Origin of the sequence: Ideonella sp. (assembly GCF_041914305.1) — a bacterium.
Classification (GTDB): domain Bacteria; phylum Pseudomonadota; class Gammaproteobacteria; order Burkholderiales; family Burkholderiaceae_C; genus Ideonella.
Window position 1 is genome coordinate 1 of sequence record NZ_JAYSDQ010000025.1, and the last position, 55654, is coordinate 55654.

Genomic DNA, 55654 nt, shown 5'->3' on the forward strand with positions numbered 1-55654 from the left:
CCACGCGGTCGGAGATGTCCATCACCACGCCCATGTCGTGCTCGATCAGCACGATCGTGGTGCCGAACTCGTCGTTCACGTCGAGGATGAAGCGGCACATGTCCTGCTTCTCTTCGACGTTCATGCCGGCCATCGGCTCGTCCAGCAGCAGCACGCTCGGCTCCATCGCCAGCGCACGCCCGAGGTCGACGCGCTTTTGCAGCCCGTAGGGCAGGCGGCCCACGGGTGTCTTGCGGTGGGCCTGGATCTCGAGGAAGTCGATGATGCGCTCGACGAACGCGCGGTGCTCGGTCTCTTCGCGCTCGGCCGCCCCCCAGCGGATCGCCTGCTGGAAGAGGTTGGTCTTCATCTTCAGGTTGCGCCCGGTCATCAGGTTGTCGACCACGCTCATGCCCTTGAACAGCGCCAGGTTCTGGAAGGTGCGTGCGACACCCATCTCGGCCACCTGGCGCGAGTTCATGTGGCTGAAGGTCTGGCCACGGAAGCTGATCTTGCCGTCCTGCGGCACGTAGACGCCGTTGATGCAGTTCAGCATCGAGCTCTTGCCGGCCCCGTTGGGGCCGATGATCGCGCGCACCTCGTGCTCACGAACATTGAAGCTGATGTCGGTCAGCGCCTTCACGCCGCCGAAGCGCAGGCTGATGTTCTGCACGTCGAGGATGACCTCGCCGATCTTGCGGTGGGCGCTCATGTCAGGCGGCCCTCCGGGTTGGGGCAAAGGTTTTGACGTCTTGAATCTTCAGCGTCGCACTGACGCTGCCCGAACGCCCGTCCTCGAACTTCACGGCGGTCTCGATGAATTGCTCGGGCCGGCCTTCGTACATCGCGTCCACCAGCACCTGGTACTTGTCGTTGATGAAGCCGCGCTTGACCTTGCGGGTGCGGGTCATCTCGCCGTCGTCGGCGTCGAGTTCCTTGTGCAACACCAGGAAGCGGTGGATCTGGCTGCCGGCCAGCAGTTCGTCGCGCGCCAGGTCGGCGTTGACCTGTTCGACGCAGTCGCGGATCAGTGCATAGACCTCGGGCTTCTGTGCCAGGTCGGTGTAGCCGGCATACGGCAGGTTGCGCCGCTCGGCCCAGTTGCCGACCGCTTCGAAATCGATGTTGATGAAGGCGCAGACCTTCTCGCGCTTGTCGCCGAAGGCCACCGCCTCCTTGATGTGCGGGAAGAACTTCAGCTTGTTCTCGACGTACTTGGGCGCGAACATCGCGCCGTCGTTGGCGCCGCCCATCAGGCGGCCCACGTCTTTCGCGCGGTCGATGATCTTCAGGTGGCCGCCGGCGTCCAGGAAGCCGGCGTCGCCGGTGTGGTACCAGCCGTCGCTGGTCAGCACCTCGGCGGTGGCGGCCGGGTTCTTGTAGTACTCCTTCAGCAGCCCCGGCGACTTGACCAGCAACTCGCCCGAGTCGGACAGCTTGATCTGCACGCCCTCGACCGGCACGCCCACCGTGTCCGACTTGGCCTCGTGGTCGGGCTGCAGGCAGACGAACACGGCGGTCTCGGTCGAGCCGTAGAGCTGCTTCAGGTTGACGCCGATCGAGCGGTAGAAGCTGAACAGGTCGGGCCCGATCGCCTCGCCAGCGGTGTAGGCCACGCGCACCCGCGACAGGCCCAGCGTGTTGCGCAGCGGCCCGTAGATCAGCACGTTGCCCAGGGCGTAGCGCAGCCGGTCGACCAGGCCCACCGGCTTGCCGTCCATCAGCGCTGGGCCCACGCGCTTGGCCAGCGCCATGAAATGGTGGAACAGCGCGCGCTTGACCGCGCTCGCGTCTTCCATGCGGATCATCACCGTGGTCAGCATGCCTTCGAAGATGCGCGGCGGTGCGAAGTAGTAGCTCGGCCCGATCTCCTTCATGTCGATCGCCACCGTCGAGGCTGACTCGGGGCAGTTGACGATGTAGCCGCAGGCCAGCCACTGCGCGAAGCTGAAGATGTTCTGGCCGATCCAGGCCGGCGGCAGGTAGGCCAGCACCTCTTCGTTCTCGGTCAGCTTGTCGAAGGTCTTGCCGGCCGCCGCGCGGTCCAGCAGCGAGAAGTGGGTGTGCACCACGCCTTTCGGGTGGCCGGTGGTGCCCGAGGTGAAGAACATCGCCGCCACGTCGCCGGCCTGGCCCAGGCCCACCTCATGCGTGAACAGCGACGGGTGCGCCTGGTCGTGCTGCTTGCCGGCGTCGAGCAGCGCGTCGAGCGACGCGAGGCCGGGTTCGGCGTAGTGGCGCAGGCCGCGCGGGTCGTCATACCAGATGTGCGCCAGCTGCGGGCACTGCTCACGCACCTCGAGCAGCTTGTCGACCTGCTCCTGGTCTTCGACGATCGCGAACGCGACCTCGGCGTTGTTGATCGGGAAGGTGAACTCGGTGGCCGCCGCGTCCTGGTACAGCGGCACCGGGATGGCCCCCAGCGCCTGCGCGGCGAGCATCGCGGCGGTCAGCCGCGGCCGGTTGTCGCCGATCACGACGATGTGCTGGCCGCGCCGCAGGCCGGCCGCCGCCAGGCCGCAGGCCAGGTGGCGCACCCGCTCGGCGAGCTGCGCCCAGCTGGTGGTCTGCCAGATGCCGTATTCCTTTTCCCGCAACGCTGGCGCGTCAGGCCGCTTGGCGGCGTGGTCCAGCATCAATCGCACAAAAGTCGTTTGCACGGCGCGTCAGTCTCCGGTCGGCCCGCCACTCGGGCCCACAGGCCGGCAGCGTTGATGGGACGCATCCTAGGCCGAAGTTTGACGTCGTGTTGTCGGTTGGACGACAATCTTTGGGTCGATCGGCTCCGGACTTTCCCGGAGACGTCTGACGGTGGCGCCTCGGCCCGCGGGGCGGCCGGGTCATGTGCCGGTGGCGCGCTCAGGCCAGCGCGGCTTCGGGCGTGGGCTGGCCGTTGGCCGCTTCCGGCGGCGCCACGCCGGCGACCGTCTTCAGGTGCACGCGGCCCTGGGCCACGAGGCTGGGCAGCTGCTGCAGCGCGTCTTCGCTGAAGGCCTCGTCGGCCAGTGCGCTGATCGCGCGGTTGCGGCCGTCGGCCTTGGCCTGGTAAAGCGCCGCATCGGCCAGCGCCAGCCGATCGGCCCACGGCGTGCCGCCGCCGGCGCGCCAGGTCACGCCACCGGCCGACGCGCGGATCGCCAGGCGCTTGCCGGGCGACAGATCGATCGGTGCCTGGCCGATCGCGGCCAGGGCCCGCTCGGCCACCACCTGCAGGCCGTTGGCGTCGGTGCCGGGCAGGATCAGCAAGAACTCTTCGCCGCCCCAGCGCACCACCGCGTCGCCATCGCGCAGCATTGCCTGCAGCCGCTGGGTCATCTCGACCAGCACCGCGTCGCCCGCGGCGTGGCCGTGCGTGTCGTTGACCCGCTTGAAGTGGTCCACGTCCAGCAGCAGCAGCGACACCGCGCGGCGCCGCGAATCGGGCTGGCCGGCGTTGTCGTTCTCCAGCCGCTGTAGCAGCGCTTCGCCGAAGCGCCGGTTGTAGGCGCCCGTCATCGGGTCATGGTGCGACTCGTCGCTGAGCCGGGCCACGTCCTGCCGCAACCCGCGGTTGATCGTGCGCGAGCGGGTCAGCCGCTTCCAGCTGATGAAGGCCAGCAGCGCCACCATCACCGCAGCGGCGGCCCAGGCACGCTCGCGCCAGCTGCGCACCTGCAGCTCGGCCTCGCGGCGGGCGTTGTCGAGCTTGAGGTTCTCGATCTGGCGCGCGCGCTGTTGCGCGGCGAAAGTCTCTTGCAGCTGGGTCACGGCCTGCTCGCGCTGCGACGAGGTCAGCTCGTTGTTCAGCTCGACCCAGCGGCGCAGCGCCTGCAGCGCGGCCTGTGGGCGCCCTGCCGCCTCGAAGGCGTCGACCTGTTGCTCGATCAGGTCGGCCAGCTCGCGCTTGTCGCCGGTCTTCTCGGCGATGTCGATCGAGGTCTTGACCAGCGCCAGCCCTTCGTCGGCACGCCCGAGGTGGGCCCAGGCCACGCCGCGGTTGACCAGGGTGAAGGCGTAGCCGTTCGGGTCGGTCTCGCGGTCGGCGGCCCGCTCGGCGCGCGAGGCGTAGTCGACCGCCTTGTTGTAGTCGTGCGTGTCGTTGCTGAGCGCGGCCAGGTTGATCAGCGTGTTGAGCCTGACCTTCTGCAGGCCGCGGGTCGATTCAGTCAGCCGCAGCAGCTCTTCGAGCACCGCCTTGCGTTCGGTGTTCTCTTTCATCGTCGCCAGCGAATAGCTGTGGTTGACCAGCAGCCGCACCAGCGCAAAGTGAAAACCGATCTCACGCGCCAGCGCGATGCCCTGGCGGGTGTATTCGAGGGCGCGGGGCAGGTCGCGCCGGCTCGCGTTGGTGCTGGACAGGATCGCCAGCGAGGTGACGAGGTCGGCCGGCCGGTCGTGCAGCGTGGCCGACTCGGAGGCTTTCAGCGCCTCGGCGATCGCGGCCTCGTAGTCGCCCAGGATCGACTGCGCGGCCGAGCGGGCGATGTACCACTCGTATTGCAGTTGCGGGTCGCTCGGCTCGGGCAGCGCGTTCAACGCGGCCAGCCGCTGGCGCAGGTCGTTGCCGCCGGCGGCCTCGGCCTGCCGCGTCTGGCGCAGCAGCAAGGCCGTGGCGCAAGGGGCGCAGTGCTCTTGTTCGGCCATGGCCCGCAGCCGCGTCAACGCGGCCTGGGCGGTGGCGTTGTCGCCGGCGCTCAAGGCCAGGCTGGCCAACGCTGATTCGTAGCGCCAGCGCAGGTCCTGGCCGGCGGGGTCGTTCGCGGCGGCGTCGGGGGCGGCCTGCTGGAGGCGCTCCAGCGCGAGCAGCGGCGACGGGTAGCCGTGGGCGCGAAAGTCGTCCAGCACCTCGCGCGTCGAATCGGCCGCCCACGCCGGGGCCGCCGCGCCGCCGGCGGCGAGCAGCAAGGCCAGCACCACCGCGTCGCGGCAGCGGCGGGGCCACCACAAGGGCAACCGGCAGAAGGGGGCGAACAAGGCCATCGTGAAGCGAGGAACCACAGCGAGGTATCGGCCGCCCGGGCCGGTTCTTGATAGGCAGCACCCCGCATCGGCAGGCGAAAAAGCGGCCCAAGCGGGTGGTTTGACGCTGCTCGGCACGTTGGATGACAATCTTCGGGCCCTTTACGCCACGGTGCCCACCGCGATGGCCCATGAAGCCCGACCTTTGCGCGAACGCGCGCGGGCACCCAGCGACGCCGAGCTGGCGAGCATCCCGTGGCTGGCGCTGCTGGAGCCCGACGACCAGCGCATGGCCCGCGCCAGCATCATGCTGGCCCACGCCGGGCCGGGCGAGCAGATCTGCCGCATCGGGCGCCCGGCCACCTACTGGTTCGGCGTGCTCGAAGGCCTGCTGAAGATGAGCAACGAGCCCGGCGCCGGCGCGCCGATCACCTTCACCGGCGTGCCGCCCGGCGCCTGGTTCGGCGAGGGCACGCTGCTCAAGCGCGAGCCCTACCGCTACAACATCGAGACGCTGCGCAAGAGCACGGTCGCCGGCCTGCCGGTCGATGCGTTTCACGACCTGCTCGAGCGCAGCATCCCGTTCAACCGCTTCGTGCTGAACCAGCTCAACGAACGGCTGGGCCAGTTCATCGCCGCGCGCGAAACCGACCGCCTGAACGACCCCGACACGCGCGTGGCGCGCAACCTCGCGGCGCTGTTCCACCCGGTGCTGTACCCGGGCGTGGGCCAGCTGCTGCGCATCACGCAGCAGGAGCTGGGCTACCTGGTGGGGTTGTCACGCCAGCGGGTCAACGAGGCCTTGAGCGCCTTGCAGGCCCGTCGGCTGATCGCGGTCGAGTACGGCGGTGTTCGCGTGCTCGATCTGCAGGGCTTGCGATGCTTCGAGCCGGCAGCCGACGGCTGACGCGCCACACGGTCCCAGCGAGGGCTCAGCGGTGGATCACGCAGGCCAGGCGGCGGCCAGCGCGCGCGTCACGTCGGCGGCCGAGCCCTCGTGGCAGCCGCTGCGGTTCTGGCCTGACCACAGCGGCGAGAAATCGGCATGGCCCCGCGCCTCGGCCCAGGCGCGCAGCGGTGCGATCGCCGCGGTGGCGAGCGGGAACGCCGGCGCCAGCGGGTTGATCGGGCCCCAGTCGCGCACCACGCGGTTGACGATGCCGCGTGCCGGGCGGCCGGTGAAGACGTTGGTCAGCACGGTCGGGGCATCGGTCTTCAACGCCGCGCGGTGCAGCGGGCTGATCAGGGCCTCGTCGCACAGCAGGTAGGCGGTGCCGACCTGCACGCCGGCCACGCCCAGCTCGCGCGCGGCCCGCACGCCGGCCGCATCGGCAATGCCACCGGCGGCGATCACCGGCAATTGCACCGCCCTGGCCACCAGCGGCCACAGCGCGAAGCTGCCGAGCTGGGTGCTCAGGTCATCGCTGAGGAAGAGGCCGCGGTGGCCGCCGGCCTCGACCCCTTGTGCGATCACGGCGTCGGCCCCGTGGGCTTCGAGCCAGCGCGCCTCGGCCACCGTGGTGGCCGAGGCCAGCACCTTCGAGCCCCAGCCTTTGACGCGCGCCAGCAGGTCGGGCGCGGGCAGGCCGAAGTGAAAGCTGACGACCGCCGGCCGGAACGGCTCGACGACATCGGCCACCTCATGGCTGAACGGCGCCCGGCCCGGGCCGGCGGGGATGGCGGCGGGGTCGATGCCGGCCTCGCGGTAGGCCGGGGCCAGCGCCTCGCGCCAGCGCGCCTCGCGCTCGGTGTCCGGCCGCGGCGGCGTGTGGCAGAAGAAGTTGACGTTGAACGGCGCCGAGGTGGCGGTGGCCAGCGCGGTCAGTTCGTCGCCCAGGGCCTGCAGGCTCAGCATCGCCGCCGGCAGCGCGCCTAACCCGCCCGCGTTGCTGACCGCGGCGGCCATCGCGTGGTTTTGCGCGCCGGCCATTGGCGCTTGCAGCACGGGGTGGGTAGTGCCGAGCCAGCGGGCGAGGTCCATGGGGTTCTCCGAGTCAGTCGTGACGGGTGATCATGCGTTGCAGCAGCGGGGTCAGCACGAGCAGCAGCACGCCGGCACCCATCGACGAACTTAGCAGGAACACGTACAGCGGGACACCGCTGCCGGCGAGCAACCCTTCGAGCGCCCCGGCCAGGTAGTTGGCCACGCCGATCGCCATCAGCCACACGCCCATCAGCAGCCCGACGAGCCGCCGCGGCGCAGCGTGCGAAACCAGCGACAGCCCCACCGGCGACAGCATCAGCTCGCCGATCGTGTTGAGCAGGTAGACCATCGCCAGCCACTGCGGGCCGACCGGGCCCAGCGCCTCGGCGCGACGTTGCGCGATCGTCATCACGACGAAGCCCAGCCCGAGCACGATCATGCCCAGGCCCTGCTTGGCCGGGTCCGGCAGCGCGAAGCGCGAGCGGTCCAGCGTCTGCCAGGCCCAGGCGAACAGCGGCGCCATCAGCAAGATGCCCAGCGGGTTGATGGCCTGGAACCACGAGGCGGGGATCTCCCAGCCGAAGGCCTGGCGGTCGGTCTGCTGGTCGGCGAACAGCGTCAGCGAGCCGCCGGCCTGCTCGAAACCCATCCAGAAGAAGATCACGAAGAAGGCGACGATGCCGATCGCGACGACGCGGCCGACCTCGGCCCGGGTCAAGGGCTGGACCTGGCCGCCGGGCTGGCGCAGCGCCAGCCAGCCGCAGCCACCCAGCAACGCCAGGCCGACCAGCAGCTTGGCGGCGCCCGGCAGCGGCTGCCACAGCGCGCCCAGCCACGGCGCCACGGCCAGCACCGCGAGCACCAGCAGCACGCTGGCCACGCACAGCGCCACCACCAGCGGGGCGTCTTTCCAGCCGACCGCGCCGCGGCCTTCGCGCAGCCCGGCGCCGCCGAGCCAGCGCTGGCCCAGGCACAGCACCACCATGCCGATCGCCATGCCCACGCCGGCGCTGGCAAAGCCCCAGTGCCAGCCGACCAGCTGGCCCAGCGTGCCGGCCCCGAAGGGCGCCAGGAACGCGCCGAGGTTCACGCCCATGTAGAAGTAGGTGTAGCCGGCGGCACGGCGCGGGTCGTGCTCGCTCTCGTACAGCATGCCGACCATCGCGGTGGTGTTCGGCTTGAAGAAGCCGTTGCCCACCACCAGCAGCCCGAGCGCCAGGTGCAGCAGCGACGGGAAGGCCATCGCGAAGTGGCCGAGCATCATGATCGCCGCCCCGACCACCGCGGCCAGCCGCGCACCGAGCCAGCGGTCGGCGAGCATCCCGCCGATCAGCGGCGTGATGTAGACCAGGCCGGTGTACAGGCCGTACAGCTGCAGCGCATCGCCGCGCGGGTAGCCCAGCGCATTGACCAGGTACAGCACGAGCAACGCGCGCATGCCGTAGTAGCTGAAGCGCTCCCACATCTCGGTCAGGAAGATGACCGCCAGCGCGGCCACCGGTTGGCGCGCGTCGGCGGCGGGGGCGGCCGACGCGCCCAGCGGCAAGGTGGTGGTGTTCATCAGGGGCTGAGGTTGCGCACGCCCGATGCCACGTGGCCCGACGGCACGTGCGAGGCCGCGTTGGCCACGTGGCCGGTCTGGTCGTCGAAGAAGAAGTCGGGCTCGAACTCGCGCAGGAACGGGCCCTTGGGCAGGCCGCCGAGGAAGATCGCCTCGTCGACCTCGATCTGCCAGTCCATCAGCGTGCGGATCGCGCGCTCGTGCGACGGCGCGCTGCGCGCGGTGACCAGCGCGGTGCGAATCTGCACGCCGCCGGCCGCGGTGCTGCGCTGCAGCCGCTGCAGCGCTTCGAGCAGCGGCTTGAACGGGCCCGGCGGCAGCGGCGTGCCGGCACGGCTGACCTCGTGGCGCTGGAACGCGTCGAGCCCTTCGCGCTGAAAGACCTGCTCGGCTTCGTCGGAGAACAGCACCGCATCGCCGTCGAAGGCGATGCGCAGCTCGTTCGGGTGCGCTTCGGAGGCGCGCGCCGAATGGGGGTAGACCTGCGCCGCCGGCACGCCGGCGTCCAGCGCCTGCCGCACGTCGGCCAGGTTGGCCGACAGGAACAGCTGCGCCCCCAGCGGCCGCAGGTAGCGCCAGGGGCTTTGGCCGCGCGTGAACGCGCCACGCTCGATCGGCAGCCCGTAGTGCTGGGCCGAGCGGAACACGCGCATGCCCGAGACCGGGTCGTTGCGCGACAGGATCACCACGTCGACCGCCGGGGCGCTGGTGTTGGCATTGAAGGCCAGCAGCTTGCGCGCCAGCGAGAACGCCACGCCCGGCCGGGCGGGCTGTTCCAGCCGCTGCAATTGCAACTGCATGTAGGCGTGGTCGTCGCTCGCTTCGAAGACCTGGTTTTCTTCTTCGAAGTCGAACAACGCGCGCGAGGACAGGGCCACCACCAGGCGGCCGTCGAGCGAAGCGGGCATGCGCCGGATCATACGGGCCGGGCATGAACCGGCGGCTTGTTGTACCGGGGAAAGCCCCGAGCGCCACGGGTGTTGCTTCGTCGTCGCAACGGCGGCGTTATGGGCGACGCCTGACCTAGCATGCGCGACGCCTGCGCTGGTGCGGGCACACGGAGATGCAATGCAGTCAGACGTGAAGTTAGGGCCCGTGTGGGACCACCCGGTGAACCGGCCGCGCCGCCGCCTGATGGGCGCCGTTGGTGGTGCCGCCGGGCTGGCCGCCACCGGCCTGGGCTGGGCCGCGCCGGGGCCGAGTGGCGAGGCGATCCGCTTCGGCCAATCGGTCGCGCTGACGGGCCCGCTGGCCGAGCTGGGCCAGGCCTTGCATGCGGGGGCCAAGGTCGGCGCCGGCGTGGTCAACGCGCGCGGCGGCGTGCATGGGCGGCCGCTGACGCTGGTCACGCTGGACGACGGCTACGACAGTGCGCGGGCGGTGGCCAACGTGCGCAGCCTGCTGGGCGAGCAAGAGTGCTTCGGCCTGTTCGGCTGCATGGGCACGCCGATGATCGAGGCGATGCTGCCGCTGCTGCGCGGCTCGGACGTGCCGTGCTTCGCGCCCCTGACCGGCGCGCTGTCGACCCGCCCACGCGACATGCGCAACGTGCTGCCGATCCGCGCCAGCTACCCCGAAGAGGTCGAGCGGCTGGTGCAGCACCTGGCCACGCTGGGCCTGCAGCGCATCGGCCTGGTGACGCAGGACAACGCCTTCGGCAAGGAGGTGGCGCAGGCCGCCGAGGCGGCCACCAGCCAGCACAAGCTCGGGCTGGCGGGCAGGGTCACCGTGCGCAGCGATGCGAGCGACGCGGCCGACGCCGCGAAGCTGCTGGCCGATGCGTCGCCCGAGGCGGTGGTGCTCGGGCTGGCCGGCAAGCCGACGGTGGGCTTCATCAAGGCCTTCCGGCTGATGCGGCGCGGCACGCCCTTGTATGCGCTGTCGGTGCTGGGCTCGGCGGCCACGCTGGCGGCGCTGGGCGACGACGCGGCCGGCATCGCGGTGGCGCAGGTCGTGCCGCTGCCGGGCAGCCCGTTGATCAAGGTGTCGCGCGAGTTCATGCAGGCCTGGGCGGCGGCGGGCACGCCGCTGGCGCCCTCGCACATCGCACTCGAGGGCTACATCAACACGCTGGTGCTGGCCGAGGTCTTGCGGCGCTGCCCGGCACCGCTGACGCGCGGCGGCTTTCTGCAGGCGGCCTGGGGGCTGCGCTCGTTCGATGTCGGCGGCTTCGCGCTCGGTTTCGACGCGCCGGGCCGCGGCGCATCGCGTTTCGTCGACCTGACCCTGATCGCGCGCGACGGCCGGTTCATCCACTGACCGCGGCCACCGGCGTGGCCGCTCGGCGCGGTCAGTGCACGAAGCCGATGCTGCCGCGCTTGCCGGCGGCGGCCGGCAGGTCGCGCGGCTCGACCTGGTCGCGGCCGTCCAGCCGCGCGTTGCCGAAGCCGGTCATCCAGGCCCGGCGCATCTCGCGGGGCGGCATGTCGGCCAGGCAGCCCAGCGTGTCCTCGCGCGGGGCCGGGTCGAAGCGGCGGCCCCAGTCGTGTTCGCCGCGGATGCCCTGGTACAGCCGCAGCGCGATCGCGCGCGCCGCGTCGGCGTCGGGCATCTGGATCTCGAACACGTTGACGCGGTTCAGGATCGGCTCGGGGATGGCTCGCTCGTCATTCGCCGTCGCGACCCAGATCACCTGGCTAGCATCGATCGGCACCTCGGCAAACTCGTCGGTGAAGCTGCCGGCGGTGTCGTGCTCGAGCAGGCTGTAGAGCGAGCCGAGCGGGTCGTAGGCGTGCTCGCCGCGGGCCTTGTCGATCTCGTCGACCACCATCACCGGGTTGGCGTAGGGGCCGTCGATCAAGGTCTCGAAGACCTTGCCGGGGCGTGCGCCTTTCCATTGGCTCGACGCGCCCGACAGCACCCAGCCGGCGGTCAGCGAGCTCATCGAGACGAAGCCCATGCCGGTGCCCAGCAGGTGGGCCACCGCGCGGGCGAAATGGGTCTTGCCAACGCCCGGTGGGCCGAGCAGCAGCATCGGCGTCAGCTCGAGCGCGTCCTTGCTGTCCTGGCACAGCGCGAGCTGGCGCTTCAGGTCGTCGAGCACCTCGTGGAAATTGGGCAGCTCGTCGTAGAGCCGGTCCATCACCGGCAGGCCCGAGGGCTTGACCTGGAAGCGCTCGGGGCCGCGCTCGAGCATGCGCTCGTAGGTGCTGCGCAGGCTCTCGTGTTCACGCGGCGGCAGCTTTTGCAGCCGCTTTTCGACCTCGTCGGTGCGAAACAGGCTGCGCATGCGGGCAATCGGCAGCAGGCCGCTGACCGCGGGCAGGCGTTGGGCAGGTGAGGACATGCGAACCTCCATCGACATCGGTCACCGGCCGTGGCCCTTCGGGATCGAAAAGCCATCCCCGGCAGAGTCATTGAAGCAAATATAGCGCCAGCGCCAAACCCCAAACAGCCGCCCGATTGCGGTGCAGTTGATGGGGGAGCGTGAATTCCGCCGCGTCCGCGGCCTGCATCGAGCGAGGGCGGCGGCCGCCGTCATTCGGCGGCTTCGAACAGCTCGATCGGGTTGCCGGCGGGGTCGTCGACCAGCACCTGACGGCCGCCGGGGCCGGTGATCGGCGCGCTGCGAATGCGGCCCCCGGTCGGGGTCAGCGCCTGTTGGGCCGCGTCGAGGTCGTCGACCTCGATCACCAGCCGGTTCCAGCCGCCGGGCTCGGGTTGGCGGCCGTCGGCCAGCGGGCGCTGGGCCGAGGTGCCGGGCCCGGCCAGCCACAGGGTCAGGTCGCCGCGGGCCAGCATCGCGAACGGTGGCCCCCAGCGCTGAGTCAGGGTGAACCCGAGGGCTTCGTAGAAGGGCAGGCAGGTGTCGACATCGTGCACGAGGTAACGAACGGTGGCCACGCGGTCCTCCAGGCTGGGCATCGGCCCGCGGCCGGGCCGATCGGGCGCGGCCTGCATCGGCTGCACCAGGCCCAGCAGCCACGCGGCACAGCGCTGCAGCGCGGGCTCTTCAGCCGGCGCCGGGTCGACGGTTCAGTGTGACATTTTCCGCGCGCCGACGTGAACGCCTCATTTCTGCGATGTTGCGAATGCATACACATGAAGCATCGCCTCGCCGAAAGCAATGGCGAAACCAAGCCAGGTCGCAGTTACATTTCCCCGACTGCGTTGTGGTTGTTCATGGACCACTGCCTGGTTCCCTGTCCATCCCACGTTTTGCAGGCCTGCGGCCGGCGCCACGGGCACCGTCTTTGCCAATGTTTTCCAGTCTGTCTTCCTTGCGTTCCCGGTTCGTGTCGTCGATGGCGGGCCTGGCCCCGGCCGCCGAAGCCCCGGCCGGCTGGCTGCGCCGCGACGAAGCCATCATGGGAACGACCGTGGCGGTGGAGTTGTGGGCAGAAGACCGACGCGCCGGCGAGGCGGCGATGGCCGCGGTGATCGACGAGATGCGCCGCATCGACCGCACGATGAGCCCGCACAAGCCCGAGTCGGAGCTGTCGCTGATCAACCGCGACGCGGGCCACATGCCGGTGCGGCTGTCCGACGAGATGTGCATGCTGATCGCCCGGGCGATCGAGTTCTCGCGCTGGTCCGATGGCGCGTTCGACATCAGCTACGCCAGTGCCGGCCAGCTCTACGACTACCGCGCCGGTGTGGCACCCGACGATGCCGCGCTGGCCCCGGCGCGCGAGGCGATCGCCTGGCACCAACTGCTGCTCGACGACGCTTCGCGCACGCTGCGTTTCGGCCAACCCGGCATGCGCATCGACCTGGGCGGTTTCGCCAAGGGCCACGCGGTGGACCGCTGCATCGCGATCCTGCGGGCCCGCGGCATCGCCCACGCAATGGTCAGCGCTGGCGGCGACAGCCATGTGCTGGGCGACCGCCGCGGCCGGCCCTGGATGATCGCCGTGCGCGACCCGCGCCGCGAGGGCGAGGTGGTGGCCGTGCTGCCGCTGCAGGACACCGCGGTGTCGACCTCGGGCGACTACGAGCGCTTTTTCGAGAAGGGTGGCGTGCGCCACCATCACCTGATCGACCCGCGCACCGGCCGCTCGCCGACCGGCGTGCGCAGCGTCACCATCCTGGCCAACGACGGCCTGACGAGCGAAGCGCTGTCGAAGACGGTGTTCATGCTCGGCTGCCAACGCGGCCTGGCGCTGATCAATTCACTGGCGGGTGTCGACGCGGTCATCGTCGATGCGTCCGGCCAGCTGCACTATTCGTCGGGCCTGCTGCGCCATGCCTGACAAGACCGACTACCTGCACGAGGAGAACCTCATGTCACACGCCAAACCGCCGGCCCCGCGCCACGTTGCCTGGGCTGCTGCTGCCGCCCTGGGCCTGACCGCTGCGCTGGTGTTGCCGGGCTGCTCGGGCTCGGGCAGCAAGGCCGACGAAGAAGGCGGTCTGAGCCTCGAAGGGGCCGTGCCGATCGCCTACGTCAAGCGGGTCAACACGATCGGCATGAACCCGACCAACGGCGCGCCGAGCGCCCCGGGGGGCGACCTGATGGTCAAGGAGATGTCGGCGCCCGGTGCGGCCGAGCACAACCTGACCGCCTCGATCACCCAGGGCAAGGGCGATGCGTCCGACCCCGAGGTTTCGTACAACGGCAAGAAGATCATCTTCTCGCTGAAGTGCCCGGTGGCGAACACCTCGCAGGTCGACGGTGTGAAGGCCTGCACCGGCCGGTGGAACATCTGGGAATACGACATGACCGATGCGACGCTGACGACCGGCAAGTTCCGCCGGTTGACCAGCTCGACCGACGACGATGATGTCGACCCGGCCTACCTGCCCGATGGCCGCGGCTTCGTCTTCTCGTCCAACCGCCAGACCAAGAGCAAGATCAACCAGGCGCTGGGCCACACCTACTTCGCGCTCGACGAATACGAGCGCGAGCGCGTGTTCAACCTGCACACGATGAGTGCCACCGGCACCAACATCCAGCAGATCTCGTTCAACCAGAGCCACGACCGCAACCCGGTCGTGCGCCCGAACGGCGACATCATGTTCTCGCGCTGGGACCACGTCGGTGGCCGCAATCACTTCAAGATCTTCCGCGTCAAGCCCGACGGCACCGACATGTTCGTGCTGTACGGCGCGCACAGCGAGGGCAACAGCTTCCTGCACCCGCGCGACATGGATCCGAAGGGCAAGTACGCCGGCTTCGTCGCGTCGGACCTGATGCCGCTGTCGCGCACCCACGAGGGCGGCGGGCTGGTGTTCGTCGACGTTGCCAACTACTCCGAGCAGAACACGCCGGCCAACCCGAACGTGCCGACCGAAGGCGGCCAGGCGCATGCGACCGAGCAGCCGATGAACCTGGGCATGGGCCTGTCGCGTTATGGCCGGGCGACGACGCCGTTCCCGCTGTGGGACGGCACCGACCGCCTGCTGGTGGCCTACCGCCCCTGCGAAGTGCACCGTGGCGAGCGCATCGTCGCCTGCGCCACGCTGACCGACGAGGAGATGGCGCGCTTGGGCGACGAGAACCGCAGCGAGGCCGATGCCGCGGCAGACGAGCTGCAGGACGACGTGCCGCCGCCGTACGCGATCTACATGTTCGACCCGGCCAAGCAGACCTGGCTGAACGTGGCCGCGCCGCCGGCCGGCTTCATGTACACCGACCCGGTGCCCATCGTGCAGCGCCCGGGGCCGAACGTGGTCGACCCGACCTCGGTCGACGCCGACCTGGCCAAGCAAGGCCTCGGCCTGCTCGAGGTGCGCAGCGTCTACGACACCGACGGCCTGGGCCGCATGGGTGACGGCGTGCTGGCCGCTGCCGACCTGCCCGAAGGCTGCGCCAGCGCGATCCCGAAGACCACGCCGACCGACGCGCAGGACACGCGGGCCCAGGTGGCCGACATCCTGAAGCTGAAAGACCCGGCCGACCCCGCCTATCGCTGCGGCCCGGCGCGCTTCATCCGCGCGGTGCGTGCGGTGGCGCCGCCGGCGTCGATGATGGGCCTGCGCGAGGCGATCGGCGAGACCGACTTCGAGCCGCAGCAGATCCTGGGTTATGCGCCGATCGAGCCTGATGGCTCGTTCAAGCTGCACGTGCCGGCCGACACGCCGGTGCTGCTGGCGGTGGTCGACGAACAAGGCCGCGCGTTCCAGACCCACACCAACTGGATCCAGGTTCGCCCGGGCGAGCGCCGCACCTGCGACGGCTGCCACAGCCCGCGCCGCGGCGGTGCGCTGAACTCTGGCACCGTGGCCGACACGATGCCGTCGACGCTGCGCGCCGCATTGGCCGGCCAGCACCAGTCGGGCGAGACGATGGCCTCGACCCGCACCCGCATCGACCCGACCGCGTTGAAGCTGGCCGCCGACATGCTCTACAACGACGAGTGGGCCGACACCAGCAAGGGGGTCACCGCGCGCAACGCGATCTCGATCAGCTACAGCGGCCTGGCCACCAAGGCGCCGGTCAACGGCGTCATCAACTACCCCGACCAGATCCAGCCGCTGTGGACGCGTGACCGCGGTGCCAACACCTGCACCAACTGCCACAACGCGGGCGACACCAAGCTCGACCTGTCGGGCACTTACTCGGGCACCGGCCGGCTGGTCTCTTATGACCGGCTGCTGATCGGCGAGCCGAAGCTGGACGCCAACGGCCAGCCCGTCACCCACCTGGAAGAGGGCGTGCCCGTTCTCGACCGCCTGCCGGCCCTGGTGTTCAACATGGCCAGCGAAGGGGGCGCCCTGGGCCTGGCGCGGCAGAGCCGGCTGATCGAGATCCTGTCGGGCCAGACGCTGCTGGCCGCGGCCGATGCGCGCACCGCGCACCCGACGCCGCCCAACACCGCGCCCAACCACGCCACGATGCTGAACGCGGCCGAGAAGCGCCTGGTGGCCGAATGGGTCGACCTGGGTGGCCAGTACTACAACAACCCGTTCGACGGCGCCAACGTGCGCACCGTGCCGACGCTGAGCCAGGAGACCTTCGAAGCCAAGATCCTGCCGATCCTTCGCTCACAATGCGTGTCTTGCCACCAGCCCGTGGGCAGCGGCGGTGGGCTAACATTCCGAAACAACCGCTTCGTGCTGACAGGCGATGTCGAAGGCGATTTCGGCGTGACGCTGACGATGATCTCGAACACCTGCTCACCTTCGGCCAACTACCTGCTGCAGCGCCCGTCGACGATCCCGCACCCGGCGGCCGCCACCGGCCAGTCGACAGCGGTGTTGCCGGTCGGCAGCGCGAACTACCAAACGATGGCCAACTGGATCGCCACGGGCTGCCCCACTCCATGACCTTGCGACGACGACATTTCTGGGCAGGGGCCGGCGCGGCCGGCCTCATCGCCGCGGCGCTGCTGGGCGCCTGCGGCGGCGGCAACCCGCTGGACAACCCGGACGACATCCAGAACCCGCCCGGCGGCAGTGGCCGCAAGCTGGCCTATGCGTACTTCCAACGCTGCATCTTCCCGATCTTCCTGGCCCAGCTGCCGGTGCACAACGGCGGCACCAACACCTGCGCCGGCGGCGGTTGCCATGACAACACCACCGGCACCGGCGGCGCGCTGCGGGTGATCCGCGGCGCCACGCCGCTGGACGTGACCGACGCGGCCAACACGCCCGAGGTCATCCGCGCCAGCGACATGTACAAGAACTATTACTCGGCCCAAGGCGTCACGATTCCCGGCGAACCGTTGCAAAGTCGCTTGCTGGCAAAGCCCTTGCTACTGAACATGCTGCACGGTGGCGGGCAGATCTTCGACAGCGAGGAAGACCCGAACGCCAAGCTGATCCAGTTCTGGATCGATCACCCCGCGCCCCGCGACCAGGACGAATTCAGCCCCGCGACCTACGGCATGTTCAACCCGCCCGATCCCAACACCGGCACTTGTAGAACCGAATAATGCGTCTGCGCCACCGACTCGCCGCCGGGCTGGCCGGACTGACCGTCTTGCTGCCGTTGTCTGCCCGGGCCGACGAACCGGCCACCCCACCGGTCCCGCCCACCGCCGAACCCTCGGCGCCCCCTGTTGCCAACATGGCCCCGAGCGACCAGCCGGGCAAGCCGCTGGCACGGGTGCGCGTGGTTGGGCCCTACCTCGACATGCGCAGCGGCCCCGGCCGCGGCTACCCGATCTTCTACGCCGCCGAGCGCGAAGAGTGGGTCGTGATCGAGCTGCGCCACACCGACTGGTTCAAGGTCCGCACCGCGCGTGGCGCGGCCGGCTGGGTCTCGCGCGAGCAGATGCGGCAGACGGTGACCGAAGACGGCGTGCCGTTCGAGCTGGCCGACCCCACGCTGCAGAACTTCCTGGACCGGCGTTTCGATGTCGGCGTTGGCTACGGCGCCACGGCCAAGACCTCGTTCACCCGCGTGTGGGCCGGCTGGCGGTTCTCGGACACGCTGAGCCTGGACATCAACGGTGCCGACGTCCAGGGCCAGAGCTACACGATCAGCATGTGGACGGCCGGCCTGCTGACCGAGCCGTGGTCCGACAAACGCCTGTCGCCCTTCTTCGGCATCGGCATGGGCCACTACCACTACGTGCCGAACAAGAGCCGCGTCAACCGTCATGAAGCCGACGGCAACATGGGCGTGTTCACGCTTGGCGGCCGCTACTACCTCGCCAGCCGGGTCGCCTTGCGGATCGACTATTCGCGCTACTCGGCCTTCATCTCCGACAAGAACTACCGCAACTTCCAGGCCGGCACCATCGGCCTGTCGCTGCACTTCTGACCCTTTTGCCGCCCTCTGACGCCCGCCTCCTCATGCGTAAAAGCCTTGTGACCCTCACCGCGGCCCTGCTGGCCGCACTGGCGCTGCCCACGCAGGCCGCCGACCAGGCCAATGCCGAATCGGTGGTGGTGCCGCAGGTCGACCGGCGCGACATCCAGCTGCCCAAGTTCCCGTCCAACGACTTCGAGGTCGGGCTGTTCGGCGGCCTGTACTCGGCGCAGAACTTCGGCTCCAGTGCCATCGGCGGTTTCCGGGCCACGTACCACATCACCGAAGACTTCTTCGTCGAGCTCGCGGCCGGGCGCACCAAGGTCAGTGACGAGGCGTTCCGCCGCATCCTGCCGGGCGGCATCTTCACCGACAACCAAGAGACGCTGATCTACTCGAATTTCAACGTCGGCATGAACGTGCTGCCGGGCGAAGTCTTCTGGTGGCGCGATACCGCGATGCCCTCGCAGATTTTCGTGATCGCCGGTGGCGGCACCACGCGCTTCAACGGCCAGCGCATGAAGACCATCGATGTCGGCATCGGCTACAAGGTCTACCTGGCCGACTGGCTGGCCGTGCGTGTCGACATGCGCGACAACGTCTACACCCTCGACCTGCTGGGCAAGCGCGACAGCACCCACAACTTCGAGCTGAACGCCGGCTTGTCCTTCCTGTTCTGAGCACCGCCGCCATGAGCACTCTTGACCTTTCGCGCCGCCAAGTGCTGGCCCTGGGCGCCGGTGGCGCCGCCGCGCTGGCGCTCGGGCTGCCGTCGCTGGCCTCGGCCAGCATCGCGCCCAAGTCGCAGGCGCCCGACTTCACGCTGAAGAGCATCGACGGCCCCAACCTGCGCCTGCAAGAGCAGCGCGGCAAGGTCGTGCTGCTGAACTTCTGGGCCACCTGGTGCGGCCCCTGCCGTGAAGAGATGCCGCAGCTGAACAAGCTGTACGAGAAGTACCGCCCGTCGGGCTTCACGCTGCTGGGCGTCAACGTCGACGAAGACGGCCGCAACGCCGCCGGCGTCGCCAGCCAGCTGGGGGTCAAGTTCCCGGTGCTGCTGGACACCGACAAGCGCGTCATCAAGCTGTACGACATCAGCACCATGCCGTCGACCGTGATGATCGACCGCGATGGGCGGGTGCGTTTCCTGAACCGTGGCTACAAGAGCGGCACCGAGCTCGAGTACGACCAGCAGATTCGCGCGCTGCTGAAGGAATGAGCGCCGTGATGCACCCCCTTCAAACCGGCCGCGCCATCGCGGTGCTGGCGCTGGTCGCCGGCGCCGCGCTGCTGCAAGGCTGTGCGCCGATCGAGCCCTGGGTCAAGCCGTACGAGCGCGAGCGCCTGGCCGACCCGATCATGCAGCTGGCACGCGACAACCTGGCCGAGCGCCACCGTGACCACGTGTTCACGGTGCGTGAAGGCGCGCGCGGCGCCACCGGCGTGCAGGGAGGCGGCTGTGGATGTAATTAAATGCCCCCACGGCCCCTCCGGGGGCCTGCCCCCCGAGGGGGCTCGCGCAGCGGACCGGCAAAGCCGGATCCGCGCACGCCACTTGATTCGGGCGGCGGGCAAAGCCCTGGCCCGGTTGTTGGGGCTCGGCGGTGGATTGTTCGGCGGCGTGACCGGCACGGCCCATGCGGTCGATCTGCCGCCTGATCACGCCGAGGCGATGCTGCATGTCTATGACGGTGGCGGCGTGCTGGCCGCGGGGCCGGCGGTGTTGATCCGCAAGAGCCTGTTCAACACCGTGTCGCTGTCGGCCACGTACTACGTCGATGCGGTCAGCAATGCGTCGATCGACGTCGTCACCACGGCCAGCAAGTACAGCGAGACCCGCCAGCAGCTGGACCTGGGCATCGACTACGCGGTGCGCGACGCGCTGATCCACGTCAACGCCAGCAGCGGCAACGAGCCCGACTACATCGCCCAGACCTTCGGCGTCGACGTGTCGCAAGAGGTCTTCGGCGGCATGACCACCGTCAACCTGGGCTTCACCGAAGGCCACGACGCGGTCGGCCGCAAGGGCGAGCAGGGTTACTTCGACCATGCCAGCCACTGGCAGTACCGGGTCGGCGCGACGCAGATCCTGTCGCCGCGCTGGCTGGCCAGCGCGAACGTCGAGGCGCTGGCCGACGAGGGCTTCCTCGGCAGCCCGTACCGCGCCGCGCGGGTGTTCGGCGCGTTCGTGCCCGAAGAAGTGCCGCGCACCCGGTCGGGCCGGGCGGTCAAGTTCCGCACGCTCGGCGACATCAGCGACTGGTTCAGCGGCGGCGGCTGGGGCGCCGGCCAGCGCCACTCGATGCACGCCGAGTACCGCTACTACTGGGACAACTGGGGCATCAAGGCGCATACGCTCGAGGGCGGCTACAGCCGCTACTTCGGCGACAAGTGGCTGGCCGACAGCTGGCTGCGCTTCAACCGCCAGAGCGCGGCGCTGTTCTACAGCGACAACGCGCAGGTCGAGACCAAGTACATCACCCGCAACCGCCAGCTCGGCGCCTTCAACAGCTGGAGCCTGGGGGGCCGCGCGACCTACGAGTACGCCAAGGTGCCGGGTCGCTACGACATCAAGCTGAGCGGCTCGCTCGAGTACGTGCGCTTCGACTACCAGGACTTCACCGACTTCCGCACTGGCAAGCCTTATGCCTTCAACGGTGCGCTGCTGCAGCTGTACCTGACGGCCAATTTCTAAATCGAGACCTCCGGCATGTTTTCGCTGAACCCCTTGCGCGCCGCCGCTGCTGTTGCCAGCCTGGCCTGGCTGGCTTTCGTGACACCCGCCCAGGCCGCCGACGCGCCCGCCGCGCCGGCCCCTGCGGCGTCGGCTGCGGCAGAGGTCGCCCCGGCGCCCGCGGCCGCCGCCAGCGCCCCCGAGGCGGGGCTGGACAGCCGCGTGCAAGACGTCAAGGCCGACGTCATCAAGCTCAACCGTGACCTGCTGGTGCTCGAAGAGGAACTGCTGTTCCCGGCCAGCACGCAAGTCGCGCTGTTCGTCTCGATGGATGTGGGCAAGCTGTTCTCGCTCGAGTCGGTGCAGATCAAGCTCGACGACAAGATGATCGCCGAGTACCTGTACACGCCCGCCGAAGTGGCGGCGCTGCACCGCGGTGGTGTGCAGCGGGTCTATGTCGGCAACCTGAAGGCCGGCGCGCACGAGATCACCGCCTTCTTCACCGGCCAGGGCCCGCACACGCGCGACTACAAGCGCGCCACGACGCTGAAGTTCGACAAAGGTGCCGAGCCGAAGTACATCGAGCTGCGCATCAAGGACAAGCTGGCCAAGCTGCAACCCGAATTCGACGTCAAAGTCTGGCAGTGATGTACCGCCCCCACGCCCCGTCCCGGGGCTGCCCCCCGAGGGGGCTCGCGCAGCGGACCGGCGGAGCCGGATCCGCGCACGCCACTTGGATTGGCCAAGGCATAGCGACGGTGTCGCTTTGCCTGGCCAGCGTCGGCGCGCAAGCTGCTGAGCCCGCGAAGCCCGACCACTCGATCAAGGCGCCGCATTACGGCGACACGCTGTTCTATTTCTTCCAGGACCGGCCGTTCCCGGCGCTGACCAGCTTGATGGTGTCGCAGCAGTTCGACCGGTTGCCGCGCCATGAAGACGAGGCCGAGGTGTTGCGGGGTGGGCTGCTGCTGGGTTATGGCCTGCACCGTGAGGCGGGCGAGATCTTTTCGCGGCTGATCGAGCGTGGCGCTGAGCCGGCGGTGCGCGACCGGGCCTGGTACTACCTGGCCAAGATCCGCTACCAGCGCGGCAGCCCGGCCGAGGCCGACGAGGCTCTGTCGCACATCGAGCACGCACTGCCCGGGGCACTGGAAGACGAGCGTTCGCTGCTGGCCGGCCAGATCCGCCTGACGCTGGGCGACGCGCCCGGCGCGGCCGAGTCGCTGCGCGCGCTGCTCGCGCGCCCGCCGGCCCCCGAGATCAAGCCGACGCCCAAGGGCCAGCCCGAACCGCCCAAGCCCGGCTTCTTCAGCCGCATCGGCGGCTGGCTGGTCGACGCGGTCACGCTCAACTTCTGGCGCACCGACGAAGCTCCGGTCAGCACCGCGCCGGCCTACGCTCGCTTCAACCTCGGTGTCGCGCTGATCCGCAGCGGTGATGTCGACGGTGGCCGTGCGCTGCTCGATGAACTCGGCCGCACGCCGATGTACAGCGAAGAGCTGCGCGTGCTGCGCGACCAGGCCAACGTCGCGTTGGGCTTCACAGCGCTGACTCAGGACGACCCCGAAGGCGCGGCCAAGGCGCTGGAGCGCGTGCGCCTGCAGGGCCTGCATTCGAACAAGGCATTGCTCGGCTTCGGCTGGGCCGCCGCCGCGCAGAAGAAGCCCGCCGAAGCCCTGGTGCCGTGGATGGAGCTCGCCGGCCGCGACCCCAGCGACGCCGCCGTGCTCGAGGCCCGCATCGCCGTGCCTTACGCCCTGGCCGAGTTGGGCGCCTACGGCCAGGCGCTGACCCGCTACCAAGAGGCCATCGGTGCCTACGACCAGGAGCACAAGGCGCTCGACGAGTCGATCGCGGCGATCCGCTCCGGCGCCCTGGTCAACGGCCTGACCGAGCGCAACCCGGCCGAGGACATGGGCTGGTTCCTGCCGATCACCCAGCTGCCCGACATGCCGCACCAGGGCCACCTGGCGCCGGTGATGGCCGGCCACGATTTCCAGGAAGCGTTCAAGAACTACCGCGACCTGAACTTCCTTAGCCACAACCTGGCCGAATGGCAGGACAAGCTCGGCATCTACGGCGACATGCTGGACCAGCGCCGCAAGGCCTTCACCGAACGCCTGCCGCAGGTCCGCCAGCGCACGGCCGAGCTGAGCGTCGACGGCCTGCAGCGCCAGCGCGACGCACTGGCCAGCGAGTTCGAGGCGGCCGACACCGCGGCCGATGGCCTGGCCTATGCCAACCCCGCCGAGCGCGCTCAGCAAGCCCGCCTGGACAGCGCGCAGAAGCTGCTCGCCGAAGGGGGCGATGCGGTCAAGGCCGAGGTCGATGCCGACGCCGTCGGCGAGCGCCTGCGCCGCCTGTCGGGCGCGTTGACCTGGCAGCTCGCGCAGTCGCTGCCCGAGCGCCGCTGGAGCGCCGAGAAGAGCCTGCGCGAGACCGACCGCCAGCTGGCCGAAGCCCGCGAGCACGACGCCAAGCTCGACGCCGCGCAGCGCACCGAGCCGGCCAAGTTCGACGCCTTCGCGGTGCGGCTGGGCGAGCTGTCCGAGCGCATCAAGGCCTTGCAGCCGCGCGTCGCCGCCTTGACCTCCGAACAACAGCAAGCCCTGCAGGACACCGCCGTGCAGGCGTTGCAGGCCCAACAAGAGCGCCTGGTCGGCTACACCAACCAGGCCCGTTATGCCGTGGCCCAGCTGTACGACCGCGCAACCCAGAAACCTGGTGACCCGAAGCCGGGCGAGCCGAAGCCGAGCGACGACGCGCAAGGGGGCCAACGTGCGAAACCCTGACATGCGCGCCCCCCTGTTCCGCCTGACGCTGCTCGCCGCGGCGCTGGGCCTGTCGGCCTGCGCCCACAAGGGCCGCAACGCCAACGCCGACGACGCGCCGACGCTCAAGACACTGGCGGGCCGCGAATACAAGGTCGAGCCCGACAGCGGCATCGCCGGCAACGAAGAGCAGGCGATCGAGGCCTACAACAAGTTCCTCGCCGCCGCGCCGAATGCGCCGCAGCGGCCACAGGCGATGCGCCGCCTGGGCGACCTGGCGATGGACGCTGCCGACAGCCGTTTCGCTGCCAGCGCCAACGCCGCCGGCGCGGCCGACCCCGACTACAAGGCCGCGATCCAGCGCTACCAGGACTACCTCAAGGCCTACCCGAACGACCCGGACAACGACCGCGTCTACTACCAGCTGGCGCGTGCCCACGAGCAGGGCGGCCAGCTCGAGGTGGCGCTGAAGACGCTGGACCAGTTGGTCAAGCAGTACCCGAACACGCGCTACCTCGACGAAGCCCAGTTCCGCCGCGGCGAGCTGCTGTTCACCGCGCGCAACTACCCCGCCGCCGAGCAGGCCTACGCCACCGTCCTGAAGACCGACGGGTCGCTGTACCGCGACCGTGCGCTCTACATGCACGGCTGGTCGGTCTTCAAGCAGGGCCGGCTCGAAGAGTCGCTGACCTCGTTCTTCGGCGTGCTCGACCTGAAGCTGGGCCCGCTGCAAAGCGACGACGAGCTGGAGACGGTCGAAGGCCTGACCCGTGCCGACCGCGAACTGGTCGAAGACACCTTCCGCGTCACCAGCCTGTCGCTGGAGAACCTGAAGGGCGCCGAGTCGATCCCGGCCTACATCGACAGCGATGTACGCAAGACCTACGAGTTCCGCGTCTACCAGCAGCTGTCGGCGCTGTACCTCAAGCAGGACCGGCCTAAGGACGCCGCCGACGCGCTGAACGCGTTCGCGCGCCGCCAGCCGCTGCACGCCCAGGCGCCGCTGATGCAGGCGCGCGTGATCGAGATCCAGCAGCAGTCGGGCTTCGACCTGCTGGCGCTCGAATCGAAGAAGGAATACGTCGCCCGCTATGGCGTCGGCAGCGAGTTCCGCAAGGCCAACCCCGAGGGCTGGGAGCGCGCGCAGCCGCTGGTCAAGACCCACCTGACCGAGCTGGCCACGCGCTACCACGCCAGTGCGCAGAAGAGCCATGCCACCGCTGATGTGCAAGAAGCGGTGCGCTGGTACCGCGACCTGCTCGACGGCTTCCCCGACGACGCCGCGGCGCCGCGCAACCACTTCCTGCTGGCCGAGCTGCTGTACGAAGACAAGCAGTTCGCAGCCGCCGCGGCCGAGTACGAAATCTCGGCCTACAAGTACCCGGCGCACCCGCAGAGCGCCGACGCCGGCTATGCCGCGCTGCTGGCCTATGCCGAGCAGGACAAGCGCGCCCGCGCCGAGGGCAACACCGCGGCCGTGACCGCGCTGCAGAAGGCATCGGTCGAAAGCGCATTGCGGTTCGCGCAGGCCAACCCGAGCGACAGCCGCGCCGCACCGGTGTTGACCAATGCCGCCGACAAGCTCTACACGCTGGGCGAAGGCGAACGCGCGGCCACCGTCGCGCAGCAGGTGCTGGCGCTGCAACCGCCGGCCGCACCGGCCCTGCGCCGGGTCGCCTGGACGGTGGTCGCCCACACCTCGTTCGAAACCGGTGCCTACGACCGGGCCGAGAAGGCCTACACCGAGGTGCTGGCCCTGACGCCCGAGAAGGACGCCACGCGCACCGAGCTGACCGAGCGCCTGGCCGCCGCGATCTACAAGCAAGGCGAGGCCGCGCGCAGCGCCGGCCAGACCAAGGACGCCGCCGGCCACTTCGCCCGGGTGGCGATCGCCGCGCCGAACTCGACCGTGCGCACCGCGGCGCAGTACGACGCCGCCGCGGCGCAGATCGCGCTGAAGGACTGGGCCGGTGCCGCGCGCACGCTGGAGGACTTCCGCCAGCGTTTCCCCAAGCACCAGCTGAACGACGAGGTGACCGCCAAGCTCGCGCTCGCCTACACCGAGCTGGGCCAGTGGGCGCCGGCGGCGGCCGAGTACGAGCGCCTGGCCGTCGCGCAGAAAGACCCCGAGCTGGCCCGCTCGGCGCAGTGGCAGGCCGCCGAGATGTACGAGAAGGCGGCGCAAGGCGGCACCGCGTCGGCGCGCAGCGCGTCGGCCAAGGCCTACGAGCGCTACCTGCGCCAGTACCCGGCCCCGCTGGAGCCGGCGATCGAGGCGCGCTACCGCCTGGTCAAGCTGGCCGAGGCCGAAGGCAATGCGGCGCGCGCGTTCGCGCTGCAGAAAGAGATCTTCCAGGCCGACCAGGCCGGCGGCAGCGCCCGCACCGGCCGCACCAAGACGCTCGGCGCGATGGCCGCGCTCGCGATGGCCGAGCCGGTGCGCGCCAGCTACGCGCAGGTGCAGTTGGTCGAGCCGCTGCAAAAGCAGCTGAAGCTGAAGAAGACCAGGCTCGAAGAGACGCTGAAGGCCTACACGGTGGCGGCGGACTACGGCGTGGCCGAGGTCGTGACCGCGTCGACCTACCAGATCGGCGCGCTGTACCAGGACTTCGGCAAGGCCTTGATCGGCTCGCAACGGCCGAAGAAGCTCAGCAAGATCGAGCTCGAGCAGTACAACGTGCTGCTCGAAGAGCAGGCCTTCCCGTTCGAAGAGAAGGCGATCGAGCTGCACGAGGTCAATGCCAAGCGCTCGGCCGACGGCCTGTACGACGAGTGGGTCAAGAAGAGCTTTGCCGCGCTGCGCGAGCTGCGCCCGGGCCGCTGGGGCAAGACCGAGCGGGCCGACAACGGCGCGTCGAAGGCGGCGCAGCTGAACAGCCAGGCGATCGCGCTGCGTCAGCAAGGCCAGTTCGACAAGGCCCGCGAGGCTTACGAGGCGGCGATCGCGGCCGATGCCAACTACGCGCCGGCCAGCCTGAACCTGGGCGTGCTGCACGACCTGTACCTGAACCACCCGGACCAGGCGCTGGAGTTGTACAACCGCTACCTGGCCCTCACGCCGGCCGGCGACACGGCCGTCGGCAAGTGGGTGGCCGATGTCAAGACCCGGGCCAAACCGGCCCCCGCACCTGCTGCGCCGGCCGCCGCTGCGTCGGCGCCGGCCGCGGCGGCTTCCACGCCAAAGGACAAGCCATGAGACGAGCTTTACTGATGCTTGCACTGGCCGGCACTGCCGCCATCGGCGCGCGTGCCGAAGACCGGGCAGACCTGGAGCGCACGCAGATCATCGGCAACCGCGAGCTGCCCAAGGTGCTGTACATCGTGCCGTGGAAGAAGCCGCTGCCCGGCGAACTGGCCGGCCGCCCGACCGTCAGCGTGCTCGACGAGGTGCTCGCGCCGGTCGACCGCGACGTCTTCAGGCGCCAGATCCAGTACGACGCGGCGCTGCACCCGGCGCCGGCGGCGGCGGCTGCCAAGCCTTGAATGTCCCGACCCGTTTTCGTTTTCGTTTTCGCTTTGGTTTTCCTGTTCCTGCTCTCGCCCTCGTGGCCTCTCGGAGAAGATTGAGATGATTACTTTTGATATGGCCGTGAAGTTCTTCAGGGACTGCGGCTTGTTCATTTACCCCAGCCTGATCATTCTGGCGATGGGCCTGTCGATCGCGATCGAACGCTGGATCTTCCTGCGCCGCGCGCGCAGCCAGAACAAGCGCGAATGGGCGCAGATGCTGCCGATGCTGCAAGGCGGCCAGCTGAAAGAGGTGCTGGGCACCGCGTCGCGCTCCGAGTCGGCGATCGGCAACATCGTCACCCACGGCCTGACCCGCCTGCAGACCTCGCGCCGCCGCGAAGACCTGGACGCTGCGATGGAAGAAGGCATGATGGAAATCGTGCCCCGCCTGGAGCGCCGCACCCACTACATCGCCACCTTCGCCAACGTGATCACGCTGGTCGGCCTGTTGGGCACGATCATGGGCCTGATCAAGGCGTTCACGGCGGTGGCCCAGGTCAACCCGGCCGAGAAGGCCGAGATGCTGTCGGCCTCGATCTCGATCGCGATGAACAACACCGCGTTCGCGCTGATGGTCGCGATTCCGTTCCTGCTGATCCACGCGTTCCTGCAATCGCGCACCAGCGAGATCGTCGACGGTCTGGAAGCCGCCAAGATCAGCTTCCTGAACCTGATGCAGCGCATCGCCCCCGAGCATCCGACCCGCTGATCCGACAACCCATTTAAAAGGGCTCGCGTCATGCGTGTTCGACGCCTCAAGAAACATCCAGCGGCGCTGGAGATCTCGGCCTTCCTGAACCTGATCGTGGTGCTGGTGCCGTTCCTGCTGTCGACGGCCGTGTTCACCCGCCTTGCGGTGGTGGACATGAGCCTGCCGGCACAGAGCACGGGCGCTGCCGAACAACTGCAGGTCGACAACCTGAAACTCGAAGTGGTGATCCGTCCGGACGCGATCGAGGTCGGCGACCGCATCGGCGGGCTGATCCAGCGCATCGCCAACACGAGCGACAACCAGCCTGACGTGGTGGCGCTGAACGGGCTCATCACGCAGATCAAGCTGAAGTTCCCCGATCAGCGCGATGCGAGCGTGCTGGCCGAGCCCAACACGCCGTACGACAAGATCGTTCACGTGATGGACGCGGTGCGCACGACGCACCACAAGGAAGGCCACCAGATCGTTCGCAACGACCTCTTCCCCGACATCGCGATCGGCGACGCACCGGTCGTCCGGAAGCCCTGAGGCCATGGCCTGAAGGTCCCAGAGGGAACTCAAGATGAAACTCACACCGCTGCAAAAGCGCGCTTATCACAAGCAGCGCAACACGCAGCAGCTGGACTTGAACCTGACCGCACTGGTCGACGTGTTCACGATCCTGATCTTCTTCCTGCTGTCGAACTCGACGGAGGTCGAAGTGCTGCCGGCCTCCAAGGCCGTCACGCTGCCCGAGTCGACGGCCGAGAAGGCGCCCAAGCCGACGCTGGTGGTGCTGGTCAGCGGCACCGACATCGTGGTCGAGGGCCGCCGCATCGCGATGGTCTCCGACGTGATGGCCAACCAGGACGACCTGATCGCGCCGCTGCAGACCGAACTTCAACTGCTGTCGACCCGCCAGGTCGTCAGCGAGGCGAAGCAGGGCGAGGCGCGCGCCATCACGATCATGGGCGACAAGGACATCCCCTACCAGTTGCTGCGCAAGGTCATGGTCACCTGCGCCCGCGCCAACTTCAGCGACGTCTCGTTCGCGCTCAGACAGAAGGTGGACGCATGACGCAGACGCTGTCGACCCACCGTCTCCTGGACGTGCGGCCTCGGGCAGGCGAGGTGCCGGCATGAGCGCGCTGTCCGTAACTTTCCACCCGGGCGTGCTCGCCTGGGCGGTGCCCGAAGAAGACGAGCAGCGCTTCCGCCGCGTCGCCGGCGTGGTGATGGGCCTGTGCCTGTTGTTCGCGCTGGTGCTGCCATGGATCCCGCTGCCCGAGCTGACGCGCGAGCAAGAGGTGCAACCGCTGCCCCCGCCGCTGGCCAAGCTGCTGCTCGAAGACAAGAAGCCGCTGCCGCCGCCGACGCCCAAGCCGCTCGAGGCGGCGCAGCAGCCACAGCAGGCGGTCAAGGAGACCAAGAAGCCCGACGAGCCGGCGCCGAAGCCCGAGCGCGACAAGAAGCAGCCGCCGGTGCCCGAGGCCCGCAACCCGATCCCGGGCAAGCCGCCCGGCGAGGCGCTCGACGCCGCGCGCCGCAAGGCGACCGGGGTCGGCCTGCTGGCGATGAAGGAGCAGCTGGCCGAGTTGCACGGCGCACCGGTCGCGGTGCAGCTGAACAAGGAAGCCATCAAGCCGGGGCTCGGCGTAGGCACCGGCGTGGGTGCCGGCGTCGGCGCGGGCAACGAGCAGGGCATCCCGGTGCGCTCGATGATCACCTCGAACGCCACCGGCGGCTCAGGCGGCATCAACACCGCCGGCTACAGCCGCAACACCGGCGGCGGTGGCCTGGCCGGCCGCTCGACCACGCTGGTCGAGGGCACGGCCGGCGGCGGCGGTGGCGGCGGCCCGGGCGGCGGTGGTGGCACCGGCACGGGCGGCAAGGGCACCGGCGCCGGCAACCCCGGCGGCACGCTGCAAAAGGGCTCCAGCGGCAAGGCCTCGCGCTCGATCGAAGAGATCCGCCTCGTCTTCGAGCGCAACAAGGGTGCGATCTACGCGATCTACAACCGGGCGCTGCGTGAAGACCCGGGCCTGCAAGGCAAGGTCGTGCTCGAGCTGAAGATCGCGCCGGCCGGCCAGGTGGTCAGCTGCCGCATCGTGTCCAGCGAGCTGAAGGCGCCTGAGTTGGAGCAGAAGCTGCTGGCTCGCATCCAGCAGTTCGACTTCGGGGCCAAGGACGTCGACCAGATGGTCGTGACCTACCCGATGGACTTCCTGCCCTCCTGAGCGCAGGCCGACAGGCCTGCAGACAAGCGGTGGCCGCGGTGACGCGGCCACCGCTTTTTCATTTCCGATCGGGCTGGCCGACCTGTGGCCACGACCAGGCGGCCAAGGGCGTGGTCACGTGGCCAGGTGGTCAGGCCATGGCGGCGACGCGACAGGCCTGGGCTTCGCCGATCACCGCGTGCAGGCTCACGACGTGGCCGACGATGATGATCGCGGGTTGGGTCACGTGCTCTTCGGCCGCGATGGTGGGCAATGTGCCGACCGTGCCAACCAGGCACCGCTCGTCGTCCAGCGTCGCCTTCTCGACGATCGCTGCCGGCGTGTCGGCGTCCAGGCCATGGGCGACCAGCTCGGCGCAGATCTGCGGCAGCGTGGCCACCGCCATGTAGAAGACCACCGTCTGCCGCGGCCGGGCCAGGGCGTCCCACTCCATCCGGCCGTTGGGGTCGGCCAGGTGGCCGGAGACGAGCACCAGCGCGTCGGCGTGCTCGCGGTGGGTCAGCGGGATGCCGCACGACGCGGCCGCCCCCTGCGCCGCCGTCAGCCCGGGAATGACCCGGAACGGCACCCCGGCCTCGGCCAGCGCCGCGGCTTCTTCGCCGCCCCGGCCGAACACGTAGCCATCGCCGCCCTTGAGGCGCACGACGTCGCGGCCGCTGCGGGCTAGGCGCAGCATGCGCTGGATGATCTCGGCCTGCGGCATCGCATGGTGGCCGGCGCGCTTGCCGACATAGATGCGCTCGGCGCGCATCGGCAGCAGCGCCAGCACCTCTTCGCTGACCAGGTGGTCGTACAGCACCGTCGACGCCTGCGCCAGGGCCTTGGCCGCTGCCAGCGTCAACAGATCGGCGCTGCCCGGGCCCGCGCCGACGAGGGTGACGAGTCCGGGCGTGCCTGAACCGGGCGCTCTGTGGCTGGCACCGCCGCCAACCGGGCCTTCTAGCCTTCGCATCGCAAGCTCCAGGTAGTGATTCGCGAGATGGACAGACGCCTGCCCGCACGGCGCGTGGTTCTGCGCCGTGACAACAGGCCTTGATGTTTGCGGTGAACGTGTGCGGTGTCCTTAAGGCAGATTAAGGACGCGCCGTCAGGCCGGCAGGACCATGCAATCCCCTCCCGTTTCAACGCCTCGGAGCAATTCATGACTGCCGCAATAACACACAAGCTTGGCGCACTGGCCTGGGCATGCCTGTCGCTGGCGATCGCCCACGCCGACGACAAGAAGGACATCACCCAGCCTGAAGTGAACTACCAGGCGGGGGGCTCGCCGCTGGCGAACGAGCCGATGTACCAGAGCACGAACCCCAAGGCGCCCCCGATGTCGCAGGCCGAGTTCGACCTGGGCCGCAAGACGTATTTCGAGCGTTGCGCCGGCTGCCACGGCGTGCTGCGCAAGGGCGCCACCGGCAAGCCGCTGACACCCGACATCACGCTGGGCAAGGGCACCGACTACCTGAAGATCTTCATCGCCTACGGCTCGGCCGCCGGCATGCCGAACTGGCTGACCTCCGGTGAGATGGACGAGAAGACCGTCGACGTGATGGCCCGCTATGTGCAGCAAGACCCGCCGACACCGCCCGAGTTCGGCATGGAGCAGATGAAGGCGACCTGGAAGCTCATCGTCCCGCCGGCCCAGCGGCCGACGAAGAAGATGAACGCCTACAACATCGACAACATCTTCTCGACCACGCTGCGCGACACCGGCGAAGTGGCGCTGATCGACGGTGACACCAAGCAGATCATCAACATCGTCAAGACCGGCTACGCGGTGCACATCTCGCGCATGTCGGCCTCGGGCCGCTACCTGTTCGTGATCGGCCGCGACGCCAAGGTCAACATGATCGACCTGTGGATGCCCAAGCCCGACAACGTGGCCGAGATCCGCATCGGCCTGGAGGCGCGCTCGGTCGACACCAGCAAGTACAAGGGCTATGAAGACAAGTACGCGATCGCCGGCTCGTACTGGCCGCCGCAGTACGTGATCATGAAGGGCGACACGCTCGAGCCGCTGAAGATCGTGGCCACCCGCGGCATGACGGTCGACAAGCAGGAATACCACCCCGAGCCGCGCGTGGCCTCGATCGTCTCGTCGCACTACAAGCCCGAGTTCGTCGTCAACGTGAAGGAGACCGGCAAGACGCTGCTGGTCGACTACTCGGACATCGACGCGCTGAAGACCACCGAGATCGGCACCGCGCGCTTCCTGCACGACGGCGGCATGGACTCGACCGGCCGCTACTTCATGGTCGCTGCGAACCAGAGCAACAAGATCGCCGCGGTCGACCTGAAAGAGGGCAAGCTCGAGCGCCTGATCGACGTCGGCAAGATCCCGCACCCGGGCCGCGGCGCGAACTTCGTGCACCCGAAGTACGGCCCCGTCTGGGCCACCGGCCACCTCGGCGACGAGACCATCTCGTTGATCGGCACCGACCCCAAGGGCCACAAGGAGTACGCGTTCAAGAAGGTCGCCGAGCTCACCGGCCAGGGCGGCGGGGCGCTGTTCATCAAGAGCCACCCGAAGTCGACCCACCTGTACTCCGACACGCCGCTGAACCCCGACCCGAAGATCTCGCAGTCGGTGGCGGTCTACGACATCAAGAACCTCGACAAGGGCTACACCGTGCTGCCGATCGCCGAGTGGGCGGGCCTGAGCGACGACGGCGCCAAGCGTGTCGTTCAACCCGAGTACAACAAGGCGGGCGACGAGGTCTGGTTCTCGGTCTGGTCGGCCAAGAACAAGCAGAGCGCGATCGTCGTCGTCGACGACAAGACACTCAAGCTGAAGGCGGTCATCAAGGACCCGCGCCTGATCACGCCGACCGGCCACTTCAACGTGCACAACACGCAGCACGACGTGTACTGAGCGATGCGACGCAGGAGCCACCAGATGAGAACCCCCGCACTCTGCGTCTTCCTCTTCGGCGCGCTGGCCCTGGGCACCGCCCAGGCCTCGACCGAAGAGGCGATGACCAAGGCCGGCTGCATGGCTTGCCATGCGAAGGACAAGAAGATCGTCGGCCCCTCCTTCAAGGAGATCGCGGCCAAGTACAAGGGCCAGGACGTCGCGGCGAAGCTGGCCGAGAAGGTCCGCAAGGGCGGCTCGGGCAGCTTCGGGCCGGTGCCGATGGCGCCGAACCCGCCCGACAAGATCAGTGACGGCGACCTGAAGGACGCGATCGCGCTGATCCTGGCGTCATGAGTCAACGCAGGGCCGCTCCCAAGTTGACGCACCCCCTCGGGGGGCGGAAATGTCGAAGACGTTTCCTGGGGGCGTTCTCGGGCGCGATGTCACCCGCCGCTGCATGGGCCTTGCTGGCGCTGCTGTGCGGCAGCGTGGCCGCCGAGACGGCCGAGCCGGCGCCGGCGCGCCAGCAGATGCTGGTGCGCATGGTGCGGCAGGACTGCGGCTCGTGCCACGGCATGCGGCTGACCGGTGGCCTCGGGCCGGCGCTGACGCCGGCCGCGCTGGCCGGCCAGTCGGCCGACAACGTGGCCGCGACCATCTTCCACGGCCGCCCCGGCACGCCGATGCCGCCCTGGCGCGCGATGCTCGACGAGCACGAGGCGCGCTGGATCGCCGAGCGCCTGCAGGCCGGCTTCCCGGAATGAGACCCCACGCGCAACGACATGATCTTTCGACGTGATCTTCTGCTGGGCGCCGGTGCCGCCGGCTTGGCGCTGGCCGGCTGCGCCACCGCGCCGGCCACAAACACGACACCGCCCCCGGCACCACGGCCTGCCCCCCCGTCGGCGCTGCGCGGCACCGGCGACCTCGGCGTCGTCATCGAGCGCGCGCGCGGCGCCCTGACCATCGTCGACACCAGCGCCCGCACGGCGATCGGCCAGGTCGAAGGCCTGGGTGATCTCTCGCACGCCTCGGTTGTCTTCTCACGCGACGGCCGCTACGCCTATGTGTTCGGCCGCGATGGGGGCTTGAGCAAGGTCGACCTGCTGGCGCAGCGCATCGCCGCGCGCGTGATGCAGGCCGGCAACTCGATCGGCGGTGCGATCAGCGCCGATGGCTCGCTGGTCGCCACGCAGAACTACACGCCCGGCGGCGTCAAGGTCTTCGACGCCGCCACCTTGACCCAGCTCGCCGACCTGCCGGCCCTGAAAGCCGACGGCCAGCCCTCGCGGGTGGTCGGGCTGGTCGACCTGCCCGGGCGGCGCTTCGCCTGGAGCCTGCTCGACGCCGACGCGATCTGCGTCGCCGACCTGTCGAACCCCGCAGCGCCACGCGTGCAACGGCTCGGCGGCATCGGCCGCATGCCGTACGACGCGTTGGTCACGCCCGATGGCCGGCACTACATCGCCGGCCTGTTCGGCGAAGACGGCCTGGCGCTGGTCGACCTGTGGCGCGAGCCGCTGGCCGTGCGGCGCATCCTCGGCGGTTATGGCCGTGGCGAGCAGCCGCTGCCGGTCTACAAGATGCCGCACCTGCGCGGCTGGGCGGTGGCCGGCCGCCGCGCCTACCTGCCGGCGATCGGCCGCCACGAGGTGCTGGTGGTCGACACCGAGAGCTGGCAAGAGGTCGACCGCATCCCTGTCGCCGGCCAGCCGGTGTTCGTGATGGCCCGGCCCGATGGGCGCCAGGTGTGGGTCAACTTCGCGGTGCCCGACTACGACCGCGTGCAGGTCATCGACACGCCCAGCCAGCGCATCGTCACCACGCTGACGCCGGGCAAGGCCGTGCTGCACCTCGAATTCACGCCGCGCGGCGAAGCCGTGTGGATCAGCAGCCGCGACGACAACCGCGTCAGCGTGATCGACACCCAATCGTTCGCAACGCTGGCCACGCTGGCCATCGACGCGCCCAGCGGCATCTTCTTCACTGCGCGCGCCGCGCGGCTCGGGCTGTGAGCGCGGCCTTTCACCTGGCCCTGCTGGACCGCTGGCAGCACGGCTTTCCGCTGGTCCGCGAGCCCTTCGCGCAGATCGCCGACACGCTCGGGCGCCGCGTCGACGAGGTGCTGGCCGGCTACACCCAGGCGCGGCAAGACGGCGCGCTCGGCCGCATCGGCGGCGTGTTCGGCGCCGGTGCCGGCGGCAGCGCGCTGCTGTGCGCGATGGCGGTGCCGGCCCCGCGGCTCGACGCGGTGGCCACGATCGTATCGGCCCATCCGGGCGTCAACCACAACTACCAGCGCGAGCACGCCCTGAACCTGTGGTTCGTGCTGACCGGGCCGAACGCTGCCGCGGTCGAGCAGGCCCTGCAAGGGCTGGAGCGCGAGACCGACCTGCCGGCGTTGCGGTTGGCGATGCAGCGTGTCTACCGCATCGACCTCGGCTTTGCACTGGGCGGCCGCACGGCGGCCACCGCGCCACCCGCCGAGCGCCCGGCCGTGCCGGTGGCCCCGGCAGACCGCGCGCTGGCCGCGCTGGTCGAGCAAGGCCTGCCGCTGGTCGAGCGGCCCTTCGATCGCTGGGCCGCCGTGCTCGGCACGACGCCCGAGGCGGTGCTCGCGCAACTGCGCGTGTGGCTGGACACGGGCACGCTCAAGCGCTTCGGCGCGATCGTGCGCCACCACGAGCTCGGCTACGCGGCCAACGCGATGGTGGTGTTCGACGTGCCTCAGGCGCAGGCCGACGGCTGCGGCGAGGCGCTGGCGCGCGTGCCTGGCGTCACGCTGGCCTACCGGCGCTGCCGCGCCGAAGGCTGGCCCTACAACCTGTACTGCATGGTGCATGGCCGCGACCGCGAGGCGGTGCAGGCGGTGATCGATGCCGCCCGCCAGGCGGCCGGCCTCGCGGCGTTCGAGCACGCGGTGCTGTTCTCGTGCCGCCGCTTCAAGCAGACCGGCGGCCGCTACTTCGCCGACGGGCGGCCGGCCGAGGCCGGTGCAGGGCCGGAGGTGGCGCATGCGGCTGTCGCCTGACGATGTTCGGCTGATCTCGCGCCTGCACGGCGGCCTGCCGCTGACCGACCGGCCGTTCGCCGAGGTCGGCGCCGAGCTGGGCTTAAGCGAAGAGGGCGTGATCGAGCGCCTGCGCGCCTTGCTCGCGCAAGGTGTGCTGACACGCTTCGGCCCGCTGTTCCAGATCGAGCGCGCCGGCGGCAACTTCGTGCTGGCCGCGCTGGCGGTGCCCGAGGCGCGCTACGCCGAGGTCACCGCCTTGGTCAACGCGCTGCCCGAGGTGGCGCACAACTACCGCCGCGAGCATGCGCTGAACATGTGGTTCGTCGTCGGCACCGAAACGCCGCAGAAAACCCAGGCCGCGCTCGACCGGATCGAGGCCGAGACGGGCCTGCCGGTGTTCGCCTTCCCGAAGGAGCGTGAATACTTCGTCGAGCTGAAGCTGCCGCTCGACCACCTGACGGAGCCGACGATGGGGGCCGACGATGGCGCTCGATGACTTCGACCGCGCGCTGATCGCGGCGACCCAGGGTGGCCTGCCGCTGGTCGCGCGGCCGTACGAGGCGGTGGGCGCGATGCTCGGCGTGCCGGGTGAGCTGGTGCGCGAGCGCCTGGCCACGATGCTGGCCTCGGGCCTGGTGCGCCGCATCGGGGCGGTGCCCAACCACTACCGGCTGGGCTACGTGGCCAACGGCATGAGCGTGTGGGATGTCGACGATGCGCGTGTCGACGCGCTCGGCGCCGAGGTCGGCGCCTTGACCTTTGTCAGCCACTGCTACCGCCGCCCGCGCCATGCTCCCGCGCACGGGCCGGCCTGGCCCTACAACCTGTTCGCGATGCTGCATGGCCGCACCCGCGGCGAGGTGGGGGCCCAGGCCGACCGCATCGCGGCGCTGCTGGGCGACGCCTGCCGCGGCCACGACATCCTGTACTCGAGCGCGATCCTGAAAAAGACAGGGCTGCGCCTGACCGACTGACTTCGCGTGAAGGACGACGATGTTCCGCATCAGCCAATACATGCGCGAGCTGGCCCAGGCCGAACGAGACGGCCAGTGGCCGGCCGCGCGCCGCCACGGCACCGGCGCGCCCCCCGGGCCGGTGGTGATCTGGAACCTGATCCGCCGCTGCAACCTGACCTGCAAGCACTGCTACGCGTTGTCTGCCGATCACGACTACCCGGACGAGCTCAGCACCGCCGAGGTCTTCGGCGTGATGGACGACCTGAAGGCCTTCGGCGTGCCGGTGCTGATCCTGTCGGGCGGCGAGCCGCTGATACGGCCCGACTTGTTCGAGATTGCGGCCCGCGCCAAGGCGATGGGCTTCTACACCGGGCTGTCGAGCAACGGCACCTTGATCGACGAGGCGATGGCCGACCGGGTCGCCGCGGTCGGCTTCGACTATGTCGGCATCAGCCTGGACGGCCTGCGCGAGACCCACGACCAGTTCCGCCGCCTCCAAGGTGCGTTCGACCGCAGCCTCGCCGCGCTGCGCCACCTGCGCGCGCGCGACGTGAAGCTCGGCCTGCGCTACACGATGACGGCAATGAACGGGCACGACCTGCCGGCGCTGCTGGCGCTGATGCGCGACGAGCAGGTCGACAAGTTCTACTTCTCGCACCTGAACTACGCCGGCCGCGGCAACATCCACCGCGGCAAGGACGCCCGCTTTGCCGCCACGCGCGACGCGATGGACCTGTTGTTCGAGCGTGCCTGGAGCGCCGCCTGCGAGGGCCGGCCCGAGGAATACGTCAGCGGCAACAACGACGCCGATGGCCCGTACCTGCTGCAATGGGTCGCGGCGCGCTGGCCGCACTGGCACGACGCGCTGCGCCAGCGCCTGATCGCCTGGGGCGGCAACGCCAGCGGCATCGCGGTGGCCAACATCGACAACCGCGGCCACGTGCACCCCGACACGATGTGGTGGCACCACGACCTGGGCAGCGTGCGCCAGCGGCCGTTCTCGACCATCTGGAACGACACCTCCGACCCGCTGATGGCCGGCCTGAAGCAACAGCCGCGGCCGGTGACCGGGCGCTGCGGCAGCTGCGCGCACCTGGCGATCTGCGGCGGCAACACCCGCGTGCGGGCCCAGCAGCTGACCGGCGACCCCTGGGCCGAAGACCCTGGCTGCTACCTCAGCGACGACGAGATCGGCCGCGCCGCGGCGCCGCACGCCGAGGCCACCCATGCTTGAGATCCGAGATGGCGCCAAGCTGCTGCTGGCTGCGGCGCTGGTGTGGATGGGCGCCGACCTGGCGCGTGCCGACGAGGCCGCCGCGGTGCCCGATGCCGCCCGCCTGTACGGCCAGCATTGCGCCAGCTGCCACGGCGAGCGGCGCACCGGCGGCATGGGGCCGGCGCTGCTGCCCGAGAGCCTGGAGCGGCTGCGTGCCGCCGAGGCCCGCACGGTCATCGAGCGCGGCCGCATCGCGACGCAGATGCCGGCCTTCGGCGAGCGCCTGGCGCCGGCCGAGCTCGAGGCGCTGGCGCGCTGGATCTACCAGCCGGTGGAGCCGGCACCCGCCTGGGCCGAGGCCGACATCCGCGCCTCGCGCGTAGAGACGGCAGGCTGGGCCGAGGCACCGGCGAAGCCGCAGTGGGCGGCCGACCCGATGAACCTGTTCGTCGTCGTCGAGGGCGGCGACCACCACGTGTCGCTGGTCGACGGCGACCGCTTCGAGGTGATCCACCGTTTTGCCAGCCGCTATGCGCTGCACGGCGGGCCCAAGTTCACGCCCGACGGGCGCTATGTGTTCTTCGGCTCGCGCGACGGCTGGATCACCAAGTACGACCTGTGGCACCTGCAGGTGGTGGCCGAGGTGCGCGCCGGCCTGAACATGCGCAACGTCGCCGTCAGCGCCGATGGCCGCTGGGTGATGGCGGCCAACTACCTGCCGCGCACGCTGGCGCTGTTCGACGCCGACCTGAAGCTGGTCAAGACCTACGACGCGGCGACGCTGGACGGCCGCCAGCGCTCGCGGGTCTCGGCCGTCTACGACGCCGCGCCGCGCAAGAGTTTCGTCGTCGCGCTGAAGGACATCGCCGAGGTCTGGGAGATCTCGTACGACCCCGCCGCCGAGCCGATCCACGACGGTTATGTGCACGACTACCGCATGGGCGAAGCGGTGGCCAAGCCAGGCTACCTGGGCGTGCGCCGCACGCCGCTGGACGAGCCGCTGGACGACTTCTTCTTCGACCCGCCGTATCGCCATGTGATCGGCACCGCCCGCCCGCGCACGCCCGATGCGCAGCCGACCGCCCAGGTGGTCAACCTCGACATCCGGCGCAAGATCGCCGAGCTGCCGATCGCCGGCATGCCGCACCTGGGCTCGGGCATCACCTTCGCATGGCACGGCACGACCGTGCTCGCCAGCCCGAACCTGAAGAGTGGCGCGATCGACGTGATCGACCTGAAGACCTGGAAGCCGGTGGCCACCGTGCCGACGCCGGGCCCGGGCTTCTTCATCCGCAGCCACGAGACCACGCCCTATGCCTGGGCCGATTCGATGATGAGCCCGAGCGCCAAGGACACGCTGACGCTGGTCGACAAGCGCACGCTCGAACCGGCGGCCACCATCCGCGAGCCGGGCAAGACCCTGGCCCACGTCGAGTTCACCAAGGATGGGCGTTATGCGCTGGCCAGCGTGTGGGAGACGGCCGGCGCGATCGTCGTCTACGACGCCACGACGCTGAAAGAGGTCAAGCGCCTGCCGATGAGCAAGCCGGTGGGCAAGTACAACGTCTGGAACAAGATCACCCGCTCCGAAGGCACCTCGCATTGACGGTGCGCCCGGTCGGCGGGCTCACTGCATCGGGTGGCGGGCCAGGCGCTCGGGGTCGAGGATGTGGATGTCGCGCTTGTCGATCTCGATCAGGCCCTCGGCCTCGAGCTCGTGCAGCACACGCGAGAAGTATTCGGGCGTCAGCGACAGCCGCGATGCGAGGGTCGCCTTGCTGACCGGCAGCGACACGTGCAGGTCACGCCGCGGCGGCGGCGGTGCGACGCAGCCACCGTCGGCCAGGCAGAAGCCGCTGGCGTCTTCGGCCTCGGGCAGGTCGCGCAGCAGGTAGCCGATCACGCGCTGCAGGCCGCTGTGCAACGAGTAGGCCTGCACGTCGTGCACCAGGCCGTGCAGCCGGCGCGAGATGCCGGCCAGCATGCGCATCGCGAAACGTGGGTCACGCTCGATCTCGCCCACCACCGCGTCCTTGGACACCGTCAGCAGCAGCGTGTCGGTCAGCACCTGGGCATTGATGATGTAGGGCTTGCCGGTGAACATCAGCGCCTCGGCGAAGCTGTTGCCGGGCCCCATCAGCTCGATCACCTTCTCGTGCCCTTGGGGTGAGATCGCATACAGCTTGACCTGGCCCATCACCGCGACGTGGAAGGCCTCGCAGGGCTCACCGACGCGGAACACCATCTCGCCGCGCGCCAGCCGCCGCAGCGTGCAGCCCTGGGCCAGCCGCTCGAGCTCGGACGGTGCCATCTCCTGGAACAACGGCAGCACCGACAGGTAGCGCGGGACGTCGAAACGGTGTTCCATGGCGAAGCGATTGTCCGCAGCGCCTGGGTCGCGGGCTTGATGGCCGTCAAGCGCCGGCTGGCCGGCCAGGTGTACCGGCGCCCCTGTGCGCCAGCGGGCCGGCGGGGTTCAGGGCAACGGCTCGCGGGCGAGCAATTCACCCAGCGGGCCGTAGCGCAGCCGGGTGTCGAGCCGGCCGTCGAGGTCGGTGTCTTGTTCGGCCTCGGTCAGCTGGCCCAGCTTGAAGTGCTCGACCCGCAGCGCCAGCCCGGTCGACGGGGCCCAGGTGGTCGACCGCTCGATCACCCCGTGGCGGTAGCTCGAGGTCCGCTCGTTGAAACCGTCGCCATCGGCGTCGGTCTCGCTGCGCTCGACAATGCCGGCGCGCATGAACAGGCGCGTCTCGAAGCGGCCGTCGAAGTCGTCGTCGCTTTCGGCGCTGGCCGGCACGCCGCGCTCGTAGTGGGCGATGTGGTCGGTCTGGTGGTCGAAGTTGCGGTCGGTCTCGACCCGCAGCGGCTGCCCGCTCAGGCTGTAGAACCAGCGCTCGTCGAGCACGCCGTCGTGGTCGTGGTCGAGGCCGTCTTGCGTGGCCGGCACGCGCAGCGCCGCCCAGCTGAGCAACGCCCCGAGCACGATGCCGACACCGGCCCAGGCCACGCGGCTGGGCCCGCGCGTGGGCGGTGGGGTGGTGGTGGCCGGCTGCGCTGCTTCGAAGGCGGTGACCACGGCCCGCGCGGCGTCGTAGTCGGCTTCGTCGACCACCACCCGCACCAGGCCCGCGGCCGGCAGCTCCCCCACGCCGCCCTGCAGGTATTCGCCGTCGACGCGACCTTGCAGGCCCTGCTGTTGCAGCAGGTGCAGCACCATGTGGGCCTCGACCCCGTGCGCGGCTTCGAACACCGTTCTCATCCGGCGATCATCACCGATCCGGGCGCTCAGCGCCCGCCGCGGTTGGGCCGGTCGGCCACCTCTTTGTGGGCGCGCTTGAACGGCGGCGCGCCAACGCCCGATGCGACGGGCTCGTGGGCCGCCGCGCGGTGCGCCGGGCCAGACGCGCGCGGCGCCGGCGCGCTGGCGGCCACCACCGGCCGGTCGGGGCGGGTCGGGCGCGCACCGGCGGGCGCGACCAGCAGGCCGCTGGCCCACAGGCCCGCGGCCAGAGCCGCCGGCCCGCGCCAGCGCTGGCGCCAGTCCATCGGGCCGGCCCTCAGCAGCGGCAGTCCGGCGCGGGCGTCGAGCTGACGACCTTGCCGCTGAAGGTGTTGACCACCTCGTCGAAGCAGCGGCCGCTGGCGTTGTCGCGGATGCGGCGCTTCACCAGGCCATTGCCGACCCACTGCTGGCAGATCACTTCGAAGCTGCCGCCACTCGCGCTGGCCAGCGCCAACAGCGGCAGTGGCTGTGCGTAGGCGCTGTTGATCAGGCTGAAGCCACCGCTCGCAAGCGTGACCACCGAGTCCTGCGGCACCCAGCGGTAGGCGGTGTCGCCGTTGGGTGACTTGACCCGCACCAGCACGTTGCCGGACTGGCACACCACCGCGTCGACCTGCAGGTTGCGTGAGGTGGCCAAGCCGTCGAAAGGGGCGCTGGCGCAGGCCAGGTTCTCTTGCCACAGCTTGTTCTCGCGCAGCGCCGGCAGAAAGTCTGCGTAGGGCACGCCCAGCAGCATCGCGCCGGCCAACTGGATCGGCGCCGGCAGCGCCGCCACCAGCAGGCCGCCCAGCGCCGAGGCCTGCTTCGGGTGCGTGGTCACCCAGTCCACCAGACGGGTCCACCAACGGGGGCGGTCGTCGTCGGGGCGGGTGGGTTTGCGCCTGCCGGCGCCCGGCGCGGGGCGAAGAATGTCGGCCATGATGAGGGCTCCCTGCAACTCGGCGCACCGGGCCGCCCCAAGGGCTCGCCGCCGCGTGCACGCACAGCAGGATTGAGCGCCTGGGCCACCCACCGGCACATCCTTCGAATGAAGGAAGGCCGGGCCCGGCCCGCTGCCTGTCGCCCCTGTGTTCGTGGGGGCCCGCCTCGATCAGAGCGTGTAGTCGAACTCGTACAGGTGCTGGCCCTTGTCGACGCGCAGCGCAAAGCGGCCCGCCAGACCCGCCAACTCGCCGCTGCCCGAGCCCGGCACCACCGTGATCGACAACTGCTGCGCGCCGTGGTCCATCGTGCCACTGTGCTGGAACACGAAGCTGCCGACGCGACCGTGCAGCGTGCCGACAAAACGCTCGATGGCGACATAACCCGCCGAGCCCGGCGTATCGCTGACCGCCGTCAGCATCTGCCCCTCACCAGCCCCCTCGAGATCACCACTGAACCGCTTGTGCAGCAGCATGCGCCCCAGCTGCGTGCCACTGCCCTCGACCGCCGCGGTCTCCGGCCCCGCAGCTTGCGGCTCCATCTTCACCTCGAACGTCCCCGAAGCGCGGCGCAGCGCCTTCAGGTCGGATTGCTCGTCCATCGACAGTCCTCCGTTTTCATGGGCGCGCGAAGCGCCGCTCACTCCAAGTGGCGTGCGCGGATCCGGCTTGGCCGGTCCGCTGCGCGAGCCCCCCCGGGGGGCAGGCCCCGGAGGGGCCGTGGGGGCCTACTTGACCCAGGTGTTGAGCTGAATGATCGGCAGCAACACCGACAGCACGATCAGCATCACGACGACGCCCATCGCGACGATCAGCAGCGGCTCGAGGATCGTGGCCACGGCCAGTGCGCGGCGTTGCACTTCGCCGCCGAGCTGGCGGGCGGCGCGGTCGAGCATCACCGGCAGCTTGCCGGTCTGCTCGCCCAGGCGGGCGAACATGGCCAGCAGGCCGGGGAAGCGCTTCTTGGCGGCCAGGGCCGAGGCCAGCGGTGCACCCTCGCGCACCTGCACCAGCGCGGCCATCGCGTCGGCGCGCATGGCCCGGTTGCCCAGCGTTTCGGCGGCGGCCTGCAAGGCCTTCAGGATCGGCACGCCGGCGCCGGCCAGCATCGCCAGGGTGCCGGCGAAGCGCGCTGCGTTGTAGCCGCGCGCCAGGCGGCCGACCAGCGGCAGCCGCAGCGTGGCGGCGTCGAAGCGCTCGCGGAAGGCCTCGTTGCGCAGCGAGAAGCTCAGCATGCCCACGCCCGCCACCAGCAGCACCACGACGATCCAGCCGTAGCTGCGTACGAAGGCGCTGATGGCCAGCATCGCGACCGTCAGGCCCGGCAGGGCGCGTTTGGTGCTGGTGAAGACGGAGGCGACCTGCGGCACCACGTAGGTGACGAGGAAGGTGACGATCACGATCGCGATCAGCGAGACGATCGCCGGGTACAGCATCGCGCCCAGCACCTTGGCCTTCAGCGCCTGGCGGTCTTCCAGGTCGTCGGCCAGTTTCTCCAGCACGCCGCCGAGTGCGCCGCTGGCCTCGCCGGCCGCGACGACGGCGCGGTAGACGTCGTCGAACTCGCGCGGGCTCGACGCCAGCGCGCGGGCGAACGAGCTGCCGGCGTTGACCTCGCTCTTCAGGTGGGCGACGAGCTCGCGCTGCTTCGGCTCTTCGGCTTCATCGGCCAGCGCCGTCAGCGCCCGCTCCAGCGGCAGGCCCGAGCCGACCAGGCCGGCGAGCTGGCGCGTCCACACCGTCAGCCCGCTGGCGCTGAAGGCGCGCCGGCCGAGGATGCGGCGGCCACCGCCGACACCGGCGTTCTTGCCGGCGTCCGACGCCACGCCGATCGGCGTGACCGACAACGGCACCAGGTCCTTCGCGCGCACCTGGGCGCGGGCGGTCTTGGCGTTGTCGGCCTCGACCATGCCGGTGGTCGTCTTGCCGCTGGCGTCGAGGGCTTCGAACTTGAAGGCGGGCATCGAGGTCTATCGGGCGGTCGGGGTCATTCGCGGGTCACGCGCAGCACTTCCTCTTGCGAGGTGACGCCGGCGTCGATCAGGCGCTGGCCGTCGTCGCGCATGGTGCGGAAACCGGCGGCTTCGGCCGCGACATAGAGCTGGCTCTCGGCGGCGCGGTTGTGGATCAGCGCGCGGAGCTTGTCGTCCACGACCATCAACTCGTAGACGCCGGTGCGGCCCCTGTAGCCGGTGTGGGCGCACTCGGGGCAACCGACCGGGTGCCAGCGGCCACGCTCGTCCTGCTTCTTGCAGACCGGGCAGAGCCGGCGCACCAGGCGTTGGGCCAGCACGCCCAGCAGGCTGGAGCTGAGCAGGAACGGCTCGACGCCCATGTCGGTCAGGCGGGTCACGGCGCTCAGCGCGTCGTTGGTGTGCAGCGTGGCCAGCACCAAGTGGCCGGTCAGCGAGGCCTGGATCGCGATCTGTGCGGTCTCGAAATCGCGGATTTCACCGATCATGATCACGTCCGGATCCTGGCGCAGGATCGCCCGCAGCGCGGCGGCGAAGGTCAGGTCGATCGCCGCGTTGACCTGCGTCTGGCCGATGCCGGGCAGCTCGTATTCGACCGGGTTCTCGACCGTCAGCACGTTGGTGGTGGCGGTGTCCAGGCGCGACATCGCCGCGTACAGCGTGGTCGTCTTGCCCGAGCCCGTCGGCCCGGTCACCAGCACGATGCCGTGCGGCTGCTGCACCTGCCGGTTGAAGGCGGTCAGCACGTCGCCGCTCATGCCCAGGCCCTCGAGGCTGAACTTGGCTTCGGTCTTGTCCAGCAGGCGCAGCACCGCGCGCTCGCCGTGGGCCGAGGGCAGGGTGGAGACCCGCACGTCGATCGCGCGGCCGCCGATGCGCAAGGAGATGCGGCCGTCCTGCGGCAGGCGCTTCTCGGCAATGTCGAGCTCGGCCATGATCTTCAGGCGCGAGATCAGCGCCGCGTGCAGCGCCTTGTTCGGCTGCACCACCTGGCGCAGCGTGCCGTCGACACGGAAGCGCACGCTCGAGCTGCGCTCGTAGGGCTCGATGTGGATGTCGCTCGCGCCGTCTTTCGCGGCCTGCGTCAGCAGCGCGTTGAGCATGCGGATGATCGGCGCGTCGTTGGCGGCTTCGAGCAGGTCTTCGACCGCCGGCAGCTCCTGCATCATGCGCGACAGGTCGACCGCGCTCTCGACCTCACCGACCACCGCCGCGGCGCTGGCCTCGCCGCCGGCGTAGGCCTCGGCCAGGCGCTTGTCCAGCGTTTCGGTGGCCTCGGATTCGAAGCGGTCGACCGCGTAGCGGCGCAGCACCTCGGTCAGGGCGCTGCGCGGGGTCGAGTCGGCCAGGCGCAGCACGAGCTGGCGGCCGTCGTCTTCCAGCAGCAGGGTGTTGGCCTTCGCGAAGGCGTAGGGCAGCGGGTGGCGTTGGCCCATGGGGTGCCTCTTTCCTGGCGGGCTTATTGACCGGGCGCGGGTGCGGGCACGGTGGTCGGCGCCGACGCCGGCGTCGGCGGCACGACGACCTGCTGGTCCGGCAGCTTGCCGGCCTTGCGCTCGGGCAGCACCAGGTTGCCATCCACCGGCACCAGCATCGTCGGGTCACGCTGGATGTTCGACTGCACTGCGCGGATCGCGTCGTAGCGGTCGACCATCATCTGCTCGGCCTGTTGCGGGGAGCGGATCACGACCGGGCGCAGGAACAGCATCAGGTTGCTCTTGGTGCGCTTGCGGCCCTCGTTGCGGAACAGGTTGCCGATGACCGGGATGTTGCCCAGCACCGGCACCGCGTTTTCGCTGTCGCCGTACTCGTCTTTCAGCAGGCCGCCCAGCACCATCATGCTGCCGTCGTCGACGACCACGGTGGTCTCGATCGAGCTCTTGTCGGTGATCTGCTGGCCGCCGGCGCGCAGCGAGCTGTTTTCCTGGAACACCGTCATGCGCACGGTGCCGCCTTCGCCGATCTGGCTCTTGATGCGCAGCGTGATGCCGACGTCCTTGCGTTCGATCGTCTGGAAGGGGTTGACCGCGCCGTTGCCGGTGCCGGTGTTGGTGAACGAGCCGGTGGTGAACGGCACGTTCGAGCCGATCACGATCTTGGCCTCTTCGTTGTCCAGCGCCACCAGGTTCGGCGTCGACAACACGTTGGCGCCGGTGTTGGTCTCGAGGAAGCGGGCCAGCGCGCCGAGCGTGTAGATGCCGGCGATCTTCTTGAAGACGCCGATGTTCAGGCCATTGCCGAGCAGCGAGCTCGGGCTGCCGGTGGTGGTGCCGGTGCTGGTCGAGCCGCCCGCGGCGCCCGACAGCGACAGGTCGACGATGTTGCCGACCGAGCCGAAGTTGGTGCCGGCCACGCCGACGATGTTGGCGTCGGTGCTGGAATTGCCGAGCAGGCTCTGCCACTGGAAGCCGAATTCGGCCGCCTTCTCGGCATCGACCTTGACGATCAGCGTCTCGACATAGACCTGCGCGCGGCGGGTGTCGAGCTGGTCGATCACCTGGCGCATCTGGCGGTACACCGGCTCGGGCGCCGAGATGATCAGCGAGTTGGTCGCCGGGTCGGCCTGGATCTGGCCACCGGTGGACGGGCTGGCGGAGGCGGCCACCGGCGTGGTCGCGGCTGCGCTCATGCCCGATGAGGTGCCGCCGGTGTTGACCGCCGGGCTGGCGGCGTTCGGGCTGGGGCGTGACACGCCGCCGCTGCCCGAGCTGAAGCTGCTGCCGGACGACCCGCTGGCGCCGCTGGTGGCGGCGGTGCCGCTGGCGATCGCGGCGCGCAGCACCTCGGCCAGCTTCACCGCGTCGGCGTTCTTCAGGTAGACGACCCAGATGTTGCCGGCCGGGCCGCCGCCCGGGATCGGCTTGTCGAGTTTCTCGATCAGCGACTTGACGGCGTTCATGCGCACCGGGTTGGCGGTGCGCACGATCAGCGCGTTGCTGCGCGGCTCGACGACGATCGAGGTCGCGGCGGCGGCGGTGTTGGCGCCGCCCGGCACGTTGATGCCGGCGCCGCCTTCGGTCAGTTTCTGCAGCAGCGGGGCCAGGTCGGCGGCCAGCGCGTGCTGCACCGGGATCACCTCGATCTCGGACGCCGCCGGTTGGTCCAGCGCGGCGATGATCTTGGCCAGGCGCTGCAGGTTGTCGGCGTAGTCGGTGATGATCAGCGTGCCGTTGGCCGGGTTCGCGTTGATCGTGTTGTTGGCGCTGATCAGCGGCCGCAGCACGGCCACCAGGTTGTTCGGGTTCTCGTGGTTGAGGCGGAAGATCTGCGTCAGGATCTGGTCGCCGCGCAGCGTGGGTGCGCCGATAGATACCGTGCCGGCCTGCAGCTTGGCCTCGGCCTCGGGCACGACCTTCAGCAGGCCGGCGTTCTCGACCACCGTGAAGCCCATGCCGCGCAGGGCGGCCAGGTAGCTGCGCCAGGCTTCTTGCGGCGGCTGCGCCTTTTCGCTGGTGACGGTGACCTGGCCCTTGACGCGCGGGTCGACGACGATCTGGCGGTCGAGCATCGCGCCGATCGCCTTCGAGACGGCCTCGATGTCGGCGTTGATGAAGTTCAGCGTCACCGGTGCCTTGGCCCGCGTCTTGGGCATCGGCGGGTCGTCCGCGTCGTTCGACTGGCCGTGGGCGATGGGCGTGACGGCCAGCAGGGCGGCCAGGGCCAGCGGGGCCCAGCGGCCGCGCAGCGCCGCGGCTTGGCGTGCGAGCGGGTTCTTCATGGGGTGGAGGCGGTGGTGCAAGGTCATGATCACCCGATCGAAATGACGGACGACGCGCCGTTGCGCCGCCCGATGATGTTCAGCAAGTTGTTCAGTGCCGGCTCGAAGCCGGGCGCGGCGCGCGCGTCGCCGTTGAATTTGAGGCCGCGCTCGCCGAATTGGCCGCTGCCGTTGAGCTGCAGCGCGCCTTCGAGCGTGCGCAGCGTGATCGACGGGCGCGCCGCCGCGCCGCTGGCGCCCTCGGCGCCGCCGCTCAGGCCGATGCGGTAGCTGCCCAGCGCGTCGAGCGTGGACAGGCGCGACGAGGCCTGCATCCAGTCCAGGTCGGCCTGGCCGCGGATCTGCCAGGCGCCGCCGCGCGATTCGAGCGTCAGCCCTTGTGCGGACAGGCGCAGCTGGCCCCCGGGGCGCAGCGTGTTCCACGGCGCGCCCAGGCCTTCGAGCCAGGCCGCGGGCCAGTGGCCGACGCCGTTGGCGCTCGGCTTGACCGTGATTGCCATCTTGTTCCAGCCCGGCCGCCATTCGAGCTCGAGGCCGGGCTCGATGCAGCAGCCTTGCGAGAGCTTCAGCCGCAGGCCGCCGAAGAAGGGCGACACCGACCAATCGAGCCGCGACGGCAGCACGGCGGCGTCCTTGCTGCCGGGGCCGCCGGTCAGCACCGGCAAGGCGCTGCCGCGCCAGATGCTGCCTTCGGCCTCGGCCAGCAGCAGCCGGCCGTTGCTGGCGCTGGCCACGCTGTCGGCCAGCCACGAGGCCGGCGCATAGGCGATGAACGCATACAGGCCACCCAGCACCGCCCCGGCGACCGCCCAGCGGCCCAGGTGCGGCGAATTGGCGGCAGCCTGCAGGCCGCTGCGCGCGCGCCGCATCCCCAACAGGATGCTGTCGTCGAAGGTGGACAGGCTCCAGCCGGTGCGGGTGGGGGACTTGGCCATGGCGTTCGTGGGGGCCGTGCCGCTCAGGGGTTGGCGGCCAGCATGACCACGACCTGGCCCGACAGGCCGCCATCGGCCCGGTTGACCTGCATGTCGACCGGCCGCGCGCGCGCGCCGCTGCGCACCTCGGCCAGCCAGGTGCGCAGGGCCTCGGGCGAGACGCCGTTGACGGTCAGCGTGGCGCGGTCGGCGAGCTGGCTCAGCTTGCCGCTGGCGCCGAGCCGGTCGGTGGCCGATTTGAGCGCCTCGGTGGCCTGGGCCGCGTTGACCGGCGGCTGGGCCTTCAGGTCACGCGCCTCGTTGGCCAGGCGCTGCATCTGCATCCAGTCGAGTTCGAGCGCGCGCTTTTGCGCCGGCACGGTCTTCCAGGTCGACCAGGCCGAAGACAGGCCCACGTACCACAGCAGCAGCAGGCCGATCGCCCCGGCGCCGATGCCGACCAGCGTGCGTTCGCGCGGCTGCATGCGCGCCCAGCGCAGGCGGAGTTCTTGTTGCATGTTCATCGAGGCTTCACCTGTCGACGTTGTCGTTCACGCCGGTGGGCGACTGCGTGGGCATGCGCTGTGGCTGCTCGGGCACGGGCGCGGCGGGGCGCGGCGGCATGCTGCCTTGCGGGCCCATCGGCACCCCTTGGGGCAGGCCCGGGCGCTGGCCCGGCACCGGTGGCGTCATCCGCGGCGGCGGGGTGGTCGCGCCGCCGGGGGTGGGGTTCGGCATGGTGGCGGCGGCTGCAGCGCCCGGGCCGGCGCGGGTGGGCGCCAGCGCGGGGTCGGGCCCGGCGTCGGTCAGCTTGGCCCGGGTCAGCGTCAAGCGGCCCGGCACCGATTCGGCGTCGTAACCCAGCGGGCGCAGGCGCGAGCGGAAGCCCTCGACCTCTTGCGGGCTCCAGCCGGCGCTGCTGATGCTGAGCCGGCCGGGTTCGAACTTCAGGCCATCGGCCGGTGCACGCGACGGCGGCCAGGCGGCCTCGGCGGCGTACATCAGCGGCTCGAGGTCGGCCTCGCCCGGCTTGCCCGCCGAGGCGCGCAGCAGGTCGATTTCCTTTTGCATCTGCGCCGGTGCGTCGACGATCGCGCGCACCTGCGGGAAGGTGGTCTGCAGCAACGCCGTCATCGCCGCCTTCTGCTTGGTGACGGCCTGGCGCTGCTGCCAGGCCCAGACGTTGGCGCCGACCAGGTTCAGCAGCAGCAGCACGGCCACGCCGTAGCGCGCCGGGCGCCAGGTGGGGGAGGTCCACAGCTGTTGCAGCAGCTCTTTCGCGGCGCGGCTGCCGCGGCGCTGCGGCACCAGGTCGAACTGGCGCAGGTTCCATTCGGTGCGCGAGGCGGCGAACAGGAACTCGCTGTTCGACAGCGCGGCCACGTTGCCGCCGGCCAGGCGCACCGCGTCGGCCGCGCATTCGGGTTCGGAGGTCCAGCGCACCGGCAGGTCGCCGCCGATGCGGGCGATGAAGGTGCGCGTGGCGTCGCTGGCGGCAGGCAGGCACAGCGGGCCCTGGCTGTCGCGCCAGGCCAGTTGGGTGCCGGGGTCGCTGCCATCGGCCAGCGGCTCGCCGCGAAAGAAGTGCCCGGCCGGCGCGTCGTCGGGCACCCAGCCCGGCACCACGCGGTCGACCGTCAGGCCATCGGCCTCCAGTGCATCGAGCTGGGTCTTCAGCCAGGTCTTGCTCAGCGCCGCGACCCAGACCGAGTCGCCGGCTTTCGCGTGCGGCGGCAGCGCCAGGTGCAGCTCGCTGTCGTCTTCGAGCAGCACGTCTTCGAGCACCCCGACCAGCGCCGGGCGCAGCTTGGCGGCCGGTGCCTTGGGCAGCGTGACACGGTGCCAACCGACGCCGTTAGGTGGCACCACCGCCACCACCGACTGGGCCTTGGGCAACTGCGCCGGCGCGGCGCGGCTGGCTTGCAGCCGCGGCCCGCTGTCGGCGCTGAACACGTAGTCGTATTCGGCCGGCGCGAACGCGGCGCCCGCCGCCCCCTGGGACGACAGCCGGGGCGGCACGGGCAAGGCAACGATCAGGGTCGACATGGATGCGTGTTCAGGACCGGTTCACACGATGCAGGGCCAAGGCCTCTGCGCACGGGAGCGCTATTGTGGCGTGGCGCGCAGGGCACCCCTTGGGGTCGCGATTGTCATTCATGGGGGAGCCTTTCCCGACGCAGCACGACGACCTCCTGGCCGCGCCGGGTGACCAGCGTCAGCTCGCGCAGCGAGAAGTTCTCGTAGCGCAGCTCGCCCAGGATCTCGAAATTGTTCGAGCTGATGCCCACATGGTTGGCCTCGCCCAGCCCTTCGGCCACCTTTGGCGGCAGCAAGGGCTTGATGTCGTCGAGGCTGCGCACGTCGATCGTCAGGCGCTTTTGGGCAAAGCGCTCGGCGCTGCCGCGGTCCAGCCCGTCCAGCACCGCGACCAGCACCTCGGGCGGGGCGGTCAGCAGGTTCACCGGAGTTTCGCCGGGCAGGATGATCACGTAGGGCGCCAGGCGCCGCACCGCGTCGGCATCGAGGCCGAACCAGGTCAGCTGCTGGACGCGCTGCGGCGGCAGCGGCGCGCCGGGCGACACGGCCTCTTCGTCGTCGAGCTGGTCTTCGGCCAGGTCGGCGCCCTTCATGCCATCGGCGATGCGGTTGGCGGTCTCGGGCGGCAGGCCGAGTGCCTCGCACAAGCGCCGCAGCTTGGCCAGCTCCTTGGCGGCGTCGGCGTCTTCGTCGGTGATCAGGCTGCGCAGGTTGTAGCGCGACTGCGCGTCGGTGATCTGGCCCGACAGGAAGGCCTCGAGGCCGGTGTCTTCGGTGTTGTTCTTGTCGGCGGCCAGGAAGTCCGACAGCTTCACGTCCTTCAGCGGCGTGTTCCACGGCTCGTTCAGCGTGTCGACATTCGGGTGCTCGCGGTCCTGGGCGTCGGTGCGCAGGATCAGCCGGGCCCAGTCGGTCGCGCCCTCGATCAGCCACGCCGCCTGGGACCGCGCCCGTTCGGCGGTCTCGACCTCGATGCCTTTCCATTGCTGCCAGACCATGCCGGCGGACAAGGTGGCCACCAGCGTGACGATCAGCATCGCCAGCAGCAGGGCCGCCCCGCGCTGGCCGGCCCGGGAGCGGCCCGGCGCCCGGTCAATCGCCAGAGTCTGCGGTGATCGCTGCCGGGTCATTGCGAAGGCCTCACCATCAGGTCACGCGTCATCAGCCCGGCGGGCAGCTTCAGCACCACCCGCACGCCGGAGGGCAGGGCCTCGTTCTCGCCGCCGATCTGCGGGGGCGGTTGCGGGCCGCCCGGAGGTGTTGGGGGCGTGGGCGGCGGCGACGGTGGCTGCTCGATGTCGCCGGTCGACTGGGCGTTGCTCCAGCTGTTGCCGCGGAAGAAATAGACCTGCTGGCTCTCGACCTGCTCCAGCATCTTCAGCGCGTCGCCCTGGATCGCCGACCACTGCTGGCTGCGGATCCACCATTCCTGCAGGTCCTGGATGCGGGTCACCGGCGGCGCAGCCCAGCGGTACCAGTTGCCGCCCTGCAGCGTCCAGACGACCAGCTGGATGCCGCCGGGCCCGCGACGGGTCAGGCGCAGCGAGGCGCCGTCGAACTTGAGGCCCGGCGCCGCATTGCTCTGCTGGACCTGCGTCAGGTCTTGCTCCCACTGCAGCAGCACGGTGCTCAGGCGCAAGGCCGCTTCGCCGCTGCGCTGGGCGCCTTCGCGGGCCCGCATCAGGCCGTCGATGCCTTGCCAGGCCATCGTAGTGAGGACCGCCATGATCACCAGCGCGACCATCACCTCGACCAGCGTGAAGCCGGCAACGCGCGCCCGCGACTGAACCAAGGTCCTGGCGCGGATCCGGCTTTGCCGGGCCGCTGCAAGCACCCCCTCGGGGGGCAGCGACTGGAAAAGAGCGTGGGGGTTCATCAATATCTGGGCAGGATCACCGACAGGTGCGTCAGCGACTGGCCGCGGCTGTCCTGCACATTGGTGTCGACCACGCGAAAGTTCGGGTTGAACGACTGCCGCACGACCATCGTCACGTTGAACGACTGCCCCAGCTCGACACACTCGAAGCTGCTGGTGCCGACGTCGGGGAACTGCTTGGCGAGCTTCATGCCGACCAGCCGGTTGTCGGCGCACCACTGCGCCAGCGTCACGTCGGACAGGCGCTGCGAGTTGTCGAGCAGCGTGCCGGCGGCGCGGCTGCCGGCGGCCAGCGCGATGGCGACGATCGCCACCGCGACCAGCACCTCGACCAGCGTGAAGCCGCGGACCAGGTTCTTCACGGCTGCTCTTCCGGCGCCACCACGACGAAGGGCCCCAGGCCATCGGTGGCCAGCACCAGTTGCCGATCTTCGATGCGCAGCACCACGCGCTGGGCGCCGATCACCGGCTCGGGGCCGAGCCTCAGCACCGGCGCGCCGATGATCTCGCCGCGGGTGCGTTCGTCCAGCCAATGGGTCGGGATGCCCGAGTCGGGCGGCAGGCCGGTGAAGGTGAAGCCGTTGCCGATCTCGCGCTTGGGCTGCCACAGCACCTCGGTGCCCTCGGCGCGGGCGCGCGCCCGGGCGCCCTCGAACAGCGCCGCCAGCCGGGCGCCTTCTTCTTCGAGCCGGTTCGCATCGGCATCGCGCAGCGCGAGGGTGGCCATGCCGACCGCGATGCCGATGATCATCACGACGACCAGCAGTTCGAGCAGGGTGAAGCCGCGCGCCCGCGCACGCTTCGGGGTGTGCCGCATCAAGAAGGCGGCCGTCTTATTGCCAGGAGCCGATGTCGGCGTTGGTCCCTTCGCCGCCCGGCTGGCCATCGGCGCCGTAGCTGAAGACATCAATGTCGCCCTTGACGCCCGGGTTGGCGTATTGGTAAGCATTGCCCCACGGGTCGTTGGGCAGCTTTTCGATGTAGACGCGCCAGTTCGGCGGGATGGTGCCGACCGACGGCTTCTGCACCAGCGCCATCAGGCCCTGCTCGGCGGTCGGGAAGCGGTTGTTGTCGAGCTTGTAAAGCTTCAGGGCCTGCATGATGTTGCCGACGTCGGCACGGGCCGCGGTGGCCTTCGCCTTCTCGGCGTTCTCGAGCACGCCCGGCACGATCAGCGCGCCGAGCACGCCGATGATCACGACCACGACCATGATTTCGATCAGCGTGAAGCCGGCCTGGGCGCCGCGGCGGGCGGAAGTAGCAATGCGGTGCGTGACGCTCATGATGGGGAGATGGCCTGCAAGGCCTTCTGTGCAATAAGTGGCATGAATCATAATCGTCGCATGGCATCGCGATTGTTAACACTGGCCGTCTGGGCGTTGGTCCTCGCCAGCGCCGTTTTCTGGGCGCTGAAGGTTTTTGCCTCGCGCACCGGCTTGCCGCCGCAAACCCAGATCCCGACGCCGTCGCTGGCGATGGGGGGCGAGTTGCGGCGCCTGCTCGGCACCTCCGTCAAGGCGGTGGACGACGACGAACCCGTCGCCACGAGCGACCGCTTCCACCTGATCGGTGTCGTCGCGCCGCGCGGCGCCGACCACTCGCCGCAGGGCGTGGCGCTGATCGCCGTGGGCGACGAGCCGCCCAAGGCCTGGCGCACCGGCAGCGTGGTCGATGGCGACACCGTGCTGCTGGCGGTCAACCAGCACTCGGTGCAACTGGGGCCGCGTGGCGGCCCGGCCACCACCGAGCTGACGCTGCCGGAGCCGACGCCCATTGCCGCGCCGCCGCACCAGGTGCTGAACCAGATGAACCGCCCGGTGCCGATGATGCCGGCCGGTGTGCCGGGGCAGCCCCAGATCCAGCACCAGCCGTCGGCGCAGCCGGTGCAGCGCAATGCGCCGCCGCAGCAGGAAGACGAAGACAGCGAAGAAGACTGATCGCCCCCCGACGGGCCGTCAGACCACCCCGAAAGCCCTCGCGCCGGCGTGCCCGAGGGCTTTTTCAATTTTTCTCACGGCGTGCACCGGTGTGGCGGCGGCGGCACCAAATCCCAGCCGAACGGCCCGTCGCGCAGCTGCAGGCCGCCTTGCGCCGCCTGGCCGGCGCAGGCCGACGGAGCCTCGGGCCACAGCCATTCGAGGCGCACCGCCGCTGCATCGGCGCGCCAGCTCTTGACGGCCCAGCTCAGGCCCGGCGCGGCCTCGAAGCGGTACTGCAGCGACCAGCGCGGCCCCGAGCGCTGGTACAGCGCCAGCGTGTTGCCGCTGGCGACGACGAAATGGCGGCCGCCCGGTGCCGGCGAGGGCAAGGCGTCCACCCGCAGCGGCGGCTGGCCGCTTTCGCCCACCAGCCAGTAGGCCGGCAACTGCGTCGGCGTGGCCGCGCGCACCACATGCAGCAAGATGCCGTCGAGCCGGCCGAGGTAGGTGTGGGCCAGCGGCGGCTGGTCGACGAAGCGGGCGGCCGGTTGCAGGCCGAACTGCAGCGTCAGCTGCGGCCCTTCGCGCTTGGCCGCGCCGGCGCTGTCGCGCAGCGCGTTGGCCTCGAGCTGGCCCAGGCAGGCCGCTTCGGCGCCGCAGTGCTGGATCGCGTCCAGCCCCACCGCGCCGGCCGCGAGCGGGGCGGCCACGAAAAAGGCGGCGAGCCCGTGCACGAGCGACGCCGCCTTCGATTTGCCGACAAGCTGCCTGCAGGCCCTCATGCCTGCATTGTGGTGCAGCCGGGCGGTTTACTTGATCTTCAGGAACACCGCGCTGATGGGGCCCTTGTTGCCTGAGGCGTCCACGCCACGCACATAGACGAAGTGCTTGCCCTTGGACATGCCGGTGGTCGACAGCGCCAGCGTGGCCTTCTCGGTCTTGGTGTTGAACGAGCCGTCGGCCGCGCTCATGTTCTGCGCCGACGCCCCCGGCATCCACGGCGGCGTGTCGATGAAGACCTCGGCGCCGGCGATGTTCTGCGTCGGCTCGGTGCCGTTGCTG

General features: G+C 70.0%; 55 protein-coding genes (1 of these 55 cut by a window edge). 28 read left to right on the top strand and 27 right to left on the bottom strand.

Features of this window, described 5'->3' with window-relative positions:
• The 3 genes from ACE3SG_RS25510 to ACE3SG_RS25520 all read right to left on the bottom strand — a co-directional run.
• On the bottom strand, positions 1-691 hold a 691-nt coding region (locus ACE3SG_RS25510), incomplete at its 3' end, for an ABC transporter ATP-binding protein (protein ID WP_374569057.1).
• Position 692: 1 nt separating this feature from the next.
• Positions 693-2639 (bottom strand): long-chain fatty acid--CoA ligase, encoded by a 1947-nt coding sequence (locus ACE3SG_RS25515; protein WP_374569058.1) that lies wholly within the window; start codon positions 2637-2639, stop codon positions 693-695.
• Between the two features lie 199 nt (positions 2640-2838).
• Positions 2839-4938: a diguanylate cyclase domain-containing protein gene (locus ACE3SG_RS25520; protein WP_374569059.1), complete on the bottom strand. Its 2100-nt coding sequence runs from the start codon at positions 4936-4938 to the stop codon at positions 2839-2841.
• Between the two features lie 163 nt (positions 4939-5101).
• On the opposite strand from ACE3SG_RS25520, the gene ACE3SG_RS25525 reads away from it, so the two are divergent.
• Positions 5102-5824, top strand: coding sequence for a Crp/Fnr family transcriptional regulator (locus ACE3SG_RS25525; protein ID WP_374569160.1), 723 nt, complete (start codon positions 5102-5104; stop codon positions 5822-5824).
• A 36-nt stretch (positions 5825-5860) separates the two neighbouring features.
• Here the strand turns inward: ACE3SG_RS25525 and ACE3SG_RS25530 are convergent, their stop codons facing one another.
• Genes ACE3SG_RS25530 through ACE3SG_RS25540 form a run of 3 tightly spaced genes read right to left on the bottom strand, consistent with a single transcriptional unit; the run spans position 5861 to position 9310 of the window.
• Positions 5861-6898: an NAD(P)H-dependent flavin oxidoreductase gene (locus tag ACE3SG_RS25530; RefSeq protein ID WP_374569060.1), complete on the bottom strand. Its 1038-nt coding sequence runs from the start codon at positions 6896-6898 to the stop codon at positions 5861-5863.
• 13 nt (positions 6899-6911) lie between these two features.
• Positions 6912-8402 (bottom strand): peptide MFS transporter, encoded by a 1491-nt coding sequence (locus ACE3SG_RS25535; protein ID WP_374569061.1) that lies wholly within the window; start codon positions 8400-8402, stop codon positions 6912-6914.
• Positions 8402-9310 carry a 5'-nucleotidase gene (locus ACE3SG_RS25540; RefSeq protein WP_374569062.1) on the bottom strand — a complete coding sequence of 303 codons (909 nt, stop codon included), beginning with the start codon at positions 9308-9310 and terminating at the stop codon, positions 8402-8404. The genes ACE3SG_RS25535 and ACE3SG_RS25540 overlap by 1 nt, the downstream gene beginning before the upstream one ends.
• A gap of 172 nt (positions 9311-9482) precedes the next feature.
• Here ACE3SG_RS25540 and ACE3SG_RS25545 point away from each other — a divergent pair, with 172 nt between their 5' ends.
• Positions 9483-10661, top strand: a complete 1179-nt coding sequence (locus ACE3SG_RS25545) for an ABC transporter substrate-binding protein (protein WP_374569063.1) — start codon at positions 9483-9485, stop codon at positions 10659-10661.
• 31 nt (positions 10662-10692) lie between these two features.
• Here ACE3SG_RS25545 and ACE3SG_RS25550 read toward each other — a convergent pair whose 3' ends face one another.
• Both ACE3SG_RS25550 and ACE3SG_RS25555 read right to left on the bottom strand, forming a co-directional pair.
• Positions 10693-11688 (bottom strand): AAA family ATPase, encoded by a 996-nt coding sequence (locus tag ACE3SG_RS25550; protein ID WP_374569064.1) that lies wholly within the window; start codon positions 11686-11688, stop codon positions 10693-10695.
• 191 nt (positions 11689-11879) lie between these two features.
• Positions 11880-12245, bottom strand: a complete 366-nt coding sequence (locus ACE3SG_RS25555) for a VOC family protein (protein ID WP_374569065.1) — start codon at positions 12243-12245, stop codon at positions 11880-11882.
• A 377-nt stretch (positions 12246-12622) separates the two neighbouring features.
• Between ACE3SG_RS25555 and ACE3SG_RS25560 the strand changes: the two genes are divergently transcribed.
• The 16 genes from ACE3SG_RS25560 (at position 12623) to ACE3SG_RS25635 (ending at position 29922) form a co-directional block, all read left to right on the top strand.
• The gene (locus tag ACE3SG_RS25560; RefSeq protein WP_374569066.1) at positions 12623-13594 is read left to right on the top strand and encodes an FAD:protein FMN transferase; all 972 of its coding nucleotides are present in this window, start codon (positions 12623-12625) and stop codon (positions 13592-13594) included.
• Between the two features lie 31 nt (positions 13595-13625).
• The gene (locus ACE3SG_RS25565; RefSeq protein ID WP_374569067.1) at positions 13626-16610 is read left to right on the top strand and encodes a hypothetical protein; all 2985 of its coding nucleotides are present in this window, start codon (positions 13626-13628) and stop codon (positions 16608-16610) included.
• A 2-nt stretch (positions 16611-16612) separates the two neighbouring features.
• Positions 16613-17218, top strand: a complete 606-nt coding sequence (locus ACE3SG_RS25570) for a hypothetical protein (RefSeq protein ID WP_374569068.1) — start codon at positions 16613-16615, stop codon at positions 17216-17218.
• Positions 17218-18051: an outer membrane beta-barrel protein gene (locus ACE3SG_RS25575; protein ID WP_374569069.1), complete on the top strand. Its 834-nt coding sequence runs from the start codon at positions 17218-17220 to the stop codon at positions 18049-18051. Before ACE3SG_RS25570 ends, ACE3SG_RS25575 begins: the two co-directional genes overlap by 1 nt.
• Positions 18052-18083: 32 nt before the next feature.
• Positions 18084-18719, top strand: a complete 636-nt coding sequence (locus tag ACE3SG_RS25580; protein ID WP_374569070.1) for an outer membrane beta-barrel domain-containing protein — start codon at positions 18084-18086, stop codon at positions 18717-18719.
• 11 nt (positions 18720-18730) lie between these two features.
• Positions 18731-19258: a TlpA family protein disulfide reductase gene (locus ACE3SG_RS25585; RefSeq protein WP_374569071.1), complete on the top strand. Its 528-nt coding sequence runs from the start codon at positions 18731-18733 to the stop codon at positions 19256-19258.
• Between the two features lie 8 nt (positions 19259-19266).
• Positions 19267-19512, top strand: a complete 246-nt coding sequence (locus tag ACE3SG_RS25590) for a DUF4266 domain-containing protein (RefSeq protein WP_374569072.1) — start codon at positions 19267-19269, stop codon at positions 19510-19512.
• 148 nt (positions 19513-19660) lie between these two features.
• A complete protein-coding gene (locus ACE3SG_RS25595) occupies positions 19661-20734 on the top strand; it encodes a DUF3570 domain-containing protein (protein ID WP_374569073.1) in 1074 nt (357 codons plus the stop codon).
• Positions 20735-20749: 15 nt separating this feature from the next.
• A complete protein-coding gene (locus tag ACE3SG_RS25600) occupies positions 20750-21361 on the top strand; it encodes an AraC family transcriptional regulator (protein WP_374569074.1) in 612 nt (203 codons plus the stop codon).
• Positions 21362-21471: 110 nt separating this feature from the next.
• The gene (locus ACE3SG_RS25605; protein ID WP_374569075.1) at positions 21472-23505 is read left to right on the top strand and encodes a hypothetical protein; all 2034 of its coding nucleotides are present in this window, start codon (positions 21472-21474) and stop codon (positions 23503-23505) included.
• A gap of 1 nt (position 23506) precedes the next feature.
• On the top strand, positions 23507-26680 hold the full coding sequence (locus tag ACE3SG_RS25610; protein ID WP_374569076.1) for a tetratricopeptide repeat protein: 3174 nt from the start codon (positions 23507-23509) through the stop codon (positions 26678-26680).
• Positions 26677-26967, top strand: coding sequence for a hypothetical protein (locus tag ACE3SG_RS25615; protein WP_374569077.1), 291 nt, complete (start codon positions 26677-26679; stop codon positions 26965-26967). Before ACE3SG_RS25610 ends, ACE3SG_RS25615 begins: the two co-directional genes overlap by 4 nt.
• An 85-nt stretch (positions 26968-27052) precedes the next feature.
• Positions 27053-27703 (top strand): MotA/TolQ/ExbB proton channel family protein, encoded by a 651-nt coding sequence (locus tag ACE3SG_RS25620; protein ID WP_374569078.1) that lies wholly within the window; start codon positions 27053-27055, stop codon positions 27701-27703.
• A gap of 30 nt (positions 27704-27733) precedes the next feature.
• Complete coding sequence (locus ACE3SG_RS25625; RefSeq protein ID WP_374569079.1) at positions 27734-28234, top strand: ExbD/TolR family protein; 501 nt, start codon at positions 27734-27736, stop codon at positions 28232-28234.
• A gap of 34 nt (positions 28235-28268) precedes the next feature.
• Positions 28269-28763 (top strand): ExbD/TolR family protein, encoded by a 495-nt coding sequence (locus ACE3SG_RS25630; protein WP_374569080.1) that lies wholly within the window; start codon positions 28269-28271, stop codon positions 28761-28763.
• Between the two features lie 61 nt (positions 28764-28824).
• Positions 28825-29922: a TonB family protein gene (locus ACE3SG_RS25635; protein WP_374569081.1), complete on the top strand. Its 1098-nt coding sequence runs from the start codon at positions 28825-28827 to the stop codon at positions 29920-29922.
• Between the two features lie 130 nt (positions 29923-30052).
• Here ACE3SG_RS25635 and cobA read toward each other — a convergent pair whose 3' ends face one another.
• Positions 30053-30874, bottom strand: coding sequence for a uroporphyrinogen-III C-methyltransferase (gene cobA, locus ACE3SG_RS25640; protein WP_374569082.1), 822 nt, complete (start codon positions 30872-30874; stop codon positions 30053-30055).
• A 189-nt stretch (positions 30875-31063) separates the two neighbouring features.
• On the opposite strand from cobA, the gene ACE3SG_RS25645 reads away from it, so the two are divergent.
• The 9 genes from ACE3SG_RS25645 to ACE3SG_RS25685 all read left to right on the top strand — a co-directional run bounded on the left by ACE3SG_RS25645 (position 31064) and on the right by ACE3SG_RS25685 (position 39558).
• Positions 31064-32785, top strand: coding sequence for a cytochrome D1 domain-containing protein (locus ACE3SG_RS25645; protein WP_374569083.1), 1722 nt, complete (start codon positions 31064-31066; stop codon positions 32783-32785).
• Between the two features lie 24 nt (positions 32786-32809).
• A complete protein-coding gene (locus ACE3SG_RS25650) occupies positions 32810-33121 on the top strand; it encodes a c-type cytochrome (protein ID WP_374569084.1) in 312 nt (103 codons plus the stop codon).
• Between the two features lie 86 nt (positions 33122-33207).
• Complete coding sequence (locus tag ACE3SG_RS25655; RefSeq protein ID WP_374569085.1) at positions 33208-33531, top strand: cytochrome c; 324 nt, start codon at positions 33208-33210, stop codon at positions 33529-33531.
• Positions 33532-33549: 18 nt separating this feature from the next.
• Positions 33550-34782 carry a cytochrome D1 domain-containing protein gene (locus ACE3SG_RS25660; RefSeq protein WP_374569086.1) on the top strand — a complete coding sequence of 411 codons (1233 nt, stop codon included), beginning with the start codon at positions 33550-33552 and terminating at the stop codon, positions 34780-34782.
• A complete protein-coding gene (locus tag ACE3SG_RS25665; RefSeq protein WP_374569087.1) occupies positions 34779-35798 on the top strand; it encodes an Lrp/AsnC family transcriptional regulator in 1020 nt (339 codons plus the stop codon). The genes ACE3SG_RS25660 and ACE3SG_RS25665 overlap by 4 nt, the downstream gene beginning before the upstream one ends.
• Complete coding sequence (locus ACE3SG_RS25670) at positions 35782-36276, top strand: Lrp/AsnC family transcriptional regulator (RefSeq protein WP_374569088.1); 495 nt, start codon at positions 35782-35784, stop codon at positions 36274-36276. The genes ACE3SG_RS25665 and ACE3SG_RS25670 overlap by 17 nt, the downstream gene beginning before the upstream one ends.
• The gene (locus ACE3SG_RS25675) at positions 36263-36754 is read left to right on the top strand and encodes an Lrp/AsnC family transcriptional regulator (protein ID WP_374569089.1); all 492 of its coding nucleotides are present in this window, start codon (positions 36263-36265) and stop codon (positions 36752-36754) included. Before ACE3SG_RS25670 ends, ACE3SG_RS25675 begins: the two co-directional genes overlap by 14 nt.
• 19 nt (positions 36755-36773) lie before the next feature.
• On the top strand, positions 36774-37970 hold the full coding sequence (nirJ, locus tag ACE3SG_RS25680) for a heme d1 biosynthesis radical SAM protein NirJ (RefSeq protein WP_374569090.1): 1197 nt from the start codon (positions 36774-36776) through the stop codon (positions 37968-37970).
• On the top strand, positions 37963-39558 hold the full coding sequence (locus ACE3SG_RS25685; protein WP_374569091.1) for a cytochrome D1 domain-containing protein: 1596 nt from the start codon (positions 37963-37965) through the stop codon (positions 39556-39558). The genes nirJ and ACE3SG_RS25685 overlap by 8 nt, the downstream gene beginning before the upstream one ends.
• Positions 39559-39579: 21 nt before the next feature.
• Here ACE3SG_RS25685 and ACE3SG_RS25690 read toward each other — a convergent pair whose 3' ends face one another.
• From ACE3SG_RS25690 to gspG, 16 genes are all read right to left on the bottom strand, one after another.
• A complete protein-coding gene (locus tag ACE3SG_RS25690; protein ID WP_374569092.1) occupies positions 39580-40320 on the bottom strand; it encodes a Crp/Fnr family transcriptional regulator in 741 nt (246 codons plus the stop codon).
• Positions 40321-40428: 108 nt separating this feature from the next.
• Complete coding sequence (locus tag ACE3SG_RS25695; RefSeq protein ID WP_374569093.1) at positions 40429-41211, bottom strand: DUF2007 domain-containing protein; 783 nt, start codon at positions 41209-41211, stop codon at positions 40429-40431.
• 26 nt (positions 41212-41237) lie between these two features.
• Positions 41238-41498 carry a hypothetical protein gene (locus ACE3SG_RS25700; protein WP_374569094.1) on the bottom strand — a complete coding sequence of 87 codons (261 nt, stop codon included), beginning with the start codon at positions 41496-41498 and terminating at the stop codon, positions 41238-41240.
• A gap of 11 nt (positions 41499-41509) precedes the next feature.
• The gene (locus ACE3SG_RS25705) at positions 41510-42154 is read right to left on the bottom strand and encodes a hypothetical protein (protein ID WP_374569095.1); all 645 of its coding nucleotides are present in this window, start codon (positions 42152-42154) and stop codon (positions 41510-41512) included.
• A gap of 171 nt (positions 42155-42325) precedes the next feature.
• The gene (locus tag ACE3SG_RS25710) at positions 42326-42757 is read right to left on the bottom strand and encodes a DUF3224 domain-containing protein (protein WP_374569096.1); all 432 of its coding nucleotides are present in this window, start codon (positions 42755-42757) and stop codon (positions 42326-42328) included.
• Positions 42758-42883: 126 nt separating this feature from the next.
• Complete coding sequence (gene gspF, locus ACE3SG_RS25715; protein ID WP_374569097.1) at positions 42884-44119, bottom strand: type II secretion system inner membrane protein GspF; 1236 nt, start codon at positions 44117-44119, stop codon at positions 42884-42886.
• Between the two features lie 23 nt (positions 44120-44142).
• On the bottom strand, positions 44143-45564 hold the full coding sequence (gene gspE / locus ACE3SG_RS25720) for a type II secretion system ATPase GspE (protein WP_374569098.1): 1422 nt from the start codon (positions 45562-45564) through the stop codon (positions 44143-44145).
• 23 nt (positions 45565-45587) lie between these two features.
• Positions 45588-47846 carry a type II secretion system secretin GspD gene (gene gspD, locus ACE3SG_RS25725; RefSeq protein ID WP_374569099.1) on the bottom strand — a complete coding sequence of 753 codons (2259 nt, stop codon included), beginning with the start codon at positions 47844-47846 and terminating at the stop codon, positions 45588-45590.
• A 29-nt stretch (positions 47847-47875) separates the two neighbouring features.
• The gene (gspN, locus tag ACE3SG_RS25730) at positions 47876-48781 is read right to left on the bottom strand and encodes a type II secretion system protein N (RefSeq protein ID WP_374569100.1); all 906 of its coding nucleotides are present in this window, start codon (positions 48779-48781) and stop codon (positions 47876-47878) included.
• Between the two features lie 23 nt (positions 48782-48804).
• A complete protein-coding gene (gspM, locus tag ACE3SG_RS25735) occupies positions 48805-49278 on the bottom strand; it encodes a type II secretion system protein GspM (RefSeq protein WP_374569101.1) in 474 nt (157 codons plus the stop codon).
• Positions 49279-49291: 13 nt separating this feature from the next.
• Positions 49292-50806, bottom strand: a complete 1515-nt coding sequence (gspL, locus tag ACE3SG_RS25740) for a type II secretion system protein GspL (RefSeq protein WP_374569102.1) — start codon at positions 50804-50806, stop codon at positions 49292-49294.
• Positions 50807-50910: 104 nt separating this feature from the next.
• Positions 50911-51927, bottom strand: a complete 1017-nt coding sequence (gspK, locus tag ACE3SG_RS25745) for a type II secretion system minor pseudopilin GspK (protein ID WP_374569103.1) — start codon at positions 51925-51927, stop codon at positions 50911-50913.
• Positions 51924-52673 (bottom strand): type II secretion system protein J, encoded by a 750-nt coding sequence (locus tag ACE3SG_RS25750; RefSeq protein ID WP_374569104.1) that lies wholly within the window; start codon positions 52671-52673, stop codon positions 51924-51926. Before ACE3SG_RS25750 ends, gspK begins: the two co-directional genes overlap by 4 nt.
• Positions 52673-53035 carry a type II secretion system minor pseudopilin GspI gene (gene gspI, locus ACE3SG_RS25755; protein WP_374569105.1) on the bottom strand — a complete coding sequence of 121 codons (363 nt, stop codon included), beginning with the start codon at positions 53033-53035 and terminating at the stop codon, positions 52673-52675. The genes ACE3SG_RS25750 and gspI overlap by 1 nt, the downstream gene beginning before the upstream one ends.
• On the bottom strand, positions 53032-53490 hold the full coding sequence (locus ACE3SG_RS25760; RefSeq protein ID WP_374569106.1) for a Tfp pilus assembly protein FimT/FimU: 459 nt from the start codon (positions 53488-53490) through the stop codon (positions 53032-53034). Before ACE3SG_RS25760 ends, gspI begins: the two co-directional genes overlap by 4 nt.
• 16 nt (positions 53491-53506) lie before the next feature.
• Complete coding sequence (gene gspG / locus ACE3SG_RS25765) at positions 53507-53956, bottom strand: type II secretion system major pseudopilin GspG (protein ID WP_374569107.1); 450 nt, start codon at positions 53954-53956, stop codon at positions 53507-53509.
• Between the two features lie 60 nt (positions 53957-54016).
• On the opposite strand from gspG, the gene ACE3SG_RS25770 reads away from it, so the two are divergent.
• The gene (locus ACE3SG_RS25770) at positions 54017-54610 is read left to right on the top strand and encodes a hypothetical protein (RefSeq protein ID WP_374569108.1); all 594 of its coding nucleotides are present in this window, start codon (positions 54017-54019) and stop codon (positions 54608-54610) included.
• Between the two features lie 74 nt (positions 54611-54684).
• Here ACE3SG_RS25770 and ACE3SG_RS25775 read toward each other — a convergent pair whose 3' ends face one another.
• Complete coding sequence (locus ACE3SG_RS25775; protein WP_374569109.1) at positions 54685-55326, bottom strand: hypothetical protein; 642 nt, start codon at positions 55324-55326, stop codon at positions 54685-54687.
• A 75-nt stretch (positions 55327-55401) separates the two neighbouring features.
• Positions 55402-55654 carry the final stretch of a M14 family metallopeptidase gene (locus ACE3SG_RS25780; RefSeq protein ID WP_374569110.1) on the bottom strand. It continues 1517 nt past the right edge of the window, so the window shows 253 of its 1770 coding nt (coding positions 1518-1770); its start codon lies beyond the right edge, outside the window; its stop codon occupies positions 55402-55404.

Excerpts from the sequence above, each read along its gene's own strand:
- ACE3SG_RS25610 (WP_374569076.1), top strand. The coding sequence starts at position 23,507 with ATGCGCGCCCCCCTGTTCCGCCTGACGCTGCTCGCCGCGGCGCTGGGC.
- ACE3SG_RS25690 (WP_374569092.1), bottom strand. The coding sequence starts at position 40,320 with ATGGAACACCGTTTCGACGTCCCGCGCTACCTGTCGGTGCTGCCGTTG.
- gspM (WP_374569101.1), bottom strand. The coding sequence starts at position 49,278 with ATGCAACAAGAACTCCGCCTGCGCTGGGCGCGCATGCAGCCGCGCGAA.
- ACE3SG_RS25615 (WP_374569077.1), top strand. The coding sequence starts at position 26,677 with ATGAGACGAGCTTTACTGATGCTTGCACTGGCCGGCACTGCCGCCATC.
- ACE3SG_RS25540 (WP_374569062.1), bottom strand. The coding sequence starts at position 9,310 with ATGCCCGCTTCGCTCGACGGCCGCCTGGTGGTGGCCCTGTCCTCGCGC.
- cobA (WP_374569082.1), bottom strand. The coding sequence starts at position 30,874 with ATGCGAAGGCTAGAAGGCCCGGTTGGCGGCGGTGCCAGCCACAGAGCG.
- gspK (WP_374569103.1), bottom strand. The coding sequence starts at position 51,927 with ATGACCCGGCAGCGATCACCGCAGACTCTGGCGATTGACCGGGCGCCG.
- ACE3SG_RS25685 (WP_374569091.1), top strand. The coding sequence starts at position 37,963 with ATGCTTGAGATCCGAGATGGCGCCAAGCTGCTGCTGGCTGCGGCGCTG.
- ACE3SG_RS25650 (WP_374569084.1), top strand. The coding sequence starts at position 32,810 with ATGAGAACCCCCGCACTCTGCGTCTTCCTCTTCGGCGCGCTGGCCCTG.
- ACE3SG_RS25535 (WP_374569061.1), bottom strand. The coding sequence starts at position 8,402 with ATGAACACCACCACCTTGCCGCTGGGCGCGTCGGCCGCCCCCGCCGCC.
- ACE3SG_RS25550 (WP_374569064.1), bottom strand. The coding sequence starts at position 11,688 with ATGTCCTCACCTGCCCAACGCCTGCCCGCGGTCAGCGGCCTGCTGCCG.
- ACE3SG_RS25710 (WP_374569096.1), bottom strand. The coding sequence starts at position 42,757 with ATGGACGAGCAATCCGACCTGAAGGCGCTGCGCCGCGCTTCGGGGACG.
- gspG (WP_374569107.1), bottom strand. The coding sequence starts at position 53,956 with ATGAGCGTCACGCACCGCATTGCTACTTCCGCCCGCCGCGGCGCCCAG.
- ACE3SG_RS25625 (WP_374569079.1), top strand. The coding sequence starts at position 27,734 with ATGCGTGTTCGACGCCTCAAGAAACATCCAGCGGCGCTGGAGATCTCG.
- gspD (WP_374569099.1), bottom strand. The coding sequence starts at position 47,846 with ATGAAGAACCCGCTCGCACGCCAAGCCGCGGCGCTGCGCGGCCGCTGG.
- ACE3SG_RS25565 (WP_374569067.1), top strand. The coding sequence starts at position 13,626 with ATGTCACACGCCAAACCGCCGGCCCCGCGCCACGTTGCCTGGGCTGCT.
- ACE3SG_RS25660 (WP_374569086.1), top strand. The coding sequence starts at position 33,550 with ATGATCTTTCGACGTGATCTTCTGCTGGGCGCCGGTGCCGCCGGCTTG.
- ACE3SG_RS25700 (WP_374569094.1), bottom strand. The coding sequence starts at position 41,498 with ATGGACTGGCGCCAGCGCTGGCGCGGGCCGGCGGCTCTGGCCGCGGGC.
- ACE3SG_RS25580 (WP_374569070.1), top strand. The coding sequence starts at position 18,084 with ATGCGTAAAAGCCTTGTGACCCTCACCGCGGCCCTGCTGGCCGCACTG.
- gspN (WP_374569100.1), bottom strand. The coding sequence starts at position 48,781 with ATGGCCAAGTCCCCCACCCGCACCGGCTGGAGCCTGTCCACCTTCGAC.
- ACE3SG_RS25620 (WP_374569078.1), top strand. The coding sequence starts at position 27,053 with ATGATTACTTTTGATATGGCCGTGAAGTTCTTCAGGGACTGCGGCTTG.
- gspL (WP_374569102.1), bottom strand. The coding sequence starts at position 50,806 with ATGTCGACCCTGATCGTTGCCTTGCCCGTGCCGCCCCGGCTGTCGTCC.
- ACE3SG_RS25530 (WP_374569060.1), bottom strand. The coding sequence starts at position 6,898 with ATGGACCTCGCCCGCTGGCTCGGCACTACCCACCCCGTGCTGCAAGCG.
- ACE3SG_RS25525 (WP_374569160.1), top strand. The coding sequence starts at position 5,102 with ATGGCCCATGAAGCCCGACCTTTGCGCGAACGCGCGCGGGCACCCAGC.
- ACE3SG_RS25675 (WP_374569089.1), top strand. The coding sequence starts at position 36,263 with ATGGCGCTCGATGACTTCGACCGCGCGCTGATCGCGGCGACCCAGGGT.
- ACE3SG_RS25520 (WP_374569059.1), bottom strand. The coding sequence starts at position 4,938 with ATGGCCTTGTTCGCCCCCTTCTGCCGGTTGCCCTTGTGGTGGCCCCGC.
- ACE3SG_RS25655 (WP_374569085.1), top strand. The coding sequence starts at position 33,208 with ATGTCACCCGCCGCTGCATGGGCCTTGCTGGCGCTGCTGTGCGGCAGC.
- ACE3SG_RS25630 (WP_374569080.1), top strand. The coding sequence starts at position 28,269 with ATGAAACTCACACCGCTGCAAAAGCGCGCTTATCACAAGCAGCGCAAC.
- ACE3SG_RS25695 (WP_374569093.1), bottom strand. The coding sequence starts at position 41,211 with ATGAGAACGGTGTTCGAAGCCGCGCACGGGGTCGAGGCCCACATGGTG.
- ACE3SG_RS25645 (WP_374569083.1), top strand. The coding sequence starts at position 31,064 with ATGACTGCCGCAATAACACACAAGCTTGGCGCACTGGCCTGGGCATGC.
- ACE3SG_RS25760 (WP_374569106.1), bottom strand. The coding sequence starts at position 53,490 with ATGCGGCACACCCCGAAGCGTGCGCGGGCGCGCGGCTTCACCCTGCTC.
- ACE3SG_RS25600 (WP_374569074.1), top strand. The coding sequence starts at position 20,750 with ATGTTTTCGCTGAACCCCTTGCGCGCCGCCGCTGCTGTTGCCAGCCTG.
- ACE3SG_RS25705 (WP_374569095.1), bottom strand. The coding sequence starts at position 42,154 with ATGGCCGACATTCTTCGCCCCGCGCCGGGCGCCGGCAGGCGCAAACCC.
- ACE3SG_RS25750 (WP_374569104.1), bottom strand. The coding sequence starts at position 52,673 with ATGAACCCCCACGCTCTTTTCCAGTCGCTGCCCCCCGAGGGGGTGCTT.
- ACE3SG_RS25575 (WP_374569069.1), top strand. The coding sequence starts at position 17,218 with ATGCGTCTGCGCCACCGACTCGCCGCCGGGCTGGCCGGACTGACCGTC.
- ACE3SG_RS25585 (WP_374569071.1), top strand. The coding sequence starts at position 18,731 with ATGAGCACTCTTGACCTTTCGCGCCGCCAAGTGCTGGCCCTGGGCGCC.
- nirJ (WP_374569090.1), top strand. The coding sequence starts at position 36,774 with ATGTTCCGCATCAGCCAATACATGCGCGAGCTGGCCCAGGCCGAACGA.
- ACE3SG_RS25670 (WP_374569088.1), top strand. The coding sequence starts at position 35,782 with ATGCGGCTGTCGCCTGACGATGTTCGGCTGATCTCGCGCCTGCACGGC.
- gspE (WP_374569098.1), bottom strand. The coding sequence starts at position 45,564 with ATGGGCCAACGCCACCCGCTGCCCTACGCCTTCGCGAAGGCCAACACC.
- ACE3SG_RS25635 (WP_374569081.1), top strand. The coding sequence starts at position 28,825 with ATGAGCGCGCTGTCCGTAACTTTCCACCCGGGCGTGCTCGCCTGGGCG.
- ACE3SG_RS25590 (WP_374569072.1), top strand. The coding sequence starts at position 19,267 with ATGCACCCCCTTCAAACCGGCCGCGCCATCGCGGTGCTGGCGCTGGTC.
- gspF (WP_374569097.1), bottom strand. The coding sequence starts at position 44,119 with ATGCCCGCCTTCAAGTTCGAAGCCCTCGACGCCAGCGGCAAGACGACC.
- ACE3SG_RS25770 (WP_374569108.1), top strand. The coding sequence starts at position 54,017 with ATGGCATCGCGATTGTTAACACTGGCCGTCTGGGCGTTGGTCCTCGCC.